Here is a 54,905-nt window from a genome sequence, read left to right as displayed (position 1 = left end):
CACCCGGAGGACCCGGTCGTACCCCCGCAGGCTGAGCCCGCCGGTGTCGAGCGCCCGGTCGATGACGGCGGTGACCGACGGGCCGAGGCGGTAGGGCGCCCGGCGCAGGACGTGGCCGGGCACGAGGCCGTTGACGCTCCAGCCGGCCCCCCGCCAGCGCTCGGCCTCGGCGCCGCGGGCGGCGAGGACCCGGGCCGCGACGACCGCGCTGGTCTCCCCCGCCTCGTCGCCGAACGCCGCGGGGCGCACCGGCGGCACGTGGACGCGCAGGTCGACCCGGTCCAGCAACGGACCGGACAGCTTGGTCGTGTACCCGCGCAGGTCGTGGGCGCTGCACCGGCACTCGGTGCCCTTGCCGAAGGCCATCCCGCACGGGCACGGGTTGGCGGCGAGGACGAGCAGGAACCGCGCCGGGTAGCGCACGAGGGCCTTGGCCCGGGCGATGACGACCTCCCCGCTCTCGAGCGGCTGGCGCAGCGTCTGGAGCACCGAGGACCGGAACTCGGGCGCCTCGTCGAGGAAGAGGACGCCGTGGTGCGCGCGCGAGACCGCGCCGGGCAGGACGACCCCGGATCCCCCGCCGGCGAGCGCGGCGGTGGAGGTGCTGTGGTGCGGCGCGACGAAGGGCGGGGTCCGGTCCAGGCGCGTCACCTCGCCGACCGGGGCGACGAGGCTGCGCACCGCGTGCACCTCGAGCGCCTCCTCGCGCCCCAGCCGGGGCAGGACGGTGACGAGGCGCTCGGCGAGCATCGTCTTGCCGACCCCCGGGGGTCCGGTCATCAGCAGGTGGTGCCCGCCGGTCGCCGCGAGCTCGAGCGCGACGCGGGCCTCGGGCTGGCCGACGACGTCGGCGAGGTCCGGCCGTCGGCGGGGCTCGTCGTCGGTGTCGGGCGCCCGCTCGGCCACCGGCAGGCCGCCGGGTGTCGGCTCGCGGTACCACCGGACGACCTCCTCGAGGGTGCGCGCACCGTGGACGACGACCCGGTCGACGAGCTGCGCCTCGGCGACGTTCTCGACGGGGACGACGACGTGACGCACCCCGCGGCGAGCGGCCTCGAGCAGGGCCGGCAGCACACCGCGCACCCCGCGGAGCCGGCCGTCGAGCGAGAGCTCACCGAGGTGCACGACCGGCTCCACCGCCGCGCGCGGGAGCACCCCGGACGCCGCGAGCACCGCCACGGCGATGCCGAGGTCGAAGCCCGAGCCCCGCTTGGGCACCGACGCCGGGGACAGGTTGACCGTGACGCGGTGCGGTGGGACGGGGAAGCCGGCCGTCGCCGCGGCCGCCCGCACGCGGTCGGGTGCCTGGGCGCAGGCGGTGTCGGGGAGGCCACCGACCGTGAAGCCCGGCAGGCCGGCCGCGACGTGGGCCTCGACGTCGACCAGGGTGCCGTCGAGCCCGCTCAGGGCGACCGACCGCGTGCGCCCGAGCCCGAAGGTCACGACCCCACCCCGACGACGTGCCGCACCCGCGGAGCCTCCCCCGGCCGGCAGAGCACCCCGACGACGTCGACCCGGACGCGTTCGGCCCCGGGGTGCGCCCGTGCGTAGACCGCCGCGAGCCGACGCAGGCGCAGCGCCTTGGCCACGGTCACCGCCTCGACCGGGTCGCCGAACCCGGTGCCGCGCCGGGTCTTGACCTCGCAGATGACGAGGCACCGCCCGTCGAGCACGACGAGGTCGACCTCCCCGTGCTCGCAGCGCCAGTTGCGCTCGATCACGCGCATCCCCCGTTCCTCGAGGTAGCGCGCGGCGAGGTCCTCCCCGTAGCGGCCGAGCCCGCGGCGGGGGTCGGGCGGACGGGTGGGCGGTGCGTGGTCCGGCGTCGTCATGCGGCCAGCCAAGCCCGCCCGGCCGGCGCCCCGACAGCCCCCGGCGCAGATCTGTGGACGACGACCGCGCACCGGCCCGCCTGTGGACGAACGCCCCCGGCCGTCCGGACGGGGGCAGGTGTCGCCGGCGCGTGCCAGCATCGGGACGTGCCCGCCCGCGAGACCAGGAGCAGCCCGTGACCGCCTACCGCGTCGTCGACCCCACGCGCAACGAGCTCCTCGCCGAGCACCCCACGGCGACCGACGCCGAGGTCGGGGCCGCGCTCGACCGCTCGCACACGGCGCAGCGCGCCTGGCGGGCGGTCCCGGTGCAGGAGCGGGCGGCCGTCGTCCGCCGCGCCGGCGAGCTGTTCGCCGAGCGACGCGACGCCCTCGCCGCGCTCGTGACCCGCGAGATGGGCAAGCGCACCGGCGAGGCGAAGGGCGAGCTCTCGCTCGTGGCCGACATCTGCGCCTACTACGCGGACGACGGCCCGGCGATGCTCGCCGACGAGCCCCTGAGCCCGCGCCGCGGCGGCCGCGCGCACCTGCGCCACGAGCCGGTCGGCCCGCTGCTCGGGGTCATGCCGTGGAACTTCCCCTACTACCAGGCGGTGCGGCTGGCCGCGCCGAACCTCGTCGCCGGCAACACGATCCTGCTCAAGCCCGCCCCGCAGTGCCCCGAGTCGGCCCTCGCCGCCGCGCAGGTGTGGCACGACGCGGGCCTGCCCGACGGCTGCTACGAGGTGCTGCTCGCCACCGACGAGCAGGTCGCCGACCTCGTCGCCGACCCCCGGGTCGCCGGGGTCTCCGTCACCGGCAGCGAGCGCGCCGGGTCGGCCGTCGCGGCGCAGGCCGGGCGCCACCTCACGAAGGTCGTCCTCGAGCTCGGCGGCTCCGACCCCTTCGTCGTCCTCGCGGACGCCGACCTCGACCGCGCCGTCAAGCACGCCGTCCTGGGCCGGATGCAGAACTGCGGCCAGGCGTGCAACGCCGCCAAGCGGATCCTCGTCGTGGACGAGGTCCACGACGCGTTCCTCGAGCGCTTCGCTGCCGCCGTCGCCGCCCTGCGCCCCGGCGACCCGACGGACCCCGACACGACCCTCGCCCCGATGGCCTCGGAGGCCGCGGCGACCACCCTCGTCGAGCAGGTGCAGGACGCCCTCGACCGCGGCGCCACCGCGGTCGTCGGCGGCGCCGAACGCCCCGACCGCCCCGGCGCGTGGGTCACGCCGACCGTCCTCACCGGGGTCACGCCGGGGATGCGCGCCTTCGACGAGGAGCTCTTCGGCCCGGTCGCCGTCGTCCACCGGGTCGCCGACGCCGACGCCGCGGTCGAGCTCGCCAACGCCTCACCCTTCGGCCTCGGCGGGGCGGTGTTCGGCACCGACCCGGACGCCGTGGCCGACGTCGTCGCGCGTCTCGAGACCGGGATGGTGTGGGTCAACTCGATGCAGGGCTCGATGGCCGACCTGCCGTTCGGCGGCACCAAGCGCTCCGGTGTCGGGCGCGAGCTCGGGACGCTCGGCATCCGCGAGTTCGTCAACACCAAGCTCGTCCACGAGCCCGGCGCGCGGTGACCCGCGGCGGCAGGCCTTAGAACTCGCCCTTCGGCAGCTCGAGCTCGGACTTGGCGAGCTCCTCGACGTTGACGTCCTTGAAGGTGACGACGCGGACGGTCTTGGCGAAGCGCGCCGGCCGGTAGATGTCCCAGACCCACGCGTCGTGCATCGTCACGTCGAAGAACACCTCGCCGCCGTCGGAGCGCACCTTCACGTCGACGCTGTTGCAGAGGTAGAAGCGCCGCTCGGTCTCGACGACGTGGCTGAAGAGCCCGACGACGTCGCGGTACTCGCGGTAGAGCGCCAGCTCGGCTTCGCTCTCGTACTTCTCGAGGTCCTCCGAGCTCATCGCTCCCCCACGCTCGTCAGCTTCGTCCCGGTCACCGGGCCATCATCGTCCATCGTGCCGGGCAGCCGCCACGAGCGTCGGTGCCACACCGAGGGACCGTGCGCGCGCAGGGCCTCGAGGTGGTCCGGGGCGGCGTAGCCCTTGTTGCCGACCCAGCCGTACGCGGCGTGCTCGCCGTCCTCGGCGCCGAGGTCGACCATGATGCGGTCGCGCGTCACCTTGGCGAGGACGGAGGCGGCGGCGACCGACGAGCAGCGCAGGTCGGCCTTGACCATCGTCGTGACCGGCGGGGTCGCGACCGGCTCGTCGTGGCCGAAGGCGAACAGCCCGACGTCCTCGGGGGCGGTCAGCCAGTCGTGGTTGCCGTCGAGGATGACGAGGTCGGGACGAACGCCGCACTGCGCGAGCGCCCGCGTCCCGGCCAGGCGCAGCGCCGCGATGATGCCGACCTCGTCGATCTCGGCCGCGCTCGCGTGCCCGACAGCGTGGCACAGGGCCCACCTCTCGATGCGCGGGACCATCGCCTCGCGGACGTGCGGCTGCAGCAGCTTGGAGTCGCGCACGCCCTGCGGGGCGCTGCGACACGTCTCGTCGATGACGACGACCCCGACCGTGACGGGCCCCGCGAGCGCGCCGCGGCCGACCTCGTCCATCCCGGCGAGGACGCGGTGCCCGTCGCGCTGCAGCTGACGCTCGACCCGCAGGCTGGGCTTCTTCGAGGACGGGGTGGGGCTCACGAGCCGGACGGCCGGGCGGGGACGCCCGAGAAGGCCTGCGGGAAGTCGGAGAGCCAGTCCAGGCGCGAGAACGGCCAGACGATGCCGACGGCGCGGCCGGTGATCCGGCTGATCGGCACCGAGCCGTCGCTGCCGTCACCGGACTCGTCGTGGTAGCGGGAGTCCTCGCTGTCGGAGCGGTGGTCACCCATGACCCAGACGTGTCCCGCGGGCACCGTGATGTCGAAGGTGATCGAGCTGGCGACGTCCCCCTGCTTGAGGTACGGCTCGTCGACGGCCTTGCCGTTGATGCTCAGCTGCCGCTGGGCCGTGCAGCAGACGACGCGGTCGCCCGGCAGCCCGATGACGCGCTTGATGAGGTGGTCCTCGGACTCGCTGGGCAGCAGCCCGACGAAGACGAGCGCGTCGTGGACGGTCCCGGACACGCCGGTGCGGGGGACGGCCGGGGTCTCGCCGAGCCAGCCGCCCGGGTCCTCGAAGACGACGACGTCACCGTGCTTCAGGTCGAACGGCCCGGGCGTCAGCTTGGAGACGACGACGCGGTCGCCGACGAGGAGGGTGTCCTCCATCGAGCCGGAGGGGATGAAGAAGGCCTGGAGCAGCCACGTCTTGACGACGAACGAGAGCACCATCGCCATGACGAGGACGAGGGCGACCTCCTTGACGGCCGCGCCGACGACGCCGGCCGTCGAACGGTGCCGCTCGGGCTGCGGGGTCGGGGGCACCGGGTTCTCGCCGCGCGTGGTCTCGGGCGCGGTCACGGGGCGACCGGCAGCGTAGAGACGGACCCCATCCGGTCCAGCGGCCAGAACCGCCAGAGCACGGTCCCCACGACGTCGGACCCGGTGCCGGCGAGGTCGGTCGACGGCACGAGCCGCAGCCCCCCGTCGACGTCGACGAGCCCGAGCTCACCGGCGTCGACGTGGTGGTCGGTCTTGAGGACGAGCACGCGGTCTCCTGGCTCGAGGGTGGGGGTGTAGCCGGCGGTCGGGACGTGGTAGCTCTCGAGGAGCAGACCGCGCACGAGGGCGCCGACGAGGACGGCGGTGACGAGGACGACGAGCACCCCGGGACGCCACGACCCGGTGCGCGCCGTGGCGGGCACCGGGTCGGTGGCGGTCGGGGCAGTCACTCGCCCGAGGGTAGTCCTCGTGGGTGTGAGCCGCGCCCGGGTGGTCGGCTCGCGTCTCAGGCGTTGGCCGGGGTCTCGCGCTTCTCGCGGATCTTGGCGGCCTTGCCGCGCAGCTCGCGCAGGTAGTACAGCTTCGCGCGACGGACGTCACCGCGGGTGACGACCTCGATCTTGTCGATGATCGGGGTGTGGAGCGGGAAGGTCCGCTCGACGCCGACACCGAAGGAGACCTTGCGGACGGTGAAGGTCTCGCCGACGCCGCCGCCGTGGCGACGGATGACGACGCCCTTGTAGACCTGGATGCGCGAGCGGGTGCCCTCGACGACCTTCACGTGAACGTTGACCGTGTCACCGGCGCGGAACTCCGGGATGTCGGCCTTGAGCGACGCGCGGTCGAGCTCGTCGAAACGCTGCATGGTGGATCCGTTCTCGCGGGCTGCCACAGGTCATCCGCGTGCTGTCGGTACTGCTTCTCGCTGACGGGTGCGTCACCACCCGGCCGCATGCCGCTGCTCGGACCGGGGTCCGGGGCACTCCCCCTGTGGCGGGGGCCGACGGTGTGGGGTGACGCAGCGGTCCAGTCTGCCAGAGGACGACGGGTCCGGAGAAATCCGCCGATCCGCGCGGCCCTAGGCTTCCGGGGTGACGATCGACCCCGGCCTCCCCGTCGCCCTCGCCGTCGTCCTGCTCCTCGCCGTGACGGTGGGAGGCTACGTCGTCGGACGCCTGCCCCGCCCCGCCTCCCCGGTGCTCGCGATGGCCCGCGCGATCGGCCAGCTCGGGCTCGCCGCGCTCGTCATCACCGCCGTCGTCCGCTCCCTCGCCCTGTCGGTGGTCCTGCTCTGCGTGATGTTCACGATCGCCGTCGTGACGACCGTGCGGCGGGTCGAGGCGACGCGCGCCTGGCCGTGGGCGACCGTGGCGATGCTCGCCGGCCTCCTGCCCGTGGTCGTCGTCGTGCTCGCGACGCGGACGGTCCCGCCGACCGGGCTGGCGCTCGTGCCGGTCGTCGGGATCATCGCGGGCAACACGATGAACGGGCACACGCTGACCTGCCGGCGGGCCTTCGCCGCGCTGCGCGAGGAGCACGGGCAGTACGAGGCCGGGCTGTCGCTCGGCCTGACCCGGGCCCAGGCGGTCGAGGAGGTCGTGCACCGGCGCATCCCCGAGGCGCTCGTCCCGGGGCTCGACCAGGTCCGCACCGCGGGCGTCGTCACCCTGCCGGGCGCGTTCATCGGCGTCCTGCTCGGCGGCGGCACCCCGGCGCAGGCGGCCGCGGCGCAGGTGCTGGTCCTCGTCGGCATCATGGCGGCGCAGACGGTGACCGCCGTCGTCGCCGAGCGGCTCATCGGCCGGGCGCTGCTCCTGCCGGACGACCTGCGGGCGTCGCTGCGCCCGTGACGGTCAGCGACCTGCCGGGCGGCGCTTCGTGAGGTCGACCGTGCCCGGGAACGAGCCCTCGCCCGGCAGCAGCCGGTAGCCCGCGCGCTTGTAGCGCCGGATGTTGGCCTCGCTGACCCGGCCGGTGTTGATCCAGAACGTCGAGACCGGCTGCGGCGCACCGGCTTCCGCGAGCGCCAGCAGGTCGCGCCCGAGGCCGCGCCCCTGGAGGTCCGGGGCGACCATGAGCCGTCCGGTCTCCCAGACCGTCGGGTCACCGGGGCGCACGCGTCCGCGGACCGACCCGACGAGCCGGCCGGACCCGTCGAGCGAGGGCACCCGCGCCACCCAGGTCGTCCACTCGCCGAGGCCCCGCACCACGTCCTCGAGGGTCTCCTCGAGCGGCGGGATGTGCCACGAGCCCGAGATGCGTCCCTCCTGCATCCAGCAGGCGCGCTGGAGGACGAGCAGCTCGGGGGCGTCGGCCGGGACGGCGGGGCGCACGTCGAGGTCGTCGAGGCCGCCGACGGCGGCGGCGGGGGCCACGAGGTCCGGACGCCGCGCGACGGTGCGGGCCACCCGCTGCTCGTGGCGCCAGCGGGCGATGGCCGCGTGGTCGCCCGAGAGCAGCACCGGCGGCACCTCGCGGGTCGTGCCGCCGTCCTGCCAGACCGCGGGCCGGGTGTAGACGGGGTACTCGAGCAGGCCGCCCTCGTGCGACTCCTCGACGAGCGACTCGGCGTTGCCGACGACGCCCGGCAGGAGGCGCGCGACGGCCTCGACGACGGCGAGCACCGCCACCTCTCCCCCGTTGAGGACGTAGTCGCCGAGCGAGACGACGGTGACGCGCATCCGCTCCGCCGCGTGCTCGTAGACGCGCTCGTCGAGCCCCTCGTAGCGGCCGCAGGCGAAGGCCAGCCACGGCTCCGCCGCGAGCTCGTGGGCCATCGCCTGCGTGAAGGGGACGCCGCCCGGCCCGGGGACGAGCAGGTGCGGCACGGGGGCGACGCCGCTCGCCCCGGTGGCCACGACGTGGTCGAGCGCCCCGGCCCACGGCTCGGGCTTCATGACCATCCCGGCGCCGCCGCCGAACGGGCTGTCGTCGACGGTGCGGTGCCGGTCGTGGGCGAAGTCGCGCAGGTCGTGGACGTGCAGGTCGAGCAGCCCGTCGCGCCGCGCCTTGCCGATGAGCGAGAGGTCGAGCGGCGCGAGGTACTCGGGGAAGATCGAGACGACGTCGAGGCGCACCGGGGGTCAGTCCTCGAGGTCGAACAGGCCGCCCGGCGCGTCGACGACGACGCGGCCGCCCGCGACGTCGACCTCGGGCACGAGCGCCGCGACGAACGGCACCTCGCCGGTGCGTCCGTCGTCCAGGCGCACCGCGAGCCGGTCCTGGGCGGCGCCGATGACGAGCCCGGTCACCTCGCCGACCCGCTCGCCGGCCGGCGTGTGGACCGCGAGCCCGACGAGCTCGGCCTCGGTGAAGAGGTCCTCGTCGTCCTCGTCGGCGATCTCGGGGGCGTCCGCGTCGAGGACGAGCCGGGTGCCGCGCAGGCCCTCGGCGCCGGTGCGGTCGGGGACCTCCTCGAAGGCCACCAGCCAGATGCCGTTGTGCACGCGGGTCGAGCGCACGGTGAGGGCCCGCGGGACCCCCGAGCCGGCCTCGGCCTCGGTCGCGAGGACGGCGCCGACCGCGAGGCGCAGCTCGGGCTCGTCGGTGTGCAGGCGGACGGTGACCTCACCGCGCAGGCCGTGCGGCTTGCCGATCCGGGCGACGACGGTGGACTCGCTCACGCGGACATCCTCTCGGGGACTGGAGGGAACGGGGGGAACGACGGACGGCGGGGCACCCCGGTGTGGGGCGCCCCGCCGTCACGGGTGACGCGGGTCAGCGGACCCGGTCGGTGTCGACGATGTCGATGCGGACCGGCTTGCCGCCGGCGAGGGCACCGAGGACGGTGCGCAGCGCGCTGGCGGTGCGGCCGGAGCGACCGATGACGCGGCCGAGGTCGTCGGGGTGCACGCGCACCTCGAGGACCTCGCCACGGCGCAGGTCACGACGGCGGACCTGCACCTCGTCCTTGTGGTCGACGATGCCGGTCACGAGGTGCTCGAGAGCCTCCTCGAGCACGGTCAGGCCTTGTCGGCGGACGCGTCGGCGTCGGCGTCCGTGGACTCCGCCGCAGCGGTGCTGCCCTCGGTGTCGGCGGCGACGGGGGCCTCGTCGGCCTTCTTCGCGGCGGCCTTCTTGCGCGGGGTGGTGGCGGCGCCACCGTCGGCCTCGGCCTTGCCCGCGGCGGCGACGGCCGCCTCGTAGAGGTCCTTCTTCGAGGTCTTGGGCTCGGCGACCTTGAGGGTGCCGTCCTTGTAGTGCTTGAGGAGGGCGGCGACGGCCTCGGTCGGCTGGGCGCCCTGGGCGACCCAGTAGTCCGCGCGCTCCATGTCGATCTCGATGAGCGACGGCTCCTGGTTGGGGTCGTACTTGCCGATCTCCTCGATCGCCCGACCGTCGCGCTTGGTGCGCGAGTCCATGACGACGACGCGGTAGATGGCGGTGCGGATCTTGCCCATCCGCTTGAGACGAATCTTGACGGCCACGGTGGCGGTCCCACTTTCGGTTCGTGGACGCGGCGAGACCGCACGATCTGCGTGCGGGGAGCCGACGCCCGGTGTGTAGGCGTCCGGTCCAGGGCCACACGAGAGGGGCGGGCCCGGACGGGTACAGCGGTCCAGTCTGCCAGAGCGCGCGCCCGCGGCCGAATCGGCCCGCGCGCGGGGTCAGCGGTAGGGGTCGGTGACCTCGCGCAGCAGCTCGAGCGCCTCGCGCAGCCGGGCCGTCCGCCGGGGTCCGAGATGGGCCGCCCACTCCTGCTCGATACGCGCTTCCTCCGCGCGCGCGAGCGGGACGAGGCCCTCGCCGCGCCCGGTCAGGCGCACGAGGCGCGCCCGGCCGTCCGCGGGGTCGCGGACGCGCTCGACGTAGCCGGCGCGCTCGAGCTTGTCGACGAGGGCGGTGGCCGTCTGCTTGGCGACCTGCGCACGGTCGGCGAGCACGCTGAGGCGCGTCCCCCCGGGGTCGACGCCCATGAGCAGGCGGGCCTGCGCCACGGTGACGTCGTCGTGGCCGGCCGCGTGGACCGCCTCGAGCACGCGCGAGATCGCGGCGCGGGAGGCGATGAACATCAGCAGGCTGGTCGGCAGCTCCTCCGGCATCCGGCCCCTTCACATGGTCCGATGATCGAACTATATTGGTTCGTCTGTAGGACCATCCTAGACGGAGGTACCCGATGACGGCCGCCGAGCTGGACGCCCTCTGGCAGGGCGTCGACGACCAGCGCGAGCGCACCGTCGCCCTGCTCGAGGGCCTCGCCCCCGAGCAGTGGGACACCCCGTCCCTGTGCGAGGGATGGACGGTGCGCGACGTCGCGGCCCACCTGACCCTCCAGGCGCAGACACTCGGCGACCTGCTCGCACTCCTGGCCCGTCATCCGCGGACGTGGCGCCACCCCGGGCTCAACGGCACGATCCGCGAGTCGGCGCGTGTCGTCGCCGCCGAGCTGACGACCGACGAGGTGGTGACGCGCATCCGCGCGGGCATCGGGTCGCGCCGGTACAACGCCTTCGTCACGCCGCTCGAGACGCTCACCGACGCGCTCGTGCACGGCCAGGACGTCGCGGTCCCCCTCGGGCTGCCGCTGGACCTGCGACCCGGCCCCGGCGCCCTGGCCGCGACGCGCCGGTGGGACACGCGACGGTCGTGGCTGGCCTCCGTCAACCGACGCCTCCCGCTCGACGGCCACCGCCTGCGCGCGACCGACGTCGAGTGGGTGCGCGGCGACGGGCCCGAGGTCGCCGGCCCGGTCGGGGCGCTGCTCCTGCTGCTGACCGGGCGCCCGGCCGCCCTCGACCGCCTGGCCGGCGACGGCGCGGAGGCCTTGCGCGCCCGCCTTCGACCCGCCCCCTCCGCCCCGGCCGGCTGACCGTGCGGATCGACCTGCGCACGTCGGCCTCCCCCGAGCAGGTCCGACGCGCCTTCACCGACTTCTCCGACCGCCGGCTGCGCACCTGGCACCGCACGCTCGACCCCGCCACCTACGAGCTGCGGGGCGAGGGAGCCGACTGTGCCGAGGCCCGGGAGAGCAGCCCGCGGTCACCGGTGTGGGTCGTGTGCCGCTACGACTGGTCCGATCCCGACGTCGTGCGCTGGACGGTCACCGACGCGAGCTACGGAGGCGGCGGGGACGGCTGGGTGCGGGCCACCCCCGACGTCGCGGGGGGCAGCCGGGTGCGCGCCGGCTGGACCTCGACCGACGTCAGGCGCCAGCGCGTCGTCATCCTCCTGGTCCACCACACCCCGCTGCACCGCCTGGTCCAGCGGCAGTGGGGCGCCACCCTCGACGAGTACGCCGCCCGCGAGCGCGGCTGACGCGCCCGCGGCCGAATCGGCCCGGTCAGCGGCTCTCCCACGCGTCGGGCAGCTCGGCCATGGCGCGCACGTGCTCGGGCAGGCGTCCCTCGAGGACCTGGTCCAGCGTCGTCTCGTCGAGGACCCGGCGCAGAGCGGCCCGCGCCGCCACCCACACCGTCGCGAGGTGCTCGGCGGAGCCCTCGTAGTGCGTCTCGTGCGGCCGCTGCCCCCGCACCTCGGCGAGCGGGCCGTCGACGGTGCGCAGCACCTCCCCCAGCGTGATCTCGGCCGGGGGGCGGGCGAGGAGGTAGCCGCCGGAGCTGCCGCGCCGGCTCGAGACGAACCCCGCGCGGCGCAGGTCGCCGAGGATCGCCTCGAGGAACTTGGCCGGGACACCGGCCCGCCGCGCGAGCTCGTCGGACGGGTGGGCCCGGTCCGCCGTCGGGTCCTCGGCGAGCACGAGGAGGGCACGGACGGCGTAGTCGGCGCGGGCGGAGATGTCCACGCCGTCATCCTTCCACCCGGGCGCCACCGGTCCGGGTTCCGGGAAACCCTTGCGCGCCGTGCCCCCTCATCCCTATATTCCCTACTTATCCGCTAGGTTTCATCTATTCGCAGGGGGTCGCCGTGCGGCGTCTCGTTCTCCTCGCCCTCGTCGGTCTGGGCGCCCAGCTCGTCGACGGGTCGCTCGGCATGGCGTACGGGGTCACCTCGACGACCCTGCTGCTCGCCATCGGCACCAACCCCGCCGCGGCGTCCGCGACCGTCCACCTCGCCGAGATCGGCACGACGCTCGCCTCCGGCGCCTCGCACTGGAAGTTCGGCAACGTCGACTGGCGGGTCGTCCTGAAGATCGGCATCCCGGGCGCGGTCGGCGCCTTCGCCGGCGCGACCTTCCTCTCCAGCCTCGACACCTCCGTCGCGGCGCCGGTCATGTCGCTCATCCTCCTGACGCTCGGCGTTTATGTGCTCGTCCGCTTCACCGTCAAGGGCCTGCGCAAGGACCGCCTCGGCCACCCGCTGCGCTCGCGCTTCCTCGCGCCGCTCGGCCTCGTCGCCGGCTTCGTCGACTCCACCGGCGGCGGTGGCTGGGGCCCGGTCGGCACGCCCGCGATCCTCGCGAGCGGCCGCCTCGAGCCCCGCAAGGTCGTCGGCTCGATCGACACGAGCGAGTTCCTCGTCTCCGTCGCCGCGAGCCTCGGCTTCCTCCTCGCCCTGGGGTCGGAGGACATCGACTTCGCCTGGGTCCTCGCCCTGCTTGCGGGCGGTCTCGTCGCGGCGCCCATCGCCGCGTGGCTCGTGCGGCACGTGCCGCCGCGCGTCCTGGGCTCGGCCGTCGGCGGCGTCATCGTCCTCACCAACACCCGGACGATCCTCAAGAGCGACTGGGTCGACGCGTCCGAGGGCACCCGCTGGGCCGTGTACGCCGTCCTCTACCTCGTGTGGGCCGCGGCCGTCGCCTGGTCGCTGCGGGCGCACCGCGCCGAGCGGGCCGAGGAGGCGCGGCTGGACCGCGAGCTCGACCGCGACCTGGCCGACCTCGAGGACGCGACGGACCCCGAGGCCGCCCCGCGCGGCTGAGGCCCGCTCAGCCGACGACGGACCCGCGGAGCACGACGGCCACGGGGTGCCCCAGCACCCCGACGTCGGCCCGCGGGTCCTCGGCGTAGACGACGAGGTCGGCCTCGGCCCCCTCCTCCAGCCCGGGCCGATCGAGCCACGCGCGGGCCGACCAGGTCGCGGCGTCGACGGCGTCGAGCGCCGAGAACCCGCAGCGGGTCAGCCGCTCCACCTCCTGGCCGGCGAGGCCGTGGGGCAGCGATCCGCCGGCGTCGGTGCCGACGTAGACCGGCACGCCGGCCTCGTGCGCAGCCGCGACCGTCTCGTACCGGCGGGCGTGGAGGTCGAGCATGTGCCGGTGGTAGTCGGGGAACTTCTCGCGGGCCGGCGCGGCGATCTGGGGGAAGGTGTCGATGTTGACGAGCGTCGGCACGATCGCGATGCCCCGCCGGGCGAAGGCGTCGATGCTCTCGGGGACGAGCCCGGTCGCGTGCTCGATGCAGTCGGTGCCCGCGGCGGCGAAGTCGTGCAGGCTCTGCTCGCCGAAGCAGTGCGCCGTGACCCGGGCGCCCTCCTCGTGGGCCGCGGCCACCGCCTCGGTGAGGACGTCGACCGGCCAGCACGGCGTGAGGTCGCCCGCCTCGCGGTCGATCCAGTCGCCGACGAGCTTCACCCATCCGTCGCCGGCGCGCGCCTCGAGCCGGACGCGCTCGACCAGCTCGTCGGGCTCGACCTCCCACGCGAAGTTGCGGATGTAGCGCCGCGTGCGGGCGATGTGCCGCCCCGCGCGGATGATCCGCGGCAGGTCGGCACGGTCGTCGACCCAGCGGGTGTCGCTCGGCGAGCCGGCGTCCCGGATGAGCAGCGTCCCGGCGTCGCGGTCGGTCGTGGCCTGCGCCTCGGCCGTCACGGCGTCCGTCGCGCCGGTGGCGACGAGGCCGACGTGGCAGTGGGCGTCGACGAGGCCGGGCAGCACCCATCCCGCGATCGTCGTGACGTCGTGGTCCCCCGCCGGGCGCTCGAAGGTGAGCCGGCCGCCGAGCACCCACGCCTCGGGCCGCTCCTCCTCGCGGCCGACGAGGACGGGTCCCGTGAGGTGCAGCACCGATGCCATGCGCCGACCCTAGCCAACGCGCAACGTCCGTTGACGTGAGAGAACTCTCTCGATACGGTCCTCTCAGATCAGGGAGGAGGCCGGGCATGGCCAACGCGTACGACGACCTCGAGCTCGACGCCCGCGGGATGCGGGCCCTCGCCCACCCGGTGCGCGTCCGCCTCCTCGGCGAGCTGCAGCGCCACGGCCCCTCGACGGCGACCCGCCTCTCCCCCACCGTCGGCGCGACGCCGTCGGTCACGAGCTGGCACCTGCGCCACCTCGCCGAGCACGGGATGGTCCGCGACGCGGTGGTGCCGGGGTCCGGGCGCGAGCGCTGGTGGGAGGCCGCGAGCCGGGGCTACCGGCTGACCGCCGACGGCCCCGGCGCCCTGGAGGCCGGCCGCGCCCTCGCCCGCGTCGTCGAGGAGGTCGAGGGCGACGTCGTCGGTGACTGGCACCGCGACACCGAGCCCGCCCTGCCCCTCGCGTGGCAGGAGGTCGCCGGGCGCTCGAGCACCCGCGTGCTCGTCACCCGCGAGGAGCTCGTGGCGCTCGAGGCCGCCTGGGAGGAGCTGCTCGCGCCCTACGTCCACCGCAAGACCGACCCCTCCTCCGCCTCCGACGACGCCCGCCTCGTCCACGTCCTGCGGCACGTGATGCCCGAGCGCGACGGCTGAGCATGACCGGCGCCCCGCCCCTCGCACCGACCGCCCCGCTCTGGCGCGGCCGGCGGTTCGCCACCGCGTGGGGGGCGCAGACGGTGTCCGAGCTCGGCGACCGCGTCTCGGAGCTGGCCGTCCCGCTCGTCGCGGTCACCGTCCTCGACGAGAGCGCCTCGCGGGTCGCCCTGCTCACGGCGGTCGTCTGGCTCCCCAACCTCCTGGCGCTGCTCGTCGGCACCTGGGTCGACCGGCGGCCCCGGCCCCGCGCGCTGCTCGTCACCGCCGACCTGGCCCGCGCACTCGTCGTCCTCACCGTCCCGGTCGCCGCCGCGCTGGGGGCGCTGACCTTCGGCCACCTCCTCGCCGTCGCCCTGCTGCTCGGCGCGTGGTCGACCCTCTTCCGTTCCGCCTGGCAGCCGTTCTTCGTCGCGCTCGTGCCCCGCGAGCGCTACGTCGAGGCCAACGGGCACTTCGCCGCGACCCGCTCGGGCTCGTTCGTCGCCGGGCCGGCGCTGGGCGGCGGCCTCGTCCAGCTGCTCACCGCTCCGTACGCGCTCGTCGTCGACGGCCTCTCCTTCCTCGCCTCCGCGGGCCTGTTGCGCACCGCCGACGTGCCCGACCGCGAGCCCGCCCCGGACGACGGCTCGTCGCTCCGCCGGCGCGTGGTCGACGGGATGCGGTACGTCTGGCGCGACCCGATCCTCGCCCCGCTGCTGCGCTGCGTCTCGTGGGTCAACCTCTTCACCTTCGTCGTGCAGGCCCTGCTCGTGGTCTTCGCCAGCCGCGAGCTCGGGCTGTCCGCCGGCACGATCGGGCTGGCCCTCGGGCTCGGCGCCTCGGGCGGGCTGCTCGGCGCGGTCGTCGCGGGACGGGTCTCGCGCCGCCTCGGGATCGGTCGCACCGGCGTCGTCGGGCTGCTGCTCTTCACGGTGCCGACCTCCGCGCTGGTCCTGGCCGACGGGTCGGACCTCGCGAAGGCGTCGGTGCTCGCCGCGGTCGAGGCGGTGACCGGCTTCGGCGTGATGCTCTTCGACGTCAACGTCAACGCGGTGATGGTGGCGTCCATCCCGGACGCCGTCCGTGCCCGGGTCCAGGGCGCCTTCACGACCGTCAACTACGGCGTGCGGCCCCTCGGGGCGCTGCTCGGCGGCGCGCTCGCCGGGCTCGTCGGGACGGGACCGGCCATCGCCCTGGCGGCCCTCGTCGCGGCGCTGGCCGTCCTCTGGCTCGTCGGCAGCCCGGTGCTGCGCGTCCGGAGCATCGACGACGTGCCGGACCCGGACCCGGCCGTCAGGGGCTGACGGAGCGGACGACGCGGCGCAGCGTCTCGACGACGACCTGCGGCGCGTCGGTGTGCACCCAGTGGGCGGCGCCCTTGACCGTCACGAGGCGCACCTTCGGGAAGTGCGCGCGCATCCCCGGGACGTCGTCGGGACGGACGTACCCGGACTCGGAGCCGGCCAGCCAGACGACGGGGCCGTCCCACACCGCGTCCCCGAGGTCCGGGAAGTCGGCGATGAGCGAGGCGCTCCCCCGCTCGGCGTCGGCGCGCACGAGCGCGAGGTTGGCCTGCCACGACCAGTCGCTGCCGTGCCGCCGCAGGTTCTGCAGGAGGAAGGCCTTGACACCGGGGTCGGGCTCGCGGAAGCGCACCTCGGCGTCCGCACGGCTGGTCAGCTCGGCGAGCGGCAGGGCGTGCATCTCGTCGATGTAGCCCCGGAAGCGGTCGAGGTCGCCGTAGCCCTTCGGGGCGATGTCGACGACGACGAGGCTCGCGAGCAGCTCGGGGTGCCGCAGCGCGAGGACCATCGAGACCTTGCCGCCGAGGCTGTGGCCGACGACGACCCAGCGCTCCCCCGGCGCGGCCTCGGCGAGGGTCGCCGCGACGGCCGCCGCGTAGCCCTCGTAGGAGAACTCCTCGCTCCACGGCGAGCGCCCGTGGTCGGGCAGGTCGACGAGCAGGCAGCGCGCCCCCGTGCCGTCCGGGCCGGCGAGGGCCTTGGCGATCTGGGTCCAGTTGCGGCCCTGGCCGAAGAGCCCGTGGAGGAACGCGACCCGCGGGCCGTCGGTGCCGACCGCGAGCGTGTTCAGGCCGGCGGTGGTCACTTCCCGAGGAACTTGTCGAAGCCCTTCGGCAGGTTCGCCGGGTCGAACGCGGCGGGGTCGAGGTCGCCGCCGCCGCCGAAGCTCGCGCCCGAGGGCGGGGCCTGCGCGGCCTTCTGCGCCGCGGCGCGCTCCTCGGCCGCCCGCTTGGCCGGGTTGCCCGACTTGGACTTCTTGCGCTGCGGCGCCTGCTGGCGGCCGCGCTTGCCGGGGCCGGAGCCCATCCCGGGCATGCCGGGGATGCCGCCGCCCTTCGCGAGCTGCTTCATCATCTTCTGCGCCTCGCCGAAGCGCTCGAGCAGCTGGTTGACCTCGGACGTGGTGACGCCCGAGCCCTTGGCGATGCGGGCGCGGCGCGAGCCGTTGATCTGCTTGGGGTGGTTGCGCTCGAACGGGGTCATCGAGCGGACCATCGCCTCGACCCGGTCGAACTCGCGCTCGTCGAAGGCGTCGAGCTGGGCCTTCATCTGGCCCATCCCCGGCATCATCCCGAGGATCGACTTGAGGGACCCCATCTTCTTGATGGCGGCCATCTGCTGGAGGAAGTCGTCGAACGTGAAGTCCTCGGCCGCGAGGAACTTGCGCTCCATCTCGGCGGCCTGGGTGCGGTCGAACGCCTTCTCGGCCTGCTCGATGAGGGTGAGGACGTCACCCATGTCGAGGATGCGCGAGGCCATCCGGTCGGGGTGGAAGACCTCGAAGTCCTTGGTGTTCTCACCGGTCGAGGCGAACATGATCGGCCGGCCGGTGACCGACGCGACCGAGAGCGCCGCGCCACCGCGGGCGTCGCCGTCGAGCTTGGAGAGGACGACCCCGGTGAAGTCGACGCCCTCGAGGAAGGCCTCGGCGGTCTCGACGGCCGCCTGGCCGATCATCGCGTCGATGACGAAGAGGACCTCGTCGGGCTGGATCGCCGCGCGGATGTCGGCGGCCTGCTGCATGAGGTCGGCGTCGACGGCGAGGCGGCCCGCGGTGTCGACGATGACGACGTCGTGCTGGCGGGCGCGGGCCTCGGCGATGCCGTCGCGCGATACTCGGACCGGGTCGCCGTGCGAGCGGGTGCCCTCGATGTCGCCGCCGACGACGTCGTGGCCGGCGATGTTGCCGCGCTCGGGCGCGTAGACCGGCACGCCGGCGCGCTGGCCGACGACCTCGAGCTGGGTGACGGCGTTCGGGCGCTGGAGGTCGGCCGCGACGAGCATCGGGGTGTGCCCCTGCTCCTTAAGCCAGAAGGCGAGCTTGCCCGCGAGGGTCGTCTTGCCCGAGCCCTGGAGGCCGGCGAGCATGATGACGGTCGGCGGCTGCTTGGCGAAGCGGATGCTGCGCGTCTCGCCGCCGAGGATGCCGACGAGCTCCTCGTTGACGATCTTGACGACCTGCTGCGCCGGGTTGAGCGCCTCGCTCACCTCCGCCCCGAGGGCGCGCTCGCGCACGCTGCCGGTGAAGGCCTTGACGACCGGCAGGGCGACGTCGGCGTCGAGGAGCGCGAGGCGGATGTCGCGCACCGTCCTGTTGACGTCGGACTCGCTGAGGCGGCCCTTGGTCCGCAGGTTGCGGAAGGTCTCGGTCAGGCGGTCGGACAGGCTCGTGAACACCGGCACAGCCTAACGACTGGTGGACGCCCCGCCGGACCGAGACCCGCGCCACCAGGGCCCGCACCCCCGAGACCTCACGCGTATCGGGTCACCCGATACGACCGCGCTTCACCCGACAACGGTACTCGGGGAAAGCGCAGCGGTATCGGGTCACCCGATACTCGCGTGGCGGGTGTGACCGGGGGTCAGGCCGGGCCGACCCCGTCGCACGTGTCGATGACGAGGCTGACCGCCTGGGCCACCCGGGCCGGCGGCAGCGGCAGCCCGTCGGCGCCGGTGAGGTAGAAGGTGTCGAGCGTCTGCCCCGCGTAGGTCGCGATGTGCGCCGAGCGGACCGACATCCCCGCACCGGCGAGCGCCGCCCCGAGCTCGTGGAGCAGCCCCGGCCGGTCCTGCGCCCGCACCTCGAGCACGGTCGCCTCGGTGCTGGCGCCGGGCACGACGAGCGCCCGCGCCTGGCCCGGCGAGCCGATGCCCGACTCCCGCGAGGGCCGCGGCAGGTGGGCGCGGCGGCGGTCGAGGGTCTGCAGCGGCGCCCGGTCGCCACGGCCGAGCCGGGCGAGGCCGCGGACGATCCGCTCGGGGTCGGGGACGGCGCCCGAGGGCGACTCGACGTGCCACTCGTCGATGGCGATGCCGTCGACGGTGCGCAGGATGGCCGTGCGCACGGTGTGGCCCTCGGCGGCGAGCAGCCCCGCGGTGTCGGCGAACAGCCCGACCCGGTCGAGGTCGACGATGTCGAGGCGGTGCGACCCGCCACCCGAGACGACGGTGACCCGCGGCTCGCCGGCGCGCACCGCGGCCGCGACGTCGGGGTCGAGCGCGCCGGGCCCGGACGGCGCCTCGGCCCCCGCGGCGGCCGGGACCGGCTGTGGTGCGTCGAGGCGCGCCCGGACGGCGTTCGCCAGCTGGTCCAGCAGGGTCGAGCGCCAGTCGGTCCACGCGAGCGGGCCGGCGGCCGAGGCGTCGGCCTCCGAGAGCGCGAGCAGCAGCTCGAGCACCTCGCGGTCGCCGCCGACGGCCTCGACGGCGGCGTCGACGGTGGCCGGGTCCTGGTGGTCGCGCCGGGTCGCGAGCTCGATGAGCGTCAGGTGCTCGCGCACGAGCGTGACGAGGACCTCGACGTCGCGCGGCGGGAAGCCCCACCGGGTCGCGACGGTGCGCGTCGTCTCCGCGCCGGTCACCGAGTGGTCGTGCGCGCCACGGACCTTGCCGATGTCGTGGAGCAGCGCGGCGACGAGGAGCAGGTCCGGACGCGAGGTGCGCCGCACCAGCCCGGCCGCCCGGACGACGGTCTCGACGAGGTGCCGGTCGACCGTGTGCCGGTGCACGGCGTTGCGCTGCGGGCGCGAGCGGACGGCGGCCCACTCGGGCAGCCACTGCTCGACGACGCCGACCTGGTCCAGGCCCTCCCAGACGGTGACGAGCCCCGGCCCGGAGGCGAGAAGGTCACCGAGCAGGTCGCGCGCGGCCGGCGGCCACGGCTCCGGCAGCGCGGGCACGTGGGAGGCGAGGTTCTCGAGGGTCGTCGGGGCGACCGGCAGGCCGGCGCGCGCGGCGACGACCCCGGCGCGCAGCGCCATCCCGTCGTCGGTCTCGGCCAGGCGCGAGGAGCCGAGGACGACCTCGCCGTCGCTCGCGAAGAAGCCGTGGCCGAGCGGGGTCATCTGCGGGCGGCGCGGGCCGACCCGCAGCGTGCGGGCGCGCTGCGACTGACCGGCGCGGCGCACGGTGCCGTCGAGCGCGTAGGCGATGAGCCGGCCGGCGCCGGAGACGGCGGTCAGCAGGTCGTCGGCGTCCGGGAAGCCGAGCAGCGCGGCGACGGCGTCGTGGTCCTCGCGCCCGAGGCGGTCACGGCCGCGACCGGTCACGACGTGGACCGCGTCGCGGACGTCGAGGAGCAGCTCGTGGGCGCGGTCGACGCCCCCGTGCGGCCGGTCGGCGAGCCAGGCCTCGGCGAGCGCGGCGAGGACGGTCATGTCGCGGAGGCCGCCGTGGGCCTCCTTGAGCTCGGGCTCGATGGACTGCGCGAGGTCGCCCTGGCGGGCGTGCCGCGAGCCGAGCGCCTCGACGAGCTGCGGCAGGCGCTTGCGGGCGTTGCCACGCCAGTCGTGGGCGACGGTGGAGCGGGCGGCGGTCACGAGCTCGGCGTCGCCCGCCACCGCGGCGAGGTCAAGCATCCCGACGGCCGCGGTGAGGTCGGCGGCCGCCACCTGGCGGCACTGGGTGACCGTGCGGACGCTGTGGTCCAGGCGCACCCCGGCGTCCCAGATCGGGTACCAGACCCGGTCGGCGAGGGCGGTGAGCTCCTTGGCCGGCAGGGAGCGCTCGGAGTGCAGGAGGACGAGGTCGTAGTCGGAGAGGGGCCCGGCGTCACCGCGCCCGAGGCTCCCGACGGCGGCCAGGGCCACCCCCTCGAGGCGCACCCCGCCGGTCGCGGAGCGCCAGACCTCGGCGAGCCACTCGCGGTTGAAGGTGGACAGGGCCTCCCGGCGCGCCCGGCCGGCACCGGCGACGGCGAAGTCGCGGGTGCCGGCCAGGTCGAGCCTCCGGGAGCCGATGTCGCTCGAGGAGGTGGCCATCGCTCAGATCGCCTCGACCCCGCGCTCCCCGGTGCGGACCCGGGCGACCTCCTCGACGGGCGTCACCCAGACCTTCCCGTCACCGATGCGGCCGGTCTGCGCGGCCTTGAGGACGACGTCGACGACCGAGCTGGCGTCCATGTCGTCGACGAGGACCTCGAGGCGGGTCTTCGGGACGAAGTCCACGGTGTACTCCGCGCCGCGGTAGACCTCGCTGTGCCCGCGCTGGCGACCGTAGCCCTGGGCCTCGCTGATGGTCATGCCCTGGATGCCGAAGGCCTCGAGGGCCTCCTTCACCTCGTCGAGCTGGTGCGGCTTGATGATGGCGGTGACGAGCTTCATCACTTGGCTCCTTCGAGGTCGAGGCTCTCGCTGCTGCGGGTGGCGCCGGGGGCGGGGGTGGCCCCGCCGAGGCGGCCGCCGCGGGTCGCGAGCTCGTAGGCGGACTCGGCGTGCTCGGCCTGGTCGATGCCGGCGACCTCGACGTCCTCCGGGATGCGCCAGCCCATCGTCGCCTTGAGCGCCAGGGCGATGACGAGGGTGACGACACCCGAGACGACGAGCGAGGCGAGCGCGACGAGGACCTGGACGACGGTCTGCTGCACGCCACCACCGTAGAAGAGGCCGGTGCTCGTGGAGAGCAGGCCGGCGCCGATGGTGCCCCAGAGGCCGGCGACGAGGTGGACGCCGACGACGTCGAGCGAGTCGTCGAAGCCGAACTTGAACTTCAGGCCGACCGCGTAGGCCGACAGGGCGCCGGCGACGAGGCCGAGGACGATCGAGCCGAGGGGCGAGAGGGCACCACAGGCCGGGGTGATGGCGACGAGGCCGGCGACGACACCGGACGCGGCGCCGACGGAGGTGGCGTGGCCGTCGCGGATCTTCTCCAGGAGCAGCCAGCCCATCATCGCCGCGCAGGTCGCGACGGTCGTGTTGACCCAGACGAGGGCCGCGGTGCCGTCGGGGGCGAGCTCGGAGCCCGCGTTGAACCCGAACCAGCCGAACCACAGCAGGCCGGCGCCGATCATCACGAGCGGGACGTTGTGCGGGCGCATCGGCACCTTGCCGAAGCCGACCCGGACGCCGACGACGAGGGCGAGGACGAGACCCGCCATGCCGGCGTTGATGTGGACGACCGTGCCGCCGGCGAAGTCGATCGGCGCGACGTTCGCGGCGCCGTCGGTCGAGCCGAAGACGAGCGACGAGAGGCTCGTCTCGGCGCCGGAGAGCAGGCCGCCGCCCCACACCATGTGGGCGATCGGGAAGTAGGCGAGGGTCACCCAGAGGCCCGAGAAGACCATCCAGGTGGAGAACTTGACGCGGTCGGCCACGGCGCCGCTGATGAGGGCGACGGTGATGACGGCGAAGGTCAGCTGGAAGCCGACGAAGGCGAGCTCGGGGATGTTCCCGTAGCCCTCGTAGCCGAAGGGGTTGACGATCCCGTCGGTGCCGGCGAGGCCGAACTTCTCGAACGGGTTGGCGATGATGCCGCCCACGTCCTCGGAGCCGAAGGACATCGAGTAGCCCCAGAGGACGTAGACGATGCCGACGACGCCCATGGCGCCGAAGGACATCATCATCATGTTGAGGACCGACTTGGACCGGGTCAGGCCGCCGTAGAACAGCGCGAGGCCCGGGGTGGTCATGAGGAGGACGAGGGAGGCGCAGAGGATGAGGAACCCCGCCGACGCGTAGTCGACGGTCTCCGCAGCGTCTGCCAGCGGGAGGAGTGTCGTGCTCATGGACCAGTACTGTCACGGCCCCGGGTTTCACGACCTGCCGTGTCCTGTTACGCCGGTGTTGCGGGATCGGCGTCCGTGTAAGGAACGCGTTTCGCCGTCCGCCCGGTCCCGCATCGTGAGACCCGGTGCGACGATGGAGTGGTGCCCGCCCCCGTGACGCCCCGGCTGCCGGTCCTGCTCTTCGACGGCGACTGCGCCTTCTGCAGCTCGTCGGTGCGCGTGCTCCTGCGGCTGCGCCGCTCCCCCGCCGACTACGCGGTGGAGCCCTGGCAGCGGGTCGAGCTCGGGCCGCTCGGGGTCACCGAGCAGGCGTGCACCGAGGCCGTCCAGTGGGTCGCGGCCGACGGCAGGGTCTCGTCGGCGCAGGACGCCGTCGCGCGGGCGCTGCTCGCGTCGCGGCCGTGGGTGCGCCCGCTCGGGGCGCTCGTATTCGTGCCGGGGGTGCGCCAGGCGGCGCGGGCCGCCTACTTCTGGGTCGCGCGCAACCGGCACCGGCTGCCCGGCGGGACGCCGGCCTGCTCGGTCTGAGCCGGGCGCGGCGCCGCGGCGGGTGGCGGGTGGCGGCGGCGTCAGTCGATGATCGCGTCGACGAAGGCCTCGGCGTCGAACGGCGCGAGGTCGTCCGGACCCTCGCCGAGCCCGACGAGCTTGACCGGCACGCCGAGCGCGCGCTGCACGGCGACGACGATGCCGCCCTTGGCGGTGCCGTCGAGCTTGGTGAGCACGATGCCGGTGATGCCGACGACCTGCGCGAAGACCTCGGCCTGCTTCATGCCGTTCTGGCCGGTCGTCGCGTCGAGGACGAGGAGGACCTCGTCGACCGGGCTCTGCTTCTCGATGACGCGCTTGACCTTGCCGAGCTCGTCCATGAGGCCGGTCTTGTTCTGGAGGCGGCCCGCGGTGTCGACGAGCACGACGTCGGCCTCGAGCTCCGCGGCGGCCTTGACGGCGTCGAAGGCGACCGAGGCCGGGTCGGCGCCGTCGCGGTCCGAGCGCACGGTCGGGACGCCGACGCGCCCGCCCCACGTCTCGAGCTGGTCGGCGGCGGCGGCGCGGAAGGTGTCGGCGGCGCCGAGGACGACGTCCTTGTCCTCGGCCACGAGCACGCGGGCCAGCTTGCCGACGGTCGTCGTCTTGCCGGTGCCGTTGACGCCGACGACGAGGATGCACGCCGGGCGGTCGCCGACGCGCTCGTCGGCGAGCGAGCGGTCCATCGACGGGTCGACGAGGGCGAGCAGCTCCTCGCGCAGGAGGCGGCGGACGGCCGCCTCGTCGGCGGCGCCCTCGACGGCGACGCGGGTGCGCAGGGCGTCGACGAGCTCGGTCGTCGCGGCGACCCCGAGGTCGGCGGCGAGGAGGGTGTCCTCGACCTCCTCCCACGCGGCGTCGTCGAGCTTCCCGCCCGCGAGCAGCGCGAGCAGGCCGCGGCCGATCGCCGTGTTGGAGCGCGCGAGGCGCGCCCGGAGGCGGTGCAGCCGGCCGGCCGGGGCCTCCGGGGTCTCGACGGTCGGGACCGTCGGGGTGGGGGCCGGCGCCGGGGCGGGCGGCTCCTCCTCGACGACCTCGCCCGGGTGCTCGATCGTCCCGATCGCCCCGTCCGGCGCGAGCTCGGCGTCGGCCGGGCCGGGCGTGCCCGGCGCGTCGGCGCGCTCGGGCGCCTCGAGGTCTCGCTCGGCGCCGCCGCGGCCGCGGACGAGGCCGAGGACCACGCCCCCGACGACGACGAGGACGGCGACGGCGATGCCGACGTAGGTGAGGATCGAGTCAGTCACCCGGCCATCCTGTCAAGGCGACCGGCACAGCCCAAACCGGGCGGGCGCCCCCACCTCAGAAGATGGTGACCCGCTCCGCCTCCGGGAGGAACATCCCGTCGCCCGGCTGCGTCCCGAAGGCCTCGTGGAAGGCCGTGAGGTTGCGCGCCGCGTTGGCGCGCAGGTCCATCGGGCTGTGCGGGTCGACGGCGAGCAGGCGCTCGGCCTCGGCGGCGCGGGCCATCCCCCGCCAGACCTGCGCCCAGCCGAGGAAGAAGCGCTGGTCGCCGGTGAAGCCGTCGAGCTCGGGCGCGTCCTGCCCGCCGAGCGAGATCCGGTAGGCGGAGTGGCCGATCGTCAGGCCGCCGAGGTCGCCGATGTTCTCGCCGACGGTCAGCGCCCCGTTGACCGGCGTGCCGGGCGCGTCACGGGTCTCGAGGACGGAGAACTGCCCGATGAGCGCGTCCGCGAGCGCCTGGAACCGCTCGCGGTCCTCGGCGGTCCACCAGTCGCGCAGCTCGCCGCGTCCGTCGAACTGCGAGCCGGAGTCGTCGAAGCCGTGCCCGATCTCGTGACCGATCACCGCGCCGATGCCGCCGTAGTTGACCGCGTCGTCGGCGTCGACGTCGAAGAACGGGGGCTGGAGGATCGCCGCGGGGAAGACGATCTCGTTCATCCCCGGGTTGTAGTAGGCGTTGACCGTCTGCGGCGTCATGAACCACTCGGTGCGGTCGACCGGGCCGCCGAGCTTGGCGAGGTTGCGCTCGGCCTCGAACGCGCTGGCCCGCTTGACGTTGCCGAGGAGGTCGCCGGCCTCGACCTGGAGCGCGGAGTAGTCTCGCCAGCGGTCGGGGTAGCCGATCTTCGGGGTGAACGCCTCGAGCTTGGCGAGGGCCTCGGCGCGGGTCGCCGGCCCCATCCACGGGACGGCGGACAGGCTCTGCCGGAAGGCCTCGACGACGTTGTCGACGAGCTCGAGCATCCGCGCCTTGGCGTGCGGCGGGAAGTGTCGCTCGACGTAGAGCTGCCCGACGGCCTCGCCGAGTGCGTCCTCGACGAGGGAGACGGCGCGCTTCCACCGGTCGCGCAGCCGCGGGACGCCCGAGAGGGTGCGCCCGTAGAAGTCGAAGTTCTCCTCGACGAAGGCCGAGGACAGGTAGGGCGCGTGCGCGTGGACGACGTGCCAGGCGAGCCAGTCGCGCCAGGCCTCGACCGGCTCGTGGTGGAGCGCCTCGCCGAGCGCGGTGAGGTAGCCGGGCTGGCGCACGACGACCGCGGAGAAGGTGCGGGCCGGGGCCTGCATCCCCGCGAGGAAGGCGTCCCAGTCGATGCCGGGGGCGAGCGCGTCGAGGCCGGCGCGGTCGACGAGCGTGTAGGTCTTGACCGGGTCGCGGTTGGTCACCTTGTCCCAGTGGTGGGACGCGAGGTGGGTCTCGAGCGCGACGACGCGCTCGGCGGCACCCTGCGCGCCGAGGTACCCGGCGAGCTCGAGCATCCGCGCGACGTGCGGGGTGTAGGCCTCGAGCACGGCGGCGTGCTGCGGCTCGCGGTAGTAGGACTCGTCGGGCAGGCCCAGGCCGGCCTGCTCGAGGTAGACGACGTAGCGGTCGGGGTCGCGGTCGTCGGTGTTGACGAAGGGCACGACCGGCCCGAAGACGCCCTCGCGGGCCAGCTCGCCGAGCAGGCCCATGAGGCCCGAGGCGTCGCGGACGGCGGCGACCCGCTCGAGGTCGCCCCGCAGCGGCGCCGCGCCGAGGGCCTCGACGCGCGCCTCGTCCATGAAGCTCGAGTAGAGGTCGCCGACCTTGGCCGCGACCGTGCCGGCGGCGGGCGACCCGGCGGCCGTCTCCTCGATGATCGTCCGGACGTGCTCCTCCGCCGCCTCGCGCAGCACGTCGAACGTGCCGTAGCGCCCGCGGTCCTCGGGGATGGTCGTGCGCGCCAGCCAGCTGCCGTTGGCGAACGCGAACAGGTCGTCCTGCGGGCGGACCGTCTGGTCGACGCCGGCCATGTCGATGCCGGACCTCATCGGGGCGGCTCCTTCGCTCTCGGGGTTCGCCTCATTCGACCACACCCCGCGGACACCGGGAGCCGGGCGGCGCCACGCGCTCAGGCGGCGACGGTCTCGCGCTCGGGCTCCTGCCCCGCCGGGCGGCCCCCACGGTCGGCGCGCTCGCGCAGACCGGCGACCGCGGCCGTCCCGCGCTCCGTGAGGACCTCGCGACCGGCCCGGCGGGCGGGGACGGCCACCATCCCGAGGACGGCGACGGCGAGGACGACGAGGAGGAGCAGGGTGACGACGACCGCGAGCATGGGTCCATTCTCGGGATCCCGTGCGCGCGTGGCCAAATCGACACCTGCGCCGGGCCGCAACTAGGGTGGCGCACGTGACCGACCCCGGTGTCGTGTCGGCCGAGCCGACCACCGCGCGACGTCGGCGTCGACTGCCGTGGTTCACCGAGGTCCTCGTCGCCGTCGTGGCGATCGCGCTCGTCCAGGCCTTCCTCGTCAAGCCCTTCGGCGTCCCCTCGCAGTCGATGGAGAACACGCTGCGGATCGGCGACCGCATCCTCGTGGACCGGCTCGACCACTCCGTGGAGCGCGGCGACGTCGTCGTCTTCGGGCACGGCACCACGTGGCAGGACCGGCGGCTGCCCCCGGCGTCGAACCCGCTGGCCCGGCTCGCGCGTGCGGCCGGGGACGTGGTCGGCATCGGCCCGAGCAACACGTCCTACACGGTCAAGCGGGTCGTCGGGCTGCCCGGCGACCGCGTCGCCTGCTGCTCCGTCGACGGCCGGGTGACCGTCGACGACGTCGCCCTCGACGAGCCGTACGTCCACGGCGACCTGCCGTTCGTCCGCGGCAGCCTCGACTGCTCGAGCACCCCCCGCTCGCAGCGCTGCTTCCCCCAGGTGACCGTGCCCGAGGAGAACCTCCTCGTCCTCGGCGACCACCGCTCGGAGTCGGCCGACTCGGTGCTGGGCTGCCGGGGCTCGACCTCCGGGGGCGGCGAGTGCGCCCGCTTCGTCCCCGTCGAGCGCGTCGTCGGGCCGGTGGTCCTGCGCTTCTGGCCCCTCGGCTCCGCCGGCGGCCTGCCCCGCTGACCGGCTCCGCCCCCATCGGTCCCACCCGTCACGACATGTCGGGGTCACCCCGACATGTCCACGAGACAAGGGCTTCGAGCCGGGGTCTCGTGGACGAACCGGGGTCCCCGCGGTCGCCGCCGAGCGCTCCGCCCTGCGCGAACAGCCCTTTCGCGTGACCCGTCGGGCGTGGTCGGGTGGCCGGATGCGACTCCTCGTCCTCGGTGGCACCGCCTTCCTCGGCCGCGAGCTGGCCCGCGCCGGCCTCGGGCGCGGGCACGACGTCACCTGCGTGGCGCGCGGCCGTTCCGGAGCCCCCGCGGACGGCACGAGGCTCGTCCGGGCCGATCGCGACGACCCCGACGCCGGGCTCGGCGGGGTCGAGCACGAGGACTGGGACGCGGTGCTCGACGTCGCCCGCGACCCCGGCCAGGTGCGCCGGGCCGTGGCCGCCCTCGCCGGCCGCGTCGGTCACTGGGGCTTCGTGTCGACCGGCAACGTCTACGCCGACCACTCCGTCCCGGGCGCCGACGAGTCCACGCCGCTGCTCGCCCCGCGCGACGTCGGCGGCGACGACCCCGACGCCTACGGCGGCGCCAAGGTGGCGTGCGAGCAGGCCGTGCTCGACGGGCTCGGCCCGTCCCGGACGCTCGTGGCGCGCGCCGGCCTCCTCGGCGGGCCGGGGGACGCCTCGGGGCGCACCGGCTGGTGGCCGTGGCGGTTCGCCCGTCCCGCCGCGCCGGGCCGGGTCCTCGCCCCCGCCGCCCTCGGCGACCCGGTCCAGGTCCTCGACGTCCGCGACCTCGCCGCCTGGATGGTCCGCTGCGCCGAGTCCGGGACGGCCGGGGTCGTCGACGCGGTCGGTCCGACGACGACGCTCGGGCGGCTGCTCGAGGCATCCCGTGAGGCGGCCGGCGGTGCCGCCGAGGTCGTCGCGGCGGACCCGGCCTGGCTCGCCGAGCAGGGCGTCGACGCGTGGATGGGCCCGCGGTCGCTCCCGCTCTGGCTGCCGTTCCCCGAGTACGGCGGCTTCGCCTCGCGCACCGGCGAGGCCGCCCGCGCGCTCGGCCTGACGCACCGACCGCTCCTCGAGACCTTGCGCGACACCCTCGCGTGGGAGGAGTCGCGACCGGCCGACCAGCCGCGGCGCACCGGCCTCGACGACGAGGACGAGCGCGCCCTCCTCGCGGGCTGGGTGGAGGGGCCGGGTTCGTCCAGCGCGCGCGGATCCCGGTAGCCGAGTAGCGTCCCGGTCACTTCGACCGAGAGGAACACCATGAAGAAGGTTGCTCGTATCGTCGCCGTCTCGCTCATCGCGGGGGGAACGCTCCTGTCCACCACGCTGCCGGCCAACGCGTTCGTCAAGTGCGGACCGTGCCTCGGCTGCTGCGTGGCGCAGAAGTAGGACATCGCCGGGGCGACCCGGCACGGAGGGGCCGGGCGCCGGGGGTGCCCGGCCCCTTCCGTGTCAGGCGGAGGCGGCGACGTCGCGGATGCGCTGGCTGACGACCGTCGTCACGCCGTCGCCGCGCATCGAGACGCCGTACAGCGCGTCGGCGACCTCCATCGTGCGCTTCTGGTGCGTGATGACGATGAGCTGGCTGGAGTCGCGCAGCTCCTCGAAGAGGGTGATGAGGCGACCGAGGTTGGTGTCGTCGAGCGCGGCCTCGACCTCGTCCATGATGTAGAACGGGCTCGGGCGGGCCTTGAAGATCGCGACGAGCAGCGCCACCGCGACGAGCGAGCGCTCGCCACCGGAGAGCAACGAGAGCCGCTTGACCTTCTTGCCCGGCGGGCGCGCCTCGACCTCGATGCCGGTCGTCAGCATGTTGTCGGGGTCGGTGAGGACCAGGCGCCCCTCGCCGCCGGGGAACAGCCGCTGGAAGACGCGCTCGAACTGCTCCTTCGTGTCGAAGAAGGCCTCGGTGAAGACCTGCTCGACGCGCTCGTCGACCTCCTTGACGATGTCCAGCAGGTCGCGCTTGGAGCGCTTGAGGTCCTCGAGCTGGGTCGTGAGGAAGGTGTGCCGCTCCTCGAGCGCCGCGAACTCCTCGAGCGCGAGCGGGTTGACCCGGCCGAGCGCCGAGAGCGCACGCTCGGCCTTGCGCAGCCGCTTCTCCTGCTCCTCGCGGACGTAGGGCTGCGGCTCGGGGAGCGTGTCGGGGTCCTCCCCCGGCGCGGCGACGTGCGGGACCGGCTGGTGCGGCCCGAACTCCTCGACGAGGACGTCGGGGTCGACGCCGAGCTCCTCGACGGCCCTGGCCTGCAGCTGCTCGATGCGCGCCAGCTGCCGGGCGCGGGCCATCTCGTCGCGGTGCGCGGCGTCGGTGAGGTCGCGCAGCTCGTCCTGGACGGTCCCGAGCCGCTCCCGCAGGCCCGCCACGGTGCGGTCGCGCTCGACCCGCTCGGCCTCGGCGGCGTCGCGCAGGGTCCCGGCGCGGGTGAGCGCGGCGGCGACCTCCTCGACGGCCCAGGCGGCGGCCTCGTGGACGGCGGCGGCCACCTCGGCCTCCCGGCGGCGCTTCTCGCGCCGCTCGCGCAGCCGCTCGCGTGCGGCGATCTCGTTGCGGGCCGCGCCCTCGAGCGAGTCGGCGCGCCCGGCGAGCGAGCGGGCCCGCTCCTCCTTGGTGCGCAGGGCGAGGCGGACCTCGGTCTCGGCGGTGCGGGCACGGCTGGCGCCGAGCTCGAGGCGGTCGCGCTCGTCCGTCGAGGGGTCGGCGTCGTCGGCGGCCGGCTCCGCCTCCGCCTCGGCGAGGCGCTGGGCGAGGGCGTCGAGCTCGGCGCGGTCGGCCTCGAGGCGCTCCTGCGCGTTGGCGATGGCCTTCTCGGCGCGCTCGGCCTCGGCGCCGGCGGTGCGCATCGCGGCGCCGAGGCCGCCCAGGCGCTCGGCGACGGCGGCCATCCGGGCGTCGGACTCGTGGAGGGCCTCGAGCGCGGCGTCGACGTCGGTCTCGACGGCCGTCGCCTTCTCGCGGGCGGCGGCCAGCGCGAAGCGCGTCCGCTCGGCCCGCGCCGTGGCCTCGTCGAGGGTGGCCCGGGTCTCGTCGACGGCGGCCTGCACCTCGAGGAGGCTCTCGCCGGCGCTGCTGCCGCCCCGGGCCCAGCCGGGGCCGAAGACGTCGCCGTCGGCGGTCACGGCGGTGACGCCCGGGTGGCGGGCGACGAGGGCGACCGCGTGGGCGGCGGTCGGGACGAGGGCGACCCGCTCCAGCACCTGGTGCACGGCGGGCAGGACGGTGTCGGGGGCGGTGACGACGTCGCGCGCCCAGACGGCGTCGGCCTCCAGTGACGGCCACGACGCGGGGTCCTGCGGTGCGGCGGTCTCGCCGACGAGCAGCGCCGCCCGGCCCCCGTCGGTGTCGCGCAGCGAGGCGAGCGCGGCCGCGGCGGCGTCGGCCGACCCGACGGCGAGCGCCTCGGACGCCCAGCCGAGGGCGGCGGCGACGGCGGCCTCGTGGCCGCCGGAGACGTGGACGAGCGCCGCGACCGCCCCGATGACGGCGTGGGCGTCGTCGGCGGCCTCGAGCAGCGTGGCGGCGCCGTCCTTACGGCGCAGGCTCAGCTCGAGCGCCTCGAGGCGGGCCTGGGCCGTCGAGCGGTCGCGCTCGGCCTCGCGCTCCTCCTGCTGGAGCCGCTCGACCTCCGCCTCGGCCTCCGCGAGCCGCTCGGCGGCCGCCTCGTACGTCGTGTCGAGGCCCTCCTCGCCCTCCTCCTCGTGGGCGATGCCGCCTTCGAGCGAGGCGAACTCGCGCTCGGCGTCGGCGGCGCGCTGGCGGGCCTCGGTGACGAGGGCCTGGAGCCGGCCGATCTCGGCCTCCCCCGCCTCGATGCGGCTGCGCCGGGCGCCGACCTGGCCGGCGAGCTTGGCCAGGCCCTCGCGACGGTCGGCCGCGGCCCGGGCCAGGCGGGCCAGTCGCTGCTGCTCGGCGCTGAACGCCTGCTCGGCCTCCTCGCGGGCGGCGACGGCGTCCTGGAGGGCCTGGGTCGTCTCGGCGATCTCGGCCTGGAGCAGCTCCTCGGCCTCGCGGGCCCGGGCGGCCTGCGCGCGCAGCTCCTCCGGGTCGCGGCCGGAGGTGCTCTCGTGCACCTCGTCCTGCGAGAGCAGGCGCACCCGCTCGGCGGCCACCGAGCCGGTGGACTCGAGCCGGTCGCGCAGGCTCTGCAGGCGCACGACCCGCTCCTGCGCGCGGCCGAGCTCGGGCGCGGCGTCGGCGGCCTGGCGCTCGACCTCGGTCAACCGGCCGCGGACCGTCGCGAGGGCGTCCTCGACGGCGGTGCGGCGCTCGAGGAGGGCGGTCTCGTCGGCCACCTCCCGCTCGACGATGCCGGTCAGCTGGACGAGGTCGTCGGCGAGCAGGCGCAGGCGGGCGTCCCGGACGTCCGCCTGGACGACCGCGGCCCGGCGCGCGGCCTCGGCCTGGCGCCCGAGCGGCCCGAGCTGGCGGCGGATCTCGCCGGTCAGGTCCTGGACGCGGGTGAGGTTGCCCTCCATCTGCTCGAGCTTGCGCAGCGCGCGTTCCTTGCGGCGGCGGTGCTTGAGGACGCCGGCGGCCTCCTCGATGAACCCGCGGCGCTCCTCGGGCGTCGCGCGCAGCACGGTGTCGAGCTGGCCCTGGCCGACGATGACGTGCATCTCGCGGCCGAGGCCGGAGTCCGACAGCAGCTCCTGGACGTCGAGCAGGCGGCATCCCGTGCCGTTGATCGCGTACTCCGAGCCGCCGCCGCGGAACATCGTCCGGGTGATCGTCACCTCGGTGTAGTCGATGGGCAGGGCGCCGTCGGTGTTGTCGATCGTCAGGCTGACCTCGGCGCGCCCGAGCGGGGCGCGGCCGGCGGTGCCGGCGAAGATGACGTCCTCCATCTTGCCGCCACGCAGGCTCTTGGCGCCCTGCTCGCCCATGACCCAGGCGAGCGCGTCGACGACGTTGGACTTGCCCGAGCCGTTCGGTCCGACGACGCAGGTAATGCCGGGCTCGAGGCGCATCGTCGTCGCCGAGGCGAAGGACTTGAACCCCTTGAGGGTCAGCGTCTTGAGGTACATCGGCGGGTCGTCTCTCGCAGGGGTCGGGCGGCCCCGGCCGCGGCCGGGTCGCGGGCGATGCTACCGGGGTCGCGGCGCGGTGGCGGGACGCGGCATCCCGCCGGAGGTGCCTGTGACCCCTGGGGCCACCGAGGCTGCTGTGCCTGGTGGGACGCCGCAGCCGTCCCCACCGTCACCCCACCTGTCCCACGCGTATCGGGTCACCCGATACGACCGCGCTGTACCCGGGAACCGTTGTCGGGTGAAGCGCACCGGTATCGGGTCACCCGATACGCGTGTGGTCCGGGGATCGGGGTCAGGAGCCGGCGCCGGCGATGTGCTCGTGGTGGTGGATGACCTCGGCGATGATGAAGTTGAGGAACGCCTCGGCGAACTGCGGGTCCAGCCCCGACTCGTCGGCCAGCGCCCGCAGACGCGCGACCTGGCGCTCCTCGCGGCCGGGGTCGGCGGCGGGCAGCCCCGCGGCGGCCTTGAGCTCGCCGACGGCCTGGGTGCACTTGAACCGCTCGGCGAGCAGGTGCACGAGCGCGGCGTCGATGTTGTCGATGCTCGAGCGCAGCCGCGCGAGGTCCGGGGGGATGTCGCTCACTCCACCATCGTAGGAACCCGTGGCCGGGCCGGCGCACGGCGTCCGGAGCGCGAGAGCGCGGCTCAGCGCTCGCGGAAGCCGCTCTCCCCCTTGGCCGGCGCCCACAGCGGCGCGGACACGAGGGCCACGTGGCCCGGCCGGCCGGTCGTCGACGGCTCCTCGGCGAGCAGCCCGTGGAGGGCCTCGACGGCCGCGCGCGGCCCCTCGGCGACGACCTCGACCCGCCCGTCCGCGGTGTTGCGCGCCCAGCCGGCGAGCCCGAGCTCGAGCGCCCGCGCCCGGGTCCACCAGCGGAAGCCGACGCCCTGCACCCGGCCGCGGACGAACACCGTCGCCCGCTCGGTCCCCCGCTGCTCCTGGTCCATCCCGTGATCCTAGGAACCGCGCGGCCACTCCGTCACAGCCGCCCCACAGCGCGCCTCCGTCACGGCGGCCCCCCGCGTCACTACCGTTCCAGCATGGACCCGGTCGCACCCGCGGCGCCCGACGGGGGCGGTGGCGTCACCACCGCGCCCCGCCCGGTCGACGACGCCTCCCGGTCGGGCCGCCGGCTCCCCGGGCTCGACGGCCTGCGCGCGCTCGCCGTCGTCGCGGTCGTCGTCTTCCACCTCGACCCGGGCTGGCTGCCCGGCGGGTTCCTCGGCGTCGACGTCTTCTTCGTCCTCTCCGGCTTCCTCATCACGACGCTCCTCCTGCGCGAGCACGCGAGCACCGGCCGGGTCGACCTGCGCGGCTTCTGGACCCGGCGCGCCCGGCGCCTGCTCCCCGCGCTCCTCGTGCTCGTGCCGTCCGCCGTGCTGCTGGCCCGCGTCGCCGAGGGCGACCTGCTCGTCGGCGTCGGTCGTCAGGTGCTCGGCGCGCTGACCTTCACCTCGAACTGGCTCGAGGTCGCCGCCGGCACCGACTACTTCGCGGCGACCTCCCCGACGCTGCTGGCCAACCTCTGGTCGCTCGCGGTCGAGGAGCAGTTCTACCTCCTGTGGCCGCTCGCGCTCCTCCTCCTGCTGCGGGCGGTCCGGCAACCCGAGGCCCGCGCGGCGACGGCCCTCGGGCTCGGGCTCGGCTCGTCCCTGCTCATGGCCCTGCGCCTGGACCCCGACGCCCCGACGCGCGTCTACTACGGCACCGACACGCACGCCACCGGCCTCATGGTCGGCGCCGCCCTGGCCCTGGCCCTCGCCGCCCCCGGCCGCGCGGGGACGTCGAGCGCCCTGTGGGAGCGCCACCGGCGCACCATCGGGGCGCTCTCCCTCGCCGTCCTCGGCGCGCTGATGGTCCTCGCCGACGAGCAGTCGTCGCTGACCTTCCGCGGCGGCATCCTCCTCGCCTCGCTCGCGACGGCCGGCGTGGTCCTCGTCGTCGTCGAGCGCCCCGGCCGCCTGCGCGCCCTGCTCGAGCTGCCCGCCGCGCGCTGGGTCGGGTCGCGCAGCTACGGCATCTACCTGTGGCACTGGCCGGTCGTCCTCGTCGTCGGGCAGGACATCCCCGTGGCCCCGGGTGGTCTCGACTACGTGCTGACCCGCGGCTGGGCCGTCCTCGTCACGGTCGCGGCCGCCGACCTCTCCTACCGCTTCGTCGAGACGCCCGTGCGGCGCCTCGGCTTCGGCGGGGCCTTCCGGGCCCTGGCCCGCCGGATGCGTCGTGCCGGCACGCGGCGGGCCCGCACGGTGTGGGCCGTCCTCGTCGTCGCCGCCGTCGCGACGACAGCGGTGATGGCGACCGCCCCGGACCGCACCGCCACCGAGCGGATGATCGAGGCCAACGAGGCGGCCCTGGCCCGCGAGGCCGCCGCCACGAGCGCGGCGCCGACGCCCTCGGCCACCCGCTCCCCCGCCTCCGCGCGGCCCGCGGGCACCCGCCCGACCGCCGTCGACTGGAGCATGCCCACGGGCGCGGAGGTCGACGCCTTCGGCGACTCGATGCTCGTCGGCGCCAAGCAGGCGATGGAGTACTACTTCCCGAAGATCCGCATCGACGCCCGCTCCAACCGCCGCTGGAGCGAGGCGCCGAGGCTCGTCGGGGCCCGCGGGGACGGGCTGCGTCGGGTCGTCGTCCTCGCCTTCGGCACGAACTTCGGCACCGATGCGCGCTCCATCGAGCGGACGCTGCGCGAGATCGGGCCCGACCGGATGGTCGTCGTCCTCACCGTGCACGGCCGCTACGCCCGCGCCGCGTCGGACAACGAGCAGCTGCGCGAGGTCGTCGCCGGGCACGACAACGTCGTCGTCGCGGACTGGGACCGGGCGCTGGCCGACACGAGCGGGATGCTCCAGTCGGACGGCATCCACCCGAGCATCCGGGGGGCGCACCTCTACAGCTCGACCGTCCGGGCCGCGATGGCGCAGCTGTCGGAGCACAAGACCGGGAAGCCGGTGCGGCTCAAGCCGATCCCGCTGCCCTGACCCTGCGCGGGCGCGGCTGGCAGCGCGGGCACGAGAACGAGCTGCGGTTCATGAACTGCTCGCGGCGGATGGGGGTGCCGCAGCGTCGGCACGGGCGGCCGGCCTGGCCGTAGGCGGCGAGCGAGCGGTCGAAGTAGCCGGAGGCGCCGTTGACGTTGACGTAGAGGGCGTCGAAGCTCGTCCCGCCCTGGCCCAGCGCCTCGGTCATCACGTCGGTCGCGTGGTCGAGGAGGGCACCGATGCGCGGCTTGGTCAGGGCCGACGCCGGCCGCTCGCCGTGCACCTGTGCGCGCCACAGCGACTCGTCGGCGTAGATGTTCCCGATGCCGGAGACGACGGTCTGGTCGAGCAGGACGCGCTTGACCGCGCTGTCCTTGGCCTTGATGCGCCGGATCGTCGCGGCCCGGTCGAACGCCGGCTCGAGGGGGTCGGGCGCGATGTGGGCGATGCTGAGCGGCACGCCGGCGTCGTCGAGGTCGGCGAGGGCGAGCCCGCCGAAGGTGCGCTGGTCGACGAAGCGCAGCTCGGGGCCGCCGTCCTCGAAGGTGAACCGGCCGTGCAGGTGCTTCTCGTCGGGCGCGGCGGCGTCCTCGACGAGCAGCTGGCCGCTCATCCCGAGGTGGAGGATGAGGCCGACGGAGTCCTCGAGGTCCCACCAGAGGTACTTGCCGCGGCGGCGCACGGCGGCGACCCTCCGGCCCTCCAGGCGGTGCGCGAGGTCCTGCGGCCCGGGCAGGTGGCGGCGCGCGACCCGATGGCCACGCAGCTCGACGGTTGCGAGACGCCGGCCCTCGACGTGCGCGGCGAGGCCGCGGCGGACGACCTCGACCTCGGGGAGCTCAGGCACCGCTCGGGCGGCCCTCGGGCGGCTCGTGGGCGTCGCGGATGGCGGCCCAGCCGTGCGCGGCGGCCTCCTGCTCGGCGACCTTCTTCGTCCGGCCGGAGCCGCGGCCGAGGACCTGACCGCCGACGACGACCGCGGCCTCGAAGGACTTCGCGTGCTCGGGGCCGTCCTCGGTCACGACGTACTCGGGCGAGCCGAGGCCGTGGCGCGAGCTGATCTCCTGCAGGCTCGTCTTCCAGTCCAGGCCGGCCCCGAGGGTCGCGGACTGGGCGAGCAGCGGGTCGACGAGGCTGTGGACGAGCTCGCCCGCGGCCTCGATGCCGGCCGACTGGTACACCGCGCCGATGACCGCCTCGACGGTGTCGGCGAGGATCGAGTCCTTGTCGCGGCCGCCGGTGCTCTCCTCGCCGCGGCCGAGGAACACGAAGTCGCCGAGGCCGAGCGTGCGCCCGACGTCGGCGAGGGCCCGCATGTTGACCACGGCGGCGCGCAGTTTCGCGAGCTGCCCCTCCGACTCGTCCGGGTTGGTGTCGTAGAGCGTCGTCGTGACGACGAGCCCGAGGACGGAGTCACCGAGGAACTCGAGCCGCTCGTTGTGCGGCAGTCCCCCCATCTCGTACGCGTACGAGCGGTGGGTGAGGGCACGCCGGACCAGCGCCTCGTCGACCGGTCCGCCGGTCACCTCCGAGAGGTGACCGACGAGCTCGGCGACGGGGCGCAGGGGCGCCAGTGCATCGGCCGAGGCCGACCCCTTCCCCATGGGGAGGGGTGTCAGCCCTGGTGCTCGGTGCGCTCGGCGGCGCCGAAGTGGCGCCCCTTGTAGGTGCCGCAGGACGGGCACGCCATGTGCGGCTGGGTCGGCGCCTTGCACTGCGGGCAGGTGGTCGTCGCGACGACCGTCGCCTTCCAGTTGGCGCGGCGCGAGCGGGTGTTGGAGCGCGACATCTTCCGCTTCGGAACGGCCACGTCAGGTCCTCTTCTCTGTCGGCGTGGACGGGTTCTCGGCCAGGGCCGAGAGCGCCGCCCATCGGGGGTCGATCTCGTCGTGCTGGTGCTCGGGGTCCTCCGCGAGCGGCTGTCCGCACACGGAGCAGAGCCCGGGGCAGTCCGGCCGGCACACCGGCTGGAACGGCAGCGCAGGCACCACCGTGTCCCGGACCACCGGGTCGAGGTCGATGTAGCCGTCCTCGACGCGGTACTCCTCGTCGGCGTCCTCGTCCCCCACCTCGTGGTGGTGGTCGTGGCGATCGGCGTGAACGAACAGCTCCTGGAAGTGACCGTCGAGCGGGACGCTCACCGGGTCCAGGCACCGCACGCAGGCGCCGGTGGCCGTGCCGCGCACCGAACCCGTGACGAGCACGCCCTCGACGACGGACTCCATCCGCAGCGAGAGGGACAGCGGGCTGCCCTCCTCGACGCGGATGACGTCGGTGCCGAGGTCGCTCGGCGCCCCTGCCTCACGCTCCAGCTCGTGCATCGTCCCGGGTCGACGGCCCACGAGCTTGGTGTCGAGCACCAAGGGGGACCGGGGATCGAGACGCGACATGGGCTTTCGGTGGGGTCGGGACGGGTTCGGGTCACGCCGCACGGACGCAGACCGAAGGACAACGGTACCGGCAGGCCCCCCACCTCCCCAAACCGGGGCCGTCAGCGGCGTCCCGCCGGGGCGAGGGCGGCCTCGACGGCGCCCGCGACCTGCGGCGCGAGGGTGCGGGCGTAGGTCGCGGTGACGTGGTCGCCGGCGCGGTGGACGGTGACGTGCCCGACGACCAGCGGGCACTCGCCGCCGGGGCAGATCCACGGGGTGAGGTCGAGGAGGGCCACGCCCTCCCCCGCCCGTTCGACGGCCGGGCGCTGCACCGGCAGTCCGCTCGCCGCGACGGCCGGGGCGGCCGCGAAGGTGCACTGCGCGAGCGCGTCGGGGTGCCAGGCGGCGCAGACGTCGAGGTCGTCCGGCGAGACGGGGCTGTCGCCGACGACGACGACCGGGACCCCGGCGCGGGCGAGCGCGGCCCAGCGCCGCGCGTACCCGTCCTCGAGGAGCGCGGCGTCGGTGCGCGAGCCGTCCCAGGCTCCCCGTGCCACGCCGGAGGTGACGAGCACGTCCGGCGGGTCGGCCGCGAGCGCCCGCGACACGGCGGCGTTCCAGGCGTCGCACTCGGGGTAGGCCCGGCCGGCGTTGGCCGCCGGTGCGGCGCTGAACGCGCAGGCGGACTTGCCGTAGGTGACGACGCGCCACCCGCGCTCGCCGGCCTGCTCCTGGAGCGCGGGCAGCCACTGCATCGCCTTGGAGTCCCCGACGAGCGCGACGGTGACCGCGCCGTCCGGGTCGCCGAAGGTGCAGGCGACCGGCTCCGTGGCGCCGTGGGCGACCTGGCAGCGGTCGACGTCGGCGTCGGGCCGGTCCTCGCCGCTGACGAGCGGGTCGGGGGTGACCCAGCCGGGCTGCACCTCGTCGGCGACGGCGCGGCCGGGTACGACCGTGGATGCCCCGAGCTGCGTGAGCGGCGGCACGCGGCCGTCCGGCGGCGTCGTGACGAAGGGGGACGCGAGAGGCAGCAGCGGCAGCGCGGCGAGCACGGCCAGCCCGGACATCCCGAGGCCCGCGGCGACGAGGACGCGCGGCCGGCGCCGCAGCCACGTCCCGTGGTAGATCGGCTGCTCGACGAACCGCCACGACACCCACGCCGGCCAGATTGACCCCAGGGCCAGCGCGACGCGGGCCCATCCGGGGAGGGTTCCGCCGGTCAGCCGCTCGGCGCTCCAGTCCCCGAGGACGAGCACCGGCCAGTGCCAGAGGTAGATCGAGTACGACAGGCCGCCGACCCAGACCATCGCCCGGGTGCCGAGGAGCCGGACCGGGCCGGAGCGCCCGCCGCGCCATCCCGCCCAGAGGACGAGCGCGGTCGGCAGCGTCGGCAGCAGCGCCCACCCGCTCGGCCACTCGATGCCGGTGGGGAGCGCGACGGCGACGACGACGAGGGCCACGAGCCCGAGCCAGCCGAGCGCGTCGGCGGCACGGCTGCCGCCGTCCGGCCGCTCGCGCCCGGTCAGCCACACGGCGAGGAGGGCGCCGACGCCGAGCTCCCAGACGCGGGTCGTCGTCGTGAAGAAGGACGCCTCCGGGCTCGTGTGGGAGGCGACGAGCGACCACACGAACGACACACCGGTCAGCGCGCCGAGGGCGATCGCCACGGTGCGGCGGTCGGGTCGCCGGCCGAGCAGGCGGGCCCCGACGGCGAGGGTCAGCAGGAGGAGCGGCCAGACGACGTAGAACTGCTCCTCGACCGCGAGGCTCCAGAAGTGCTGCACGGGCGACGGGCGCACGTCCGAGGAGAGGTAGTCGACCTCGCGGCCGGCGAGCACCCAGTTGACGACGTAGGTCGCGGCGGCGATGACGTCGTGGCCGACCTGCTGGCGGCGCTGCCCGGGGATGACGAGCCACGAGAACAGGCTCGTGACGAGGAGGACGAGCACCGCGGCGGGCAGGAGCCGGCGCACGCGGCGGCCGACGAAGCGCACCCACGAGACGGTTCCCGTGCGGTCGAGCTCGACGACGAGCAGGCCGGTGATGAGGAAGCCGGAGATGACGAAGAAGATGTCGACGCCGACGAAGCCGGCGTGGACGGGCAGGCCGGCGTGGTAGGCCAGCACGGAGAGCACCGCGACGGCGCGCAGGCCCTCGACGTCGCGCCGGAAGCCCGGGCGCCGCCCCGTCGTGCGCTGCCCGGCGCGGGTCTGCTCCGGGGCGCTCGCCTCAGCGCTCACGCAGCCGCTCGACGAGGGCGTCGCGGACCTCGTCGGGCACGAGGCCGGTCACGTCGCCGCCGTAGCGGACGACCTCTTTGACGAGCGAGCTCGACACGTGGGCGAGCGAGGGCTCCCCCGGAAGGAAGAGCGTCTCGAGGCCGGTGAGGTGGCGGTTCATCCGGGCCATCGGCAGCTCGTAGTCGAAGTCGGTGCCGCCGCGCAGGCCCTTGACGAGGACGTCGGCCCCGAGGTCGCGGCAGACGTCGACGAGGAGGCGGTCGGCGAAGGCCTCGACCCGCACGACGTCGGCGAGGCCCCGGTCGGCGAGCGCGTGCTCGACGAGGGCCACCCGCTCGGGGACGGTGAAGGTCCCCTGCTTGGCGGGGTTGTGGAGGATCGCCACGACCACCTCGTCGTGCAGCGCGGCGGCGCGCGCCACGACGTCGAGGTGGCCGTGGGTCACCGGGTCGTAGGAGCCGGGGCAGACGGCCCGGCGGACGCGCTCGCTCACGCGCGCCAACCTAGCAAGGGCCCGGGCGGGGTGGGTCAGTCGCCGTTCTTCGCGGCGTCCTCGACCTCCTCGGCCTTCTCCTTGGCCTCCTCCTTGATGCGGTCGGCCTCCTCGCGCGCCTCCTCGGGGGCGAGGGCGCCCTTGGCGACGGCCTCGTCGATGAGGGCGGCGACCTGCTCCTCCGAGCCGCAGCCCTCCTCGAGCAGCTGGTTGCGGCGGGTCAGCCAGTCGACGCCGAGCCGCTCGCGCACCTCGAGGTCGACCTCCTCGCGCGCCGGGTTGAGGATGGTCTGCTCCTCCTCGTTCGCGTGGTGGTTGACGACCGTCGCGAGGTCCTCGAGGGCGTCGTCGTACTTCTGGGTGTCGGTGCCCTTGGCGCGCAGGAAGGCCAGCAGCGCCTCGTTGATCTCGGCGTGCTCCTCCTCGCCGTGCTCCGCCTCGTGGTCGGTGATGTCGTCGGCCTTGCGGCGCAGCGTCGGGTAGACCTTCTCCTCCTCGGCCACGGCGTGCGCGGTCAGCACCTCGGCCAGGGCGCGGCGGGCGGCCTCACGGTCGGAGTCGGTGCGGCGGGCCTCGCGCAGGAGGTCCTCGAAGAGCCGGTGGTCCTCGAGGATGCGCTCGATGACGTCGCCGCTGACCGGCCGGGGGATCTCGTAGTCGCTCATCCACGCATCCTGTCAGAGGGCCGGCCTGACCTGCGTCGACGCCTCCCGTCCTTCGACGAGCGTCAGGGGCGCTCGGCGAGCCAGACGGTGGTCTCGCCGTACCTGCGCGGCTTGCCGACGCGCTCGAGGCCGGCGGGCCACGCGGGCTCCGGTGAGCGCGAGGAGCGCTCGACGACGACGAGCCCGTCGTCGGCGAGCCACCCGTCGGCGAGCCGCTCGAGCACGGACGCGAGCGCCTCCTCCCCCACGTCGTACGGGGGGTCGAGGAGCACGAGGTCGGCCGGGCCCTCCGCCCCCGGCTCGCCGGCGAGCGCCGAGGCGACGGTCGTCGGCACGACCCGCACCCCCCGCAGCCCGAGCGAGGCGACGTTGGCGGCGATCACCGTCGCGGCACGCCGGTCGGACTCGACGAGCACGCCCGAGCGCGCCCCGCGGCTCATCGCCTCGAGGCCGAGCGCGCCGGAGCCGGCGTAGAGGTCGAGGACGTGGGCGCCGCGCACCGCGCCGCGGGCCTCGAGCGCCGAGAACAGCGCCTCGCGGACCCGGTCGCTCGTCGGGCGGGTCCCCGCGCCGGGCGGGGTGCGCAGGGTGCGGCCGCCGTGGGTGCCGGCGATGATGCGGGTCATCAGCCACGCTCCAGGTAGGCGGCCTGCTCGGCGTCGACGCGGGCCTGGACGGCGGCCGCCAGCAGGGGGTTATCGGCGAGGTCGGGGTCGGCGTCGACGAGCGCGAAGGCGTCCTCGCGGGCCTGCTCGATGACGTCCTCGTGCTCGAGGATGTGGAGGAACTCCAGCTGCGTGCGCCGGCCGTGCTGCGCGGCGCCGAGGATGTCGCCCTCGCGGCGCTGGGCGAGGTCGAGGCGGGCGAGCTCGAAGCCGTCCGTCGTCCCCGCGACCGCGGCGAGCCGGGTGAGCGCCGGCTCGGCCTCGGAGCCGGTGACGAGCAGGCACAGCCCGGGGAAGCCGCCCCGGCCGATGCGCCCGCGCAGCTGGTGCAGCTGGCTCACCCCGAAGCGGTCGGCGTCCATGACGACCATGACGCTCGCGTTCGGCACGTCGACCCCGACCTCGACGACCGTCGTCGAGACGAGGACGTCGGTCTCGCCGCGCTGGAAGCGGCCCATGACGGCGTCCTTGTCCTCGGGCGGCATCCGGCCGTGCAGGACCTCGAGGGTGAGCCCGGCGAGCGCCGGCTCGTCGGCCAGCCGCGCGGCGAGCGCGGTGACGCTCGTCAGCGGCCGCGGCGGCGGCGCCTGGGCCTCGTCGGCGTCGGGGTCGGTGGCCTCGACGGTCAGCACGGCGCCGTCCTCGGGCGCGTCGTCGTCGCCGATGCGCGGGCACACGACGTACGCCTGTCGGCCGGACCGCACCTCCTCGGCGATGCGCTGCCACGTGCGCTCCATCCACCCCGGCCGGTCCTCGGGCACGACGTGGGTCGTGATCGGCGCGCGCCCCGCGGGCAGCTCGCGCAGGGTCGAGGTCTCGAGGTCGCCGAAGACGGTCATCGCGACGGTGCGCGGGATGGGCGTGGCGGTCATGACGAGGACGTGCGGCGGCGTGGACCCCTTGGCGCGCAACGCGTCCCGCTGCTCGACCCCGAAGCGGTGCTGCTCATCGACGACGACGAGGGCGAGGTCGTAGAAGTCGACGTGCTCCTGGAGCAGCGCGTGCGTGCCGACGACGATGCCCACCTCGCCGCTCACGACGTCGAGGAGGGTGCGCCGGCGCTCGGCGGTCGGCTGGCTGCCGGTGAGCAGCGCGACCCGCGTCCCCTGCTCGGCGCCGCCCAGCATCCCGCCCTCCGCGAGGTCGCCGAGCATCCGGGTGATCGTCCGGTGGTGCTGCGCGGCGAGGACCTCGGTCGGGGCGAGCAGCGCGGCCTGGCCACCGGAGTCGACCGCCTGGAGCATCGCCCGCAGCGCGACGACCGTCTTGCCGGAGCCGACCTCGCCCTGGAGCAGCCGGTGCATCGGGACCTCGCGGCCCATCTCGTCGGCGACGACGGCCCCGATGTCGCGCTGGCCGTCGGTGAGGGTGAACGGCAGGCGCTCGTCGAACGCGGCGAGCAGCCCGTCGGCCTGCCCGGCGCGGGCGCGCGTCGCCGTCGCGGCCGAGGCCCGCCGGCGCTGCGCGAGCGTCGCCTGGAGGACGAACGCCTCCTCGTACCGCAGCCGCTGCTGCGCCGCCGCGACCTGCTCGAGGGTGTCGGGGCCGTGGATGCCGCGCAGGGCGTCGGTGCGCGACACCAGGTTCCGCCGCGCACGGACGTCCGCCGGCAGGGCGTCGGGCACGTCGTCGAGGACGTCGAGGACACGGCGCACCGACTCGGTGACCGTCCACGTGTGCAGCTTGCCGACCCGGCGGTAGATGGGGATGAGGTCGCGCCGCTCCCCCGCGTCGTAGTCGTCGAGCATCGTGTAGCCGGGGTGCGTCAGCTGGAGGCGACCGCGGTAGGTGCCGACCGTCCCCGCGAAGATGCCCCGGGCCCCGGGCACGAGCACCTTGTCGTGGCCCCAGGCCTTGAAGAACGTGATGTCGAGCTCGTGGCGCCCGTCGGTGATGACGACCTCGAGCATCGTGCCCTTGCGCGTCTTCATCCGCCGGGTCTGCGCCGAGCGCACCTCGGCAACCCCGACGAGGAACTCGCCGGGCGTCACGGCGCCGAGGTCGGCCTCGCGGGTGCGGTAGCGACGCGGCCAGTAGGCGAGCAGGTCGCCGACGGTGTGGACGTCGCGGTGCTTGGCGAAGTCGGCGGCGGCCGTCGCGATGATCGGTCGCAGCGGGCTGGACTCGGTCGCCACGTCACTCCACCCCGATGAGCAGCGGGTACACGGGCTGTCCCCCGTAGAGGACGACGACCTCGAGCTCGGGTCGCTCGCGCCCGAGGTCGGTGGCGAGGCGCTCGACGAGCAGCGGGTCGGCGTCGGCGCCCCGGACGAGGGTGACGAGCTCGCCGCCGGCCGAGAGGAGCCGGTCGAGGACGTCGCGCGCCGAGGCCGCGAGGTCGGTGCCGAGGAACGCGACGTCGCCGTCGACGATGCCGAGGACGTCGCCCGGGCGGCAGACGCCGGCCCAGGTCAGCGCCTCCTTGGTGGCCACCGACACCGCCCCGTGGCGGGTCGCGACGGCGGCCTGCGTCATCGCGACGACGTTGGCGTGCACCGGCCGCGCGGGGTCGAGGACGGCCATCGCCGCGATGGCCTGCACGGTGGTGCGGGCCGGGACGACGTGCACCTCGAGGCCGTCGGCCGCGCCGGCCTCGGCGGCGACCTCGGCGGCCATCAGCCCGTCGGGGTCGGCGGGCAGGACGACGACGGCGGAGGCCCCGGTGCGCCGGGCGGCGTCGAGCAGCTGGCTGGCCGAGGCGCGCCGGCCCGGGCCGAACTCCAGCGCGACGGCGCCGGCCTCCTCGAGCAGGGCCACGACCCCCGGCCCCGCGGCGCCGGCGACGACCCCGAGGGGCACGACGGCCTCGCGGGCCGCGACCTGGCTCGGCAGGTGCGTGATGCGGATGCGCTCCGGCCGGCCCGCGACGAGCGCGGCCTCGACCGCGGCGCCGGCGTCGTCGACGTGCACGTGGACGTTCCAGAGGTCCGGGCCGCCGACGACGATGAGCGAGTCGCCGAGCGCGTCGAGCTGCTCGGTCAGCGTCCGCACGCGCGCGGCGTCGGTGTCCAGCAGCAGGTACATCACCTCGAAGGCCGGCCCGGGCACGTCCTCCCCGTCGGCGCCGTCGTCGGGCGACGGGCGCCGCTGCGGGGAGTGCCAGCGCGCGGGGTCGGTGCCGCTCGCCGCGGTGAGCAGCCCCTCGTCGGCGCTCGTCCACGCGCCGGTGACGACCCGGTGCAGGGCCTCCAGGAGCAGGACGCACCCCGCTCCCCCGGCGTCGACGACCCCGGCGCGGGCGAGGGCCGGCAGCTGCTCGGGCGTGCGGGCGAGCGCCTCCGTGGCCGCCTCGACGGCGGCGGCCGACACCTGCGCCAACGTGCCGCCGGCGTCGCACGCCGCCCGCGCCCCGGCCGCCGCGGCGTCGGCGACGCTGAGGATGGTCCCCTCCTGCGGGTGCGCCACGCTGGCCCGGGCCTTGGCCGCCCCCCGCTCGAGGCAGGCGGCGAGGAGCGCGACGTCGACCTCGGCGGCGTCCTCCTCGACGACGACGTCGCAGACTCCTCCGACCACCTGGCTGAGGATGACCCCGGAGTTGCCGCGGGCCGAGAGCAGGACGGCGCGGCGCAGCGTGCGGCACTCCTCGACGAGCCCGACGGCGCCGCTCCCCCCGTCGGCCGAGCGCGCCGCGACGACCTCGTCGATCGCGCCGTCGAGGGTGAGGTAGAGGTTGGTGCCCGTGTCGCCGTCGGGCACGGGGAAGACGTTGAGCTCGTCGATCTCCGTGCGGCGCGCCGCGAGGGCGGCCCGGGTCAGCAGGGCCCACTGCCGGGCGTCGGCGGCGGTGAGGACGTCGGGCACGATGTCAGGGTAACGGGGTGGTCCGTCGCCCCTGCCGGAGCCGTTTTGGTCGGGCCGGTGGCCCTCGGCTACTCTTGTCCGGTTGCGCGTGCGCTCTGCGCCGCGCCCCGATGACCACACGACCGTTACTGCATCAGGAGATCTCCCGTGGCTGCCAACTGCGACGTCTGCGGCAAGGGCCCCGGTTTCGGGCACAACATCTCGCACTCGCACCGCCGCACGAAGCGCCGTTGGAACCCCAACATCCAGCGCGTCAAGGCGATGGTGGGCGAGGCCGGTGTGACCCCGAAGCGGCTCAACGTCTGCACCTCGTGCCTCAAGGCGGGCAAGGTCAAGCGCTGACCTCCCCCTGACGCACCCCGGAACGGGCGGCCTCCCTCGCGGAGGCCGCCCGTTCCGCGTCTGCCGGGCGCGGCTCAGGCGCCGGCGAAGTGGTCCCAGCCGCGCACGTCCGGCACGACCCCGTCGACGGTGACGCGGGCGCCGTCGGGCCCGGTCTCGACGACCCGCCCCACCGCCACCCACGGCCGCCCCGGCAGCGCGCCGAGGTCGACCGATGCCGGGAAGCACCCGACGAGCGAGTGCTCCTCGCCCCCGCCGAGCACCTGGCGCAGCGCCTCGTCCGCGCCGAGGCAGCGCTCCAGCGGGCCGCGCGCGAACCGCGTCCGCAGCGCCTCCCCCGACAGGTCGATGCCCACCCGGCTCGCCCGGGCGACCCGCCCGAGGTCGGTGACGAGCCCGTCCGAGACGTCGACGAGCGCGTGCGCGCCGACGTCGGCGGCGACCGGCCCGGCCTCCCACGGCGGACGCGGCGCCCGGTGGGCCGCCCGCAGCAGGTCGGCGTCCGTCCCTCCCCCGGACGAACGCCCCGCGAGGTACAGGGCGAGCCCGCCGCCGGAGGTGCCGAGCGTGCCGCAGACGGCGACGACGTCACCGGCCTGCGCGCCCGAGCGCCGGACCGGTCGCCGGCCGCGCAGGTCGCCGAGCGCCGTGAGGGTGACCGTCACGACCCCCGCCGGCCCGGAGGACAGGTCGCCGCCGACGACGGGTGCGCCGGACTCCCGCGACACCGCGGCGATGCCATCGGCCAGCCCGAGGACCCAGTCGACCGCCGTGTCGGGGTCGGCGACGAGCGAGACGAGCAGGCCGGTCGGGACGGCCCCCATCGCCGCGACGTCGGCGAGGTTCTGCACGGTGACCTTGACGCCGACGTCGTGCGCGCTCGACCAGTCGTCGCGCCAGTCGCGGCCGCGGACCATGCCGTCGGTCGTCGCGACGACCGTGCCGGACGGGGTCTCGAGCACCGCGGCGTCGTCGCCCGGGCCGACCGGTAGCGCTGCGTCGTCCGGGGCCACGGCCGCGGCGTAGAGGGGGAGGACGCGGGCGAGGAGCTCGGCCTCGTCCAGGTCGCGCAGGCGCTCCACGCGGTGCTCCCTCCCTGCGGTGACGTCCGGTCCACCGGCACGGTAGCGTCTGCGTCGAGCCCCGCCGGACCCGGTGGGCACCACGTGCGGGGCCGCACCGGCCCCGCCGACCGACGACAAGGTGGAGTTCAGTGGTCCAGGCCTACATCCTGATCCAGACCGACGTCGGGCGCGCCGCGTCCGTCGCCGCGACGATCGCCGGCATCGACGGCGTCGTCCTCGCCGAGGACGTCACCGGCCCCTACGACGTCATCGCCCGGGTGGAGGCCGCGACCGTCGACGAGCTGGGCAAGCTCGTCATCTCCCGCATCCAGGACACCGAGGGCATCACCCGCACCCTCACGTGCACCGTGGTCCACGTCTGAGCGTGCCCGGACCCCGTCGGACGGCGGCAGCGCTCGGCGCTGCCGCCGTCCTGCTGTCCGGGTGCTCCTCGGCCGTCGGGGTGAGCGTGCCCGGGGGCGCCGCCGGCTGCGGTGACCCCCGCTGGCCGGCGCAGGTCGGCGGCCGCGAGCGCGTCGACACCGACCCCGCGAGCGCTGCCGTCGCCGCGTGGGGCGACCCGGCGGTCGTCGCGCGCTGCGGCGTCATCGCGCTGGCGCCGACCGAGACCGAGTGCATCGAGATCGACGGCGTCGGATGGATCCCGTCGAGCCTCTCGGACGGCACGCGCTTCACGACGTTCGGCACCGACCCCGCGCTCGAGGTGCTGGTGCCGTCGGCCTACGACCCCGCACCGCTCCTGCTGCCGGCGTTCGACGAGGTCGCGAAGGCCCTGCCGCCCAACGGTCTCCGCTGCCGCTGAGCAGCGCGGCGCCGATGCGTCAGCGCAGGCCGGTGCGCCGCTCGAGCGCCAATGCGACGAGCTCGTCGATGAGCTCCGGGTAGGCGACCCCGGTCGCGGCCCACATCCGCGGGTACATCGAGCTCGGCGTGAAGCCGGGCATCGTGTTGACCTCGTTGAGGACGATCTCGCCCTCGTCGGTGAGGAAGAAGTCGACGCGGGCGAGGCCCTCGCAGCCGGCGGCCTCGAAGGCGCGCGCGGCCATCGACCGGATCTCGTCGGCCACCTGCGACGGCACGTCGGCCGGCGCCTCGAGCCGCACGTCGTCGCCGGCGAGGTACTTGGCCTCGAAGTCGTAGAAGTCGTGGTTCTGCACGACGACGCACTCGCCGAGCTCGCTCGTCCGGGGGGCGTCGGTGCCGCGGCCCTCGAGGACGCCGCACTCGATCTCGCGCCCGACGATGCCCTGCTCGACGACGACCTTGGGGTCGTGCTCGCGGGCCGCCTCGATCGCGCCCTCGAGGGCGTCCATCGACGCGACCTTCGTGATGCCCATGCTCGACCCGGCGCGGGCCGGCTTGACGAACACCGGGAAGGTGAGGGCGCCGACGGCGTCCATCGCGGCCGCGGGGTCGCGCCGCCAGTCGCGGTCGGTGATGACGACGTACGGGCCGACCGGCAGGCCGGCCGCGGCGAGCACCGTCTTCATCATCGCCTTGTCCATCATGACCGCCGAGGCGGTGACGCCCGAGCCGACGTAGCGGACGTCGGCGAGGTCGAGCAGTCCCTGGATGGTGCCGTCCTCGCCGAACGGGCCGTGGAGCAGCGGGAAGACGACGTCGACCTCGCCGAGGGTGCGCGGCGCCTGCCCCGCCTCGTGGACGACGAGGGTGCGGTCGGTGGCCGAGGTGGGGACGATGACGCTCGCCGACCCGCCGTCGACCTGCGGCTCGTGACCGGGCGCGAGCCGCAGCGGCTCGGGGTCGTCGGCCGCGAGGACCCAGTGGCCGTCCTTGGCGATGCCGACGGGCACGACGTCGTAGCGGTCGCGGTCGAGCGCCTCGAGGACGCTCGCGGCGGTCGCGCAGGAGACGGCGTGCTCGGACGAGCGGCCCCCGAAGACGAGGGCGACGCGGATCTTGTCGGCTGGGCGGTCGGTCATCGCAGGCGACTCTAGCCGCCCCTAGGGTGGCTCTCGTGACCGACGGCCCCTCCTCGCCCGAGCCCCTCGCCCCCGCCACCCGGCTCGTCGCCCTCGGGCGCGAGCCCGCCTCCCCGGGAGCGCAGGTGGGCGCGCCGCTCGTGCTCACCTCGACCTACCACGCGGACGGCCCGGTCAGCTACGGCCGCGGCGGCAACCCGACCTGGTCGGCCCTCGAGGAGGCCCTCGGCTCGCTCGAGGGCGGCGACGCCCTCGTCCTCGCCTCCGGGATGGCCGCCGTGTCCGCCGCGTTCTCGCTCCTCCCCCACGGCGGCACCGTCGTCGTCCCCGACGCCGCCTACAACGGCGTGATGGCGACCGTCGGTGACCTCGAGGCCGAGGGGGCCGCGACGGTCCGCCGGGTCGACCTCACCGACACGGCAGCGGTGGTGGCGGCGCTCGACGGCGCCGACCTGCTCTGGCTCGAGTCGCCCACCAACCCCCTGCTCGAGGTCGCCGAGGTCGCCACCCTCGCTGCTGCCGCCCGTGAGCGCGGGGTGCTGACGGTCGTCGACAACACCTTCGCGACGCCGCTCCTCCAGCGGCCGCTCGAGGACGGCGCCGACGTGGTCGTCCACTCGGTCACCAAGTACCTCGCCGGCCACAGCGACGTCCTCCTCGGCGCCGTCGTCACGGCGCCCACCGAGGCCGGCCGCGCCCTCCACGACCGCCTGCACCGGTACCGGCGCCTGCGGGGCGCGATCGCCGGGCCGATGGAGTCCTGGCTCGCGCTGCGCGGGATGCGCACCCTGCACCTGCGCCTCGAGCGGGCCGGTGCGAGCGCCGTCGAGCTCGCGCGCCGGCTCGAGGGCCACCCGGCCGTCACCCGCGTCCGCTACCCCGGCTTCGGCGCGATCGTCAGCATCGAGGTCGTCGGCGGGGCCGAGGGCGCCGAGCGCGTCTCGGCCGCCACGCGGCTCTGGGTGCACGCGACGAGCCTCGGCGGCGTCGAGAGCCTCCTCGAGCGGCGCAAGCGCCAGCCCGACGAGCCCCTCAAGGTCCCCGACGAGCTGCTGCGGCTCTCGGTCGGCGTCGAGGACGTCGACGACCTGTGGCGCGACCTCGCGGCCGCCCTGGAGCACGCGGCGGGCTGACCCGCCGGCGCCACTGCGGCTCAGGCGGTCTCGGCCTTGCGGGGCCGCGAGAGGAGGGCGGCGACGACCTCCTGCGCGGTCCGGCCGTGCCGGATCATCGCGTCGACCTGCTCGATGATCGGCACGTCGACGCCGTGCGCGCCGGCGAGCTCGAGGATCGAGGTGCACGACTTGACCCCCTCGGCGGTCTGCCGGGTCAGCGCGACGACCTCGTCGACGGCCATCCCCTGCCCCAGCCGGACGCCGAAGGAGTGGTTGCGCGACAGCGGCGACATGCACGTCGCGATGAGGTCGCCGACCCCGGCGAGCCCCGCGAAGGTCACGGCCTCGCCGCCGAGCGCGGTGCCGAGGCGCATCGTCTCGGCGAGGCCGCGGGTGATGATCGAGGCCTTGGAGTTGTCGCCCATCCCGAGGCCCTCGGCCATCCCGACGGCGAGGGCGATGACGTTCTTGACGGCGCCGGCGATCTCGGTGCCGACGACGTCGGAGCCGGTGTAGGGGCGGAAGTACGGTGCGGCACAGGCCGCGGCCACGCGCTCGGCCATCTCCTCGCTCCGGCTCGCGACGACGGACGCGGCGGGCTGCTTGGCCGCGATCTCGCGCGCGAGGTTGGGGCCGGAGACGACGACGACCCGGTCGGGGTCCACGCCCCCCACCTCGGCGACGACCTCGGACATCCGCCGGGTCGTGCCGAGCTCGACGCCCTTCATGAGCGAGACGACCGCGGCGTCACCCGGCAGCACGTGGCCCCAGGCGGTGAGGTTGTCGCGCAGCGTCTGCGAGGGCACCGCGAGCACGACGACGTCCGCGCCGTCCGCGGCCTCCGCCGGGTCGGTCGTCGCGCGGACGGTGGCCGGCAGGCGCAGCTCGGGGAGGTAGTCGCGGTTGACGCCCTCGTTGACCTGCTCGACGACCTCGGGCCGCCGGCCCCACATCGTCACCGGGGTGCCGGCGTCGGCGAGGACCGCCGCGAAGGCGGTCCCCCAGCTCCCGGTGCCGTAGACGGCCGCTCGGCTCATGACGCCTCCTCGATCGGTCGGGGTCGGCCGGTCGGGGTGACGCGGGCCCGTCGGGGGTCGAAGCGCTCGGCGGGCGCGGGCTCGCCCCGCAGCACCTCGAGCTCGGTGGTGATGGCGGCCATGATGCGTCGGGTTGCCTCGGCGAGCACCTCGGCCGTCACCGGCAGGTCGTAGAGGTCCGCGAGGTCCACCGGCCGCCCGGCCCGCACCCGCATGACGGGGCGCGGCAGGAGCCGCGGCACCCGTGCGTACGGCGGGAGCATCTCCTGCGGCCCCCACACCGCGACGGGGACGACGGGGCACCGGGTCTCGAGCGCGACGCGGGCCGCGCCGGTCTTGCCGCGCATCGGCCAGAGGCCGGGGTCGCGGGTGAGCGTGCCCTCCGGGTAGATGGCGACGCACTTGTTCGCGCGGACCGCGGCGACCGCGGCGCGGTAGGCGTCGACCGCGCTCCCCGACTCGCGGTGCACCGGGATCTGGTCGGCCGAGCGCAGCACCGCCCCGACGACCGGGACGCGGAAGACCTCGTCCTTGCCGAGGAAGCGCGGCGAGTAGCCCTGGTCGACGAGGAAGTGCGCGAAGGCGAGCGGGTCGACGTGCGAGACGTGGTTCGGGCACACGACCCAGCCGCCCGTGGTCGGCAGGTGCTCGACCCCCTCCCACCGGCGGCGCGTCAGCGCCCGGAAGATCGGCCGAAGGACGGCGATGGCGAACCGGTACCCGAAGGGACGCGAGCTGTCGGTCGGGGTGGTCACCTGTGGCCTTCCGGGGTGGGGGTCATCGCATTCTGGTCCGCGGTGCAGGTGATGTCGAGCGTGCCACGGCGGGGTGTCAGGATCGGCACGTGCCCTCGTCCCCACCCCTCGCGGTCGTCGTCCCCGTCAAGGGCGGCCCGCTCGCGAAGTCGCGCCTGCCGCTGCCGCGCGCGGACCGGATGGCCCTCGCCGACGCCTTCGCCCGCGACACCGTCGCGGCGGCCGCGTCCCTGCCCGGCGTCCGCGTGCTCGTCGTCACCGGGGACCCCGTCGTGGCGGCCTGGGCGGAGGTCGTCGCGCAGGTCGTGCCGGACCCCGGCGGCGGCCTCGACGCCGCGGTGCGGGCCGGGGTCGCGGCGGCCCGCACCACCGGAGCCGGCCGTGCCGTCGTCCTGCTCGGGGACCACCCGGCGCTCACCGGCACCGAGCTCGCCGCCACGCTCGAGCGGACGGGCCGGCTCCCCCGGGCCGTCGTCCCCGACGCCGACGGCACCGGCACGGCGCTGCTGGACCTCGCGCTCGACGACGGGCCGGCCCCGACGCGCTTCGGGGCGGGCAGCGCGGCCGCGCACGCCGACCTCGGCTGGCAGACGGTCCGGGTGCCCGCCGCCGGCCTGCGGACCGACGTCGACGACGCCGCGTCGCTGGCCGACGCCGTCGCGCTCGGGGTGGGTGCGCACACCGCCGCGGCCCTGGGTCGCGCTACCCTGCCGGGCGTGCAGGCCACCATCCACCGGGTCCCCGACGAGACGGGCGGCAGCGCGCTGCTCGACGACGGCCGCGAGGTCGAGGTGCCGATCGCCGCGCTCGTCGACAGCGGTCTCCTGCACCTGCGCAGCGGCCAGCGGGTGAGCATCGAGCTCGACGCCGACGGCCTCGTCGCCACGCGGGCCTGGATCGTCGGCATCGGGCCGGGCGAGACCATCCACTGACGGCCCCGCCCGACCCGGCGCGTCAGCGCTTGGCGGCCTTCTTGGCCGGGGCCTTCTTCGCGGTCGTCTTCTTCGCCGTCGCCTTGCTCGCCGTCGCCTTGGTGGCGGTCTTCTTCGCGGGGGCCGCCTTGGTCGCGGTCTTCTTCGCCGGCGCCTTCTTCGCGGCGGCCTTCGCCGGGGTCGCCTTCGTGGCGACCTTCTTCGCCGCGGTCTTCGCGGGCGCCGTGGCCTTGGTCGTGGTCTTCTTCGCCGCGGTCTTCGCGGGCGCCGCCTTCGTCGCGACCTTCTTCGCCGCCGTCTTCGCCGGCGCCGTGGCCTTGGTCGCGGTCTTCTTCGCCGCGGTCTTGGCCGGCGCCGCCTTCGTCGCCGTCTTCTTCGCGGTCGTGGCCTTCGTCGCCGACTTCTTGGCGGCCGTCTTCTTCGCCGGGGCGGCCGCCGCGGCGCCCGCGCTGCCGGCGGCGGCGCGACCCGTCGCCGGGCCGCCCTTGGGCAGCGAGCTGGGCTTGCGGACGTAGTCCTTGAAGGCGGTGCCCGGGCGGAAGCGCGGCGCCTTGCTCTTGGGGATGCGCACCGAGGTGCCGGTGTGCGGGTTGCGCCCGGTGCGCGCGGCGCGCTCCGCGCGGTCGAACGTGCCGAAGCCGGTGATCGCGACCTTGCCGCCCCGGGTGACCTCACGGACGATCGTGTCGAGCACGGTGTCCAGCGCGTCGTTCGCGAGCTTGCGGCTGCCGAGGGCCTTCTCGAGCTCCTTGACGATGTCTGCCTTGTTCACGGTGGATCCTCCATCGGTCGGCGCCGGGCGGGCCGCCTCGACGCTGGGACGTGGGGCCGGGGCTCGCCGACCTCGGTCCGACGGTATGCCTGCCGGAGAGGCACGTCCACCACTCTCGCGGCGTGTTCTGGTTGCGCGACAGAGGCTTTGGCGACGGCGCCGGCGTCACAGCAGCCCCACGCACACCAGCGCGGCATCCCCGAGGGGATGCCGCGCCGGTGTGTTCCTGCCCGGAAACGCTTGTGGGAGAGGGCTTTCGTCAGGCGGTGACGCTCGGCTTCCACGCCGGACGAATTGCCTCGTAGGCCGTGATGTCCTCTTCGTGCCGCAGCGAGAGGCTGATGTCGTCCAGACCCTCGAGCAGGCGCCAGCGGGTGTAGTCGTCGACCTCGAAGGGGGCGACGAGGTCACCCGCGGTCACGGTGCGCGACTCGAGGTCGACCGTCACGGAGGTGCCGGGCTCGTTCTCCAGCAGCTTCCAGAGCAGCTCGACGTCGTCCTGCGAGCACTGCGCGGTGAGCAGGCCCTGCTTGCCGCTGTTGCCCCGGAAGATGTCCGCGAAGCGCGAGGAGATGACGACCCGGAAGCCGTAGTCCATCAGCGCCCACACCGCGTGCTCGCGCGAGGAGCCGGTGCCGAAGTCGGGGCCGGCGACGAGGACCGACCCCGCGGCGAAGGTCGGGTCGTTGAGCACGAAGGTCTCGTCGCCCCGCCAGGCGGCGAAGAGCCCGTCCTCGAACCCGGTGCGCGTCACCCGCTTGAGGTAGACGGCCGGGATGATCTGGTCGGTGTCGACGTTGCTGCGGCGCAGCGGGACACCGATGCCGGTGTGCGACGTGAACTTCTCCATCAGGCGTTCGCCTCCACGGGCTCGAGGTCGGCAGGGCTCGACAGGGTGCCGCGGACCGCGGTGGCGGCCGCGACGAGCGGGCTGACCAGGTGGGTCCGGCCGCCCTTGCCCTGACGTCCCTCGAAGTTGCGGTTCGAGGTCGACGCGCTGCGCTCCCCCGGCGCGAGCTGGTCGGGGTTCATCCCGAGGCACATCGAGCACCCGGGCAGGCGCCACTCGGCGCCGGCCGCGGTGAAGACCTCGTGCAGGCCCT

General features: G+C 75.2%; 59 protein-coding genes (2 of these 59 running past the window's edge). 17 read left to right on the top strand and 42 right to left on the bottom strand.

Going from position 1 to position 54,905, the window contains the following annotated elements; translation table 11 throughout:
* On the bottom strand, window positions 1-1,443 hold the 5' portion of the coding sequence (locus KMZ30_RS02150) for a YifB family Mg chelatase-like AAA ATPase (RefSeq protein WP_215511185.1). It extends 99 nt beyond the left edge of the window; 1,443 of the gene's 1,542 nt are visible here — the first part of the coding sequence; the start codon lies at window positions 1,441-1,443; the stop codon falls past the left edge of the window.
* Complete coding sequence (locus KMZ30_RS02145; protein ID WP_215511184.1) at window positions 1,440-1,832, bottom strand: YraN family protein; 393 nt, start codon at window positions 1,830-1,832, stop codon at window positions 1,440-1,442. Before KMZ30_RS02145 ends, KMZ30_RS02150 begins: the two co-directional genes overlap by 4 nt.
* A gap of 176 nt (window positions 1,833-2,008) precedes the next feature.
* On the opposite strand from KMZ30_RS02145, the gene KMZ30_RS02140 reads away from it, so the two are divergent.
* The gene (locus KMZ30_RS02140; protein WP_215511183.1) at window positions 2,009-3,391 is read left to right on the top strand and encodes an NAD-dependent succinate-semialdehyde dehydrogenase; all 1,383 of its coding nucleotides are present in this window, start codon (window positions 2,009-2,011) and stop codon (window positions 3,389-3,391) included.
* 16 nt (window positions 3,392-3,407) lie between these two features.
* On the opposite strand, the gene KMZ30_RS02135 is transcribed toward KMZ30_RS02140, so the two are convergent.
* The 5 genes from KMZ30_RS02135 to rplS are packed head-to-tail and all read right to left on the bottom strand — an operon-like array spanning window position 3,408 to window position 6,007.
* Entirely contained in the window at window positions 3,408-3,722 is a 315-nt protein-coding gene (locus KMZ30_RS02135; protein WP_030527975.1) for a DUF2469 domain-containing protein, read from the bottom strand.
* Window positions 3,719-4,459 (bottom strand): ribonuclease HII, encoded by a 741-nt coding sequence (gene rnhB / locus KMZ30_RS02130; protein WP_215511182.1) that lies wholly within the window; start codon window positions 4,457-4,459, stop codon window positions 3,719-3,721. The genes KMZ30_RS02135 and rnhB overlap by 4 nt, the downstream gene beginning before the upstream one ends.
* Window positions 4,456-5,220 (bottom strand): signal peptidase I, encoded by a 765-nt coding sequence (lepB, locus tag KMZ30_RS02125; protein WP_308279527.1) that lies wholly within the window; start codon window positions 5,218-5,220, stop codon window positions 4,456-4,458. The genes rnhB and lepB (KMZ30_RS02125) overlap by 4 nt, the downstream gene beginning before the upstream one ends.
* Complete coding sequence (locus KMZ30_RS02120; protein ID WP_215511181.1) at window positions 5,217-5,591, bottom strand: S26 family signal peptidase; 375 nt, start codon at window positions 5,589-5,591, stop codon at window positions 5,217-5,219. Before KMZ30_RS02120 ends, lepB (KMZ30_RS02125) begins: the two co-directional genes overlap by 4 nt.
* A 56-nt stretch (window positions 5,592-5,647) precedes the next feature.
* Entirely contained in the window at window positions 5,648-6,007 is a 360-nt protein-coding gene (gene rplS, locus KMZ30_RS02115; RefSeq protein ID WP_215511180.1) for a 50S ribosomal protein L19, read from the bottom strand.
* Window positions 6,008-6,233: 226 nt separating this feature from the next.
* Here rplS and KMZ30_RS02110 point away from each other — a divergent pair, with 226 nt between their 5' ends.
* A complete protein-coding gene (locus KMZ30_RS02110) occupies window positions 6,234-6,992 on the top strand; it encodes an ABC transporter permease (RefSeq protein WP_215511179.1) in 759 nt (252 codons plus the stop codon).
* 3 nt (window positions 6,993-6,995) lie between these two features.
* Here the strand turns inward: KMZ30_RS02110 and trmD are convergent, their stop codons facing one another.
* From trmD to KMZ30_RS02085, 5 genes are all read right to left on the bottom strand, one after another.
* Window positions 6,996-8,219: a tRNA (guanosine(37)-N1)-methyltransferase TrmD gene (gene trmD, locus KMZ30_RS02105; protein ID WP_215511178.1), complete on the bottom strand. Its 1,224-nt coding sequence runs from the start codon at window positions 8,217-8,219 to the stop codon at window positions 6,996-6,998.
* A gap of 6 nt (window positions 8,220-8,225) precedes the next feature.
* Window positions 8,226-8,765, bottom strand: a complete 540-nt coding sequence (gene rimM / locus KMZ30_RS02100; protein WP_215511177.1) for a ribosome maturation factor RimM — start codon at window positions 8,763-8,765, stop codon at window positions 8,226-8,228.
* A gap of 94 nt (window positions 8,766-8,859) precedes the next feature.
* Window positions 8,860-9,102 (bottom strand): RNA-binding protein, encoded by a 243-nt coding sequence (locus KMZ30_RS02095; RefSeq protein WP_030527967.1) that lies wholly within the window; start codon window positions 9,100-9,102, stop codon window positions 8,860-8,862.
* Window positions 9,103-9,104: 2 nt separating this feature from the next.
* Complete coding sequence (rpsP, locus tag KMZ30_RS02090) at window positions 9,105-9,569, bottom strand: 30S ribosomal protein S16 (protein WP_215511176.1); 465 nt, start codon at window positions 9,567-9,569, stop codon at window positions 9,105-9,107.
* Between the two features lie 180 nt (window positions 9,570-9,749).
* On the bottom strand, window positions 9,750-10,184 hold the full coding sequence (locus KMZ30_RS02085; protein ID WP_226901534.1) for a MarR family winged helix-turn-helix transcriptional regulator: 435 nt from the start codon (window positions 10,182-10,184) through the stop codon (window positions 9,750-9,752).
* A gap of 74 nt (window positions 10,185-10,258) precedes the next feature.
* On the opposite strand from KMZ30_RS02085, the gene KMZ30_RS02080 reads away from it, so the two are divergent.
* Both KMZ30_RS02080 and KMZ30_RS02075 read left to right on the top strand, forming a co-directional pair.
* On the top strand, window positions 10,259-10,951 hold the full coding sequence (locus KMZ30_RS02080; RefSeq protein ID WP_215511175.1) for a maleylpyruvate isomerase family mycothiol-dependent enzyme: 693 nt from the start codon (window positions 10,259-10,261) through the stop codon (window positions 10,949-10,951).
* Between the two features lie 2 nt (window positions 10,952-10,953).
* Entirely contained in the window at window positions 10,954-11,397 is a 444-nt protein-coding gene (locus KMZ30_RS02075) for an SRPBCC family protein (protein WP_215511174.1), read from the top strand.
* A gap of 25 nt (window positions 11,398-11,422) precedes the next feature.
* Here the strand turns inward: KMZ30_RS02075 and KMZ30_RS02070 are convergent, their stop codons facing one another.
* On the bottom strand, window positions 11,423-11,884 hold the full coding sequence (locus KMZ30_RS02070; protein WP_215511173.1) for an RrF2 family transcriptional regulator: 462 nt from the start codon (window positions 11,882-11,884) through the stop codon (window positions 11,423-11,425).
* Window positions 11,885-12,006: 122 nt separating this feature from the next.
* On the opposite strand from KMZ30_RS02070, the gene KMZ30_RS02065 reads away from it, so the two are divergent.
* Window positions 12,007-12,960, top strand: a complete 954-nt coding sequence (locus KMZ30_RS02065; RefSeq protein WP_215511172.1) for a sulfite exporter TauE/SafE family protein — start codon at window positions 12,007-12,009, stop codon at window positions 12,958-12,960.
* A gap of 7 nt (window positions 12,961-12,967) precedes the next feature.
* Here KMZ30_RS02065 and KMZ30_RS02060 read toward each other — a convergent pair whose 3' ends face one another.
* Window positions 12,968-14,053: an amidohydrolase family protein gene (locus KMZ30_RS02060; RefSeq protein WP_215511171.1), complete on the bottom strand. Its 1,086-nt coding sequence runs from the start codon at window positions 14,051-14,053 to the stop codon at window positions 12,968-12,970.
* Between the two features lie 86 nt (window positions 14,054-14,139).
* Between KMZ30_RS02060 and KMZ30_RS02055 the strand changes: the two genes are divergently transcribed.
* Together KMZ30_RS02055 and KMZ30_RS02050 are read left to right on the top strand one after the other, a co-directional pair.
* Window positions 14,140-14,712 carry a winged helix-turn-helix domain-containing protein gene (locus KMZ30_RS02055; RefSeq protein ID WP_215519844.1) on the top strand — a complete coding sequence of 191 codons (573 nt, stop codon included), beginning with the start codon at window positions 14,140-14,142 and terminating at the stop codon, window positions 14,710-14,712.
* 2 nt (window positions 14,713-14,714) lie between these two features.
* Window positions 14,715-15,998, top strand: a complete 1,284-nt coding sequence (locus KMZ30_RS02050; RefSeq protein WP_215511169.1) for an MFS transporter — start codon at window positions 14,715-14,717, stop codon at window positions 15,996-15,998.
* Here the strand turns inward: KMZ30_RS02050 and KMZ30_RS02045 are convergent.
* The 5 genes from KMZ30_RS02045 to KMZ30_RS02025 all read right to left on the bottom strand — a co-directional run bounded on the left by KMZ30_RS02045 (window position 15,988) and on the right by KMZ30_RS02025 (window position 22,719).
* Window positions 15,988-16,803, bottom strand: coding sequence for an alpha/beta fold hydrolase (locus KMZ30_RS02045; protein WP_215511168.1), 816 nt, complete (start codon window positions 16,801-16,803; stop codon window positions 15,988-15,990). The two genes, KMZ30_RS02050 and KMZ30_RS02045, sit on opposite strands and share 11 nt — an antisense overlap.
* Window positions 16,800-18,395 carry a signal recognition particle protein gene (gene ffh, locus KMZ30_RS02040; RefSeq protein ID WP_215511167.1) on the bottom strand — a complete coding sequence of 532 codons (1,596 nt, stop codon included), beginning with the start codon at window positions 18,393-18,395 and terminating at the stop codon, window positions 16,800-16,802. The genes KMZ30_RS02045 and ffh overlap by 4 nt, the downstream gene beginning before the upstream one ends.
* 185 nt (window positions 18,396-18,580) lie before the next feature.
* Window positions 18,581-20,977, bottom strand: coding sequence for a [protein-PII] uridylyltransferase (locus tag KMZ30_RS02035; RefSeq protein WP_215511166.1), 2,397 nt, complete (start codon window positions 20,975-20,977; stop codon window positions 18,581-18,583).
* A 3-nt stretch (window positions 20,978-20,980) separates the two neighbouring features.
* On the bottom strand, window positions 20,981-21,319 hold the full coding sequence (locus KMZ30_RS02030; protein WP_030527957.1) for a P-II family nitrogen regulator: 339 nt from the start codon (window positions 21,317-21,319) through the stop codon (window positions 20,981-20,983).
* The gene (locus KMZ30_RS02025) at window positions 21,319-22,719 is read right to left on the bottom strand and encodes an ammonium transporter (RefSeq protein ID WP_215511165.1); all 1,401 of its coding nucleotides are present in this window, start codon (window positions 22,717-22,719) and stop codon (window positions 21,319-21,321) included. The genes KMZ30_RS02030 and KMZ30_RS02025 overlap by 1 nt, the downstream gene beginning before the upstream one ends.
* A gap of 141 nt (window positions 22,720-22,860) precedes the next feature.
* On the opposite strand from KMZ30_RS02025, the gene KMZ30_RS02020 reads away from it, so the two are divergent.
* Complete coding sequence (locus KMZ30_RS02020; RefSeq protein WP_215511164.1) at window positions 22,861-23,247, top strand: thiol-disulfide oxidoreductase DCC family protein; 387 nt, start codon at window positions 22,861-22,863, stop codon at window positions 23,245-23,247.
* A 41-nt stretch (window positions 23,248-23,288) separates the two neighbouring features.
* Here KMZ30_RS02020 and ftsY read toward each other — a convergent pair whose 3' ends face one another.
* The 3 genes from ftsY to KMZ30_RS02005 all read right to left on the bottom strand — a co-directional run bounded on the left by ftsY (window position 23,289) and on the right by KMZ30_RS02005 (window position 26,783).
* Window positions 23,289-24,491, bottom strand: a complete 1,203-nt coding sequence (gene ftsY / locus KMZ30_RS02015; protein WP_215511163.1) for a signal recognition particle-docking protein FtsY — start codon at window positions 24,489-24,491, stop codon at window positions 23,289-23,291.
* 55 nt (window positions 24,492-24,546) lie between these two features.
* Window positions 24,547-26,499, bottom strand: coding sequence for a M13 family metallopeptidase (locus KMZ30_RS02010; protein WP_215511162.1), 1,953 nt, complete (start codon window positions 26,497-26,499; stop codon window positions 24,547-24,549).
* An 80-nt stretch (window positions 26,500-26,579) separates the two neighbouring features.
* The gene (locus KMZ30_RS02005) at window positions 26,580-26,783 is read right to left on the bottom strand and encodes a hypothetical protein (protein WP_215511161.1); all 204 of its coding nucleotides are present in this window, start codon (window positions 26,781-26,783) and stop codon (window positions 26,580-26,582) included.
* A 74-nt stretch (window positions 26,784-26,857) separates the two neighbouring features.
* On the opposite strand from KMZ30_RS02005, the gene lepB (KMZ30_RS02000) reads away from it, so the two are divergent.
* From lepB (KMZ30_RS02000) to KMZ30_RS21990, 3 genes are all read left to right on the top strand, one after another.
* Window positions 26,858-27,574 carry a signal peptidase I gene (lepB, locus tag KMZ30_RS02000; protein ID WP_308279526.1) on the top strand — a complete coding sequence of 239 codons (717 nt, stop codon included), beginning with the start codon at window positions 26,858-26,860 and terminating at the stop codon, window positions 27,572-27,574.
* 184 nt (window positions 27,575-27,758) lie between these two features.
* Window positions 27,759-28,790, top strand: a complete 1,032-nt coding sequence (locus KMZ30_RS01995) for an NAD-dependent epimerase/dehydratase family protein (RefSeq protein ID WP_215511160.1) — start codon at window positions 27,759-27,761, stop codon at window positions 28,788-28,790.
* Between the two features lie 39 nt (window positions 28,791-28,829).
* Window positions 28,830-28,958 carry a hypothetical protein gene (locus tag KMZ30_RS21990; RefSeq protein WP_264318873.1) on the top strand — a complete coding sequence of 43 codons (129 nt, stop codon included), beginning with the start codon at window positions 28,830-28,832 and terminating at the stop codon, window positions 28,956-28,958.
* A gap of 63 nt (window positions 28,959-29,021) precedes the next feature.
* Here the strand turns inward: KMZ30_RS21990 and smc are convergent, their stop codons facing one another.
* The 3 genes from smc to KMZ30_RS01980 form a co-directional block, all read right to left on the bottom strand.
* Window positions 29,022-32,594 carry a chromosome segregation protein SMC gene (gene smc / locus KMZ30_RS01990; protein WP_215511159.1) on the bottom strand — a complete coding sequence of 1,191 codons (3,573 nt, stop codon included), beginning with the start codon at window positions 32,592-32,594 and terminating at the stop codon, window positions 29,022-29,024.
* A gap of 295 nt (window positions 32,595-32,889) precedes the next feature.
* Complete coding sequence (locus tag KMZ30_RS01985; RefSeq protein ID WP_036829645.1) at window positions 32,890-33,183, bottom strand: chorismate mutase; 294 nt, start codon at window positions 33,181-33,183, stop codon at window positions 32,890-32,892.
* A gap of 62 nt (window positions 33,184-33,245) precedes the next feature.
* Window positions 33,246-33,548, bottom strand: coding sequence for an acylphosphatase (locus KMZ30_RS01980; protein ID WP_215511158.1), 303 nt, complete (start codon window positions 33,546-33,548; stop codon window positions 33,246-33,248).
* A 93-nt stretch (window positions 33,549-33,641) separates the two neighbouring features.
* Here KMZ30_RS01980 and KMZ30_RS01975 point away from each other — a divergent pair, with 93 nt between their 5' ends.
* Window positions 33,642-35,585: an acyltransferase family protein gene (locus tag KMZ30_RS01975; RefSeq protein WP_215511157.1), complete on the top strand. Its 1,944-nt coding sequence runs from the start codon at window positions 33,642-33,644 to the stop codon at window positions 35,583-35,585.
* Here the strand turns inward: KMZ30_RS01975 and mutM are convergent.
* The 10 genes from mutM to KMZ30_RS01925 all read right to left on the bottom strand — a co-directional run bounded on the left by mutM (window position 35,563) and on the right by KMZ30_RS01925 (window position 45,821).
* Window positions 35,563-36,432, bottom strand: coding sequence for a bifunctional DNA-formamidopyrimidine glycosylase/DNA-(apurinic or apyrimidinic site) lyase (mutM, locus tag KMZ30_RS01970; RefSeq protein ID WP_215511156.1), 870 nt, complete (start codon window positions 36,430-36,432; stop codon window positions 35,563-35,565). The two genes, KMZ30_RS01975 and mutM, sit on opposite strands and share 23 nt — an antisense overlap.
* Complete coding sequence (gene rnc, locus KMZ30_RS01965; protein WP_207023242.1) at window positions 36,425-37,189, bottom strand: ribonuclease III; 765 nt, start codon at window positions 37,187-37,189, stop codon at window positions 36,425-36,427. Before rnc ends, mutM begins: the two co-directional genes overlap by 8 nt.
* An 11-nt stretch (window positions 37,190-37,200) precedes the next feature.
* Window positions 37,201-37,395, bottom strand: coding sequence for a 50S ribosomal protein L32 (gene rpmF, locus KMZ30_RS01960; RefSeq protein WP_030527944.1), 195 nt, complete (start codon window positions 37,393-37,395; stop codon window positions 37,201-37,203).
* A gap of 1 nt (window position 37,396) precedes the next feature.
* Complete coding sequence (locus KMZ30_RS01955; RefSeq protein ID WP_030527943.1) at window positions 37,397-37,975, bottom strand: YceD family protein; 579 nt, start codon at window positions 37,973-37,975, stop codon at window positions 37,397-37,399.
* 101 nt (window positions 37,976-38,076) lie between these two features.
* The gene (locus KMZ30_RS22205; protein ID WP_215511155.1) at window positions 38,077-40,197 is read right to left on the bottom strand and encodes an acyltransferase family protein; all 2,121 of its coding nucleotides are present in this window, start codon (window positions 40,195-40,197) and stop codon (window positions 38,077-38,079) included.
* Window positions 40,187-40,690 carry a pantetheine-phosphate adenylyltransferase gene (coaD, locus tag KMZ30_RS01945; protein WP_215511154.1) on the bottom strand — a complete coding sequence of 168 codons (504 nt, stop codon included), beginning with the start codon at window positions 40,688-40,690 and terminating at the stop codon, window positions 40,187-40,189. Before coaD ends, KMZ30_RS22205 begins: the two co-directional genes overlap by 11 nt.
* 35 nt (window positions 40,691-40,725) lie before the next feature.
* On the bottom strand, window positions 40,726-41,355 hold the full coding sequence (locus KMZ30_RS01940; protein WP_215511153.1) for a hemerythrin domain-containing protein: 630 nt from the start codon (window positions 41,353-41,355) through the stop codon (window positions 40,726-40,728).
* 62 nt (window positions 41,356-41,417) lie between these two features.
* A complete protein-coding gene (rsmD, locus tag KMZ30_RS01935; protein ID WP_215511152.1) occupies window positions 41,418-41,981 on the bottom strand; it encodes a 16S rRNA (guanine(966)-N(2))-methyltransferase RsmD in 564 nt (187 codons plus the stop codon).
* Window positions 41,981-44,155 carry an ATP-dependent DNA helicase RecG gene (locus KMZ30_RS01930; RefSeq protein ID WP_215511151.1) on the bottom strand — a complete coding sequence of 725 codons (2,175 nt, stop codon included), beginning with the start codon at window positions 44,153-44,155 and terminating at the stop codon, window positions 41,981-41,983. The genes rsmD and KMZ30_RS01930 overlap by 1 nt, the downstream gene beginning before the upstream one ends.
* A 1-nt stretch (window position 44,156) precedes the next feature.
* Entirely contained in the window at window positions 44,157-45,821 is a 1,665-nt protein-coding gene (locus tag KMZ30_RS01925) for a DAK2 domain-containing protein (protein ID WP_215511150.1), read from the bottom strand.
* 147 nt (window positions 45,822-45,968) lie between these two features.
* Here KMZ30_RS01925 and rpmB point away from each other — a divergent pair, with 147 nt between their 5' ends.
* Window positions 45,969-46,163, top strand: a complete 195-nt coding sequence (gene rpmB / locus KMZ30_RS01920) for a 50S ribosomal protein L28 (RefSeq protein ID WP_030527936.1) — start codon at window positions 45,969-45,971, stop codon at window positions 46,161-46,163.
* A 74-nt stretch (window positions 46,164-46,237) separates the two neighbouring features.
* Here rpmB and thiL read toward each other — a convergent pair whose 3' ends face one another.
* The gene (gene thiL, locus KMZ30_RS01915; protein ID WP_215511149.1) at window positions 46,238-47,245 is read right to left on the bottom strand and encodes a thiamine-phosphate kinase; all 1,008 of its coding nucleotides are present in this window, start codon (window positions 47,243-47,245) and stop codon (window positions 46,238-46,240) included.
* A gap of 131 nt (window positions 47,246-47,376) precedes the next feature.
* Here thiL and KMZ30_RS01910 point away from each other — a divergent pair, with 131 nt between their 5' ends.
* Window positions 47,377-47,610, top strand: a complete 234-nt coding sequence (locus KMZ30_RS01910; RefSeq protein ID WP_207023259.1) for an Lrp/AsnC family transcriptional regulator — start codon at window positions 47,377-47,379, stop codon at window positions 47,608-47,610.
* 2 nt (window positions 47,611-47,612) lie between these two features.
* On the top strand, window positions 47,613-48,050 hold the full coding sequence (locus KMZ30_RS01905; protein WP_215511148.1) for a DUF3515 family protein: 438 nt from the start codon (window positions 47,613-47,615) through the stop codon (window positions 48,048-48,050).
* Between the two features lie 19 nt (window positions 48,051-48,069).
* On the opposite strand, the gene KMZ30_RS01900 is transcribed toward KMZ30_RS01905, so the two are convergent.
* Window positions 48,070-49,191, bottom strand: coding sequence for a D-alanine--D-alanine ligase family protein (locus KMZ30_RS01900; protein ID WP_215511147.1), 1,122 nt, complete (start codon window positions 49,189-49,191; stop codon window positions 48,070-48,072).
* A 26-nt stretch (window positions 49,192-49,217) separates the two neighbouring features.
* Between KMZ30_RS01900 and KMZ30_RS01895 the strand changes: the two genes are divergently transcribed.
* Window positions 49,218-50,324, top strand: coding sequence for a trans-sulfuration enzyme family protein (locus KMZ30_RS01895; protein WP_372447488.1), 1,107 nt, complete (start codon window positions 49,218-49,220; stop codon window positions 50,322-50,324).
* Between the two features lie 20 nt (window positions 50,325-50,344).
* Here KMZ30_RS01895 and KMZ30_RS01890 read toward each other — a convergent pair whose 3' ends face one another.
* Entirely contained in the window at window positions 50,345-51,343 is a 999-nt protein-coding gene (locus KMZ30_RS01890; RefSeq protein WP_215511145.1) for an NAD(P)H-dependent glycerol-3-phosphate dehydrogenase, read from the bottom strand.
* Entirely contained in the window at window positions 51,340-52,098 is a 759-nt protein-coding gene (locus KMZ30_RS01885; protein ID WP_215511144.1) for a lysophospholipid acyltransferase family protein, read from the bottom strand. Before KMZ30_RS01885 ends, KMZ30_RS01890 begins: the two co-directional genes overlap by 4 nt.
* An 89-nt stretch (window positions 52,099-52,187) precedes the next feature.
* Between KMZ30_RS01885 and cofC the strand changes: the two genes are divergently transcribed.
* Entirely contained in the window at window positions 52,188-53,030 is an 843-nt protein-coding gene (gene cofC / locus KMZ30_RS01880; RefSeq protein ID WP_308279525.1) for a 2-phospho-L-lactate guanylyltransferase, read from the top strand.
* Between the two features lie 22 nt (window positions 53,031-53,052).
* Here the strand turns inward: cofC and KMZ30_RS01870 are convergent, their stop codons facing one another.
* From KMZ30_RS01870 to leuC, 3 genes are all read right to left on the bottom strand, one after another.
* Window positions 53,053-53,802: an HU family DNA-binding protein gene (locus tag KMZ30_RS01870; protein WP_215511143.1), complete on the bottom strand. Its 750-nt coding sequence runs from the start codon at window positions 53,800-53,802 to the stop codon at window positions 53,053-53,055.
* 259 nt (window positions 53,803-54,061) lie between these two features.
* The gene (gene leuD, locus KMZ30_RS01865; protein WP_215511142.1) at window positions 54,062-54,652 is read right to left on the bottom strand and encodes a 3-isopropylmalate dehydratase small subunit; all 591 of its coding nucleotides are present in this window, start codon (window positions 54,650-54,652) and stop codon (window positions 54,062-54,064) included.
* On the bottom strand, window positions 54,652-54,905 hold the end of the coding sequence (leuC, locus tag KMZ30_RS01860; protein ID WP_215511141.1) for a 3-isopropylmalate dehydratase large subunit. The gene runs 1,159 nt beyond the window's last position; the window shows 254 of its 1,413 coding nt (coding positions 1,160-1,413); its start codon lies off the right edge, out of view; its stop codon occupies window positions 54,652-54,654. Before leuC ends, leuD begins: the two co-directional genes overlap by 1 nt.

The organism is Phycicoccus mangrovi, from assembly GCF_018729305.1.
Classification (GTDB): domain Bacteria; phylum Actinomycetota; class Actinomycetes; order Actinomycetales; family Dermatophilaceae; genus Phycicoccus; species Phycicoccus jejuensis.
Note: the sequence above shows the minus strand (reverse complement) of the source record. Positions and strands in the feature narration are given on the sequence as shown.

Excerpts from the sequence above, each read along its gene's own strand:
- KMZ30_RS01995 (WP_215511160.1), top strand. The coding sequence starts at position 27,759 with ATGCGACTCCTCGTCCTCGGTGGCACCGCCTTCCTCGGCCGCGAGCTG.
- smc (WP_215511159.1), bottom strand. The coding sequence starts at position 32,594 with ATGTACCTCAAGACGCTGACCCTCAAGGGGTTCAAGTCCTTCGCCTCG.
- KMZ30_RS02080 (WP_215511175.1), top strand. The coding sequence starts at position 10,259 with ATGACGGCCGCCGAGCTGGACGCCCTCTGGCAGGGCGTCGACGACCAG.
- KMZ30_RS02135 (WP_030527975.1), bottom strand. The coding sequence starts at position 3,722 with ATGAGCTCGGAGGACCTCGAGAAGTACGAGAGCGAAGCCGAGCTGGCG.
- KMZ30_RS02025 (WP_215511165.1), bottom strand. The coding sequence starts at position 22,719 with ATGAGCACGACACTCCTCCCGCTGGCAGACGCTGCGGAGACCGTCGAC.
- rplS (WP_215511180.1), bottom strand. The coding sequence starts at position 6,007 with ATGCAGCGTTTCGACGAGCTCGACCGCGCGTCGCTCAAGGCCGACATC.
- KMZ30_RS02035 (WP_215511166.1), bottom strand. The coding sequence starts at position 20,977 with ATGGCCACCTCCTCGAGCGACATCGGCTCCCGGAGGCTCGACCTGGCC.
- KMZ30_RS21990 (WP_264318873.1), top strand. The coding sequence starts at position 28,830 with ATGAAGAAGGTTGCTCGTATCGTCGCCGTCTCGCTCATCGCGGGGGGA.
- KMZ30_RS01940 (WP_215511153.1), bottom strand. The coding sequence starts at position 41,355 with ATGAGCGACTACGAGATCCCCCGGCCGGTCAGCGGCGACGTCATCGAG.
- KMZ30_RS01975 (WP_215511157.1), top strand. The coding sequence starts at position 33,642 with ATGGACCCGGTCGCACCCGCGGCGCCCGACGGGGGCGGTGGCGTCACC.
- KMZ30_RS02005 (WP_215511161.1), bottom strand. The coding sequence starts at position 26,783 with ATGCTCGCGGTCGTCGTCACCCTGCTCCTCCTCGTCGTCCTCGCCGTC.
- KMZ30_RS02055 (WP_215519844.1), top strand. The coding sequence starts at position 14,140 with ATGGCCAACGCGTACGACGACCTCGAGCTCGACGCCCGCGGGATGCGG.
- KMZ30_RS02060 (WP_215511171.1), bottom strand. The coding sequence starts at position 14,053 with ATGGCATCGGTGCTGCACCTCACGGGACCCGTCCTCGTCGGCCGCGAG.
- KMZ30_RS02145 (WP_215511184.1), bottom strand. The coding sequence starts at position 1,832 with ATGACGACGCCGGACCACGCACCGCCCACCCGTCCGCCCGACCCCCGC.
- KMZ30_RS02010 (WP_215511162.1), bottom strand. The coding sequence starts at position 26,499 with ATGAGGTCCGGCATCGACATGGCCGGCGTCGACCAGACGGTCCGCCCG.
- leuD (WP_215511142.1), bottom strand. The coding sequence starts at position 54,652 with ATGGAGAAGTTCACGTCGCACACCGGCATCGGTGTCCCGCTGCGCCGC.
- KMZ30_RS01955 (WP_030527943.1), bottom strand. The coding sequence starts at position 37,975 with ATGTCGCGTCTCGATCCCCGGTCCCCCTTGGTGCTCGACACCAAGCTC.
- rnc (WP_207023242.1), bottom strand. The coding sequence starts at position 37,189 with ATGGGGAAGGGGTCGGCCTCGGCCGATGCACTGGCGCCCCTGCGCCCC.
- KMZ30_RS01890 (WP_215511145.1), bottom strand. The coding sequence starts at position 51,343 with ATGAGCCGAGCGGCCGTCTACGGCACCGGGAGCTGGGGGACCGCCTTC.
- KMZ30_RS02050 (WP_215511169.1), top strand. The coding sequence starts at position 14,715 with ATGACCGGCGCCCCGCCCCTCGCACCGACCGCCCCGCTCTGGCGCGGC.
- KMZ30_RS01980 (WP_215511158.1), bottom strand. The coding sequence starts at position 33,548 with ATGGACCAGGAGCAGCGGGGGACCGAGCGGGCGACGGTGTTCGTCCGC.
- KMZ30_RS02085 (WP_226901534.1), bottom strand. The coding sequence starts at position 10,184 with ATGCCGGAGGAGCTGCCGACCAGCCTGCTGATGTTCATCGCCTCCCGC.
- KMZ30_RS01900 (WP_215511147.1), bottom strand. The coding sequence starts at position 49,191 with ATGACCGACCGCCCAGCCGACAAGATCCGCGTCGCCCTCGTCTTCGGG.
- KMZ30_RS02030 (WP_030527957.1), bottom strand. The coding sequence starts at position 21,319 with ATGAAGCTCGTCACCGCCATCATCAAGCCGCACCAGCTCGACGAGGTG.
- rsmD (WP_215511152.1), bottom strand. The coding sequence starts at position 41,981 with ATGACCCGCATCATCGCCGGCACCCACGGCGGCCGCACCCTGCGCACC.